Annotated in this window: 55 protein-coding genes (1 of these 55 cut by a window edge); 32 read left to right on the top strand and 23 right to left on the bottom strand. The window is 72.8% G+C overall.

Annotated features, from left to right (window positions below; genetic code table 11):
- The 3 genes from NHL53_RS03195 to NHL53_RS03185 form a co-directional block, all read left to right on the top strand.
- A protein-coding gene (locus NHL53_RS03195; RefSeq protein WP_433775083.1) for a hypothetical protein crosses the window boundary here: on the top strand, window positions 1-49 show its 3' portion. Its footprint begins 1,097 nt before the window's first position; 49 of the gene's 1,146 nt are visible here — the last part of the coding sequence; its start codon lies off the left edge, out of view; its stop codon occupies window positions 47-49.
- Window positions 46-891, top strand: coding sequence for a hypothetical protein (locus NHL53_RS03190; protein WP_433775081.1), 846 nt, complete (start codon window positions 46-48; stop codon window positions 889-891). Before NHL53_RS03195 ends, NHL53_RS03190 begins: the two co-directional genes overlap by 4 nt.
- A 79-nt stretch (window positions 892-970) precedes the next feature.
- Window positions 971-1,387 carry a hypothetical protein gene (locus NHL53_RS03185; RefSeq protein WP_433775079.1) on the top strand — a complete coding sequence of 139 codons (417 nt, stop codon included), beginning with the start codon at window positions 971-973 and terminating at the stop codon, window positions 1,385-1,387.
- Between the two features lie 66 nt (window positions 1,388-1,453).
- Here the strand turns inward: NHL53_RS03185 and NHL53_RS03180 are convergent, their stop codons facing one another.
- Window positions 1,454-1,705 carry a hypothetical protein gene (locus tag NHL53_RS03180; protein WP_433775077.1) on the bottom strand — a complete coding sequence of 84 codons (252 nt, stop codon included), beginning with the start codon at window positions 1,703-1,705 and terminating at the stop codon, window positions 1,454-1,456.
- Between the two features lie 107 nt (window positions 1,706-1,812).
- Here NHL53_RS03180 and NHL53_RS03175 point away from each other — a divergent pair, with 107 nt between their 5' ends.
- Both NHL53_RS03175 and NHL53_RS03170 read left to right on the top strand, forming a co-directional pair.
- Window positions 1,813-2,289, top strand: a complete 477-nt coding sequence (locus tag NHL53_RS03175) for a MarR family winged helix-turn-helix transcriptional regulator (protein ID WP_433775075.1) — start codon at window positions 1,813-1,815, stop codon at window positions 2,287-2,289.
- 164 nt (window positions 2,290-2,453) lie between these two features.
- Window positions 2,454-3,323, top strand: coding sequence for an alpha/beta fold hydrolase (locus tag NHL53_RS03170; RefSeq protein WP_433775073.1), 870 nt, complete (start codon window positions 2,454-2,456; stop codon window positions 3,321-3,323).
- Window positions 3,324-3,566: 243 nt separating this feature from the next.
- On the opposite strand, the gene NHL53_RS03165 is transcribed toward NHL53_RS03170, so the two are convergent.
- From NHL53_RS03165 to NHL53_RS03155, 3 genes are all read right to left on the bottom strand, one after another.
- Complete coding sequence (locus tag NHL53_RS03165; protein WP_433775071.1) at window positions 3,567-4,166, bottom strand: GNAT family N-acetyltransferase; 600 nt, start codon at window positions 4,164-4,166, stop codon at window positions 3,567-3,569.
- A 157-nt stretch (window positions 4,167-4,323) separates the two neighbouring features.
- Window positions 4,324-6,792 (bottom strand): DUF4073 domain-containing protein, encoded by a 2,469-nt coding sequence (locus NHL53_RS03160; RefSeq protein WP_433775068.1) that lies wholly within the window; start codon window positions 6,790-6,792, stop codon window positions 4,324-4,326.
- A gap of 203 nt (window positions 6,793-6,995) precedes the next feature.
- Window positions 6,996-7,148 carry a hypothetical protein gene (locus tag NHL53_RS03155; protein WP_433775066.1) on the bottom strand — a complete coding sequence of 51 codons (153 nt, stop codon included), beginning with the start codon at window positions 7,146-7,148 and terminating at the stop codon, window positions 6,996-6,998.
- Between the two features lie 133 nt (window positions 7,149-7,281).
- Here NHL53_RS03155 and NHL53_RS03150 point away from each other — a divergent pair, with 133 nt between their 5' ends.
- Window positions 7,282-8,004: a GntR family transcriptional regulator gene (locus NHL53_RS03150; protein WP_433775064.1), complete on the top strand. Its 723-nt coding sequence runs from the start codon at window positions 7,282-7,284 to the stop codon at window positions 8,002-8,004.
- A gap of 3 nt (window positions 8,005-8,007) precedes the next feature.
- Here NHL53_RS03150 and NHL53_RS03145 read toward each other — a convergent pair whose 3' ends face one another.
- Both NHL53_RS03145 and NHL53_RS03140 read right to left on the bottom strand, forming a co-directional pair.
- Complete coding sequence (locus tag NHL53_RS03145) at window positions 8,008-8,661, bottom strand: heme oxygenase (biliverdin-producing) (protein WP_433775062.1); 654 nt, start codon at window positions 8,659-8,661, stop codon at window positions 8,008-8,010.
- 52 nt (window positions 8,662-8,713) lie between these two features.
- Window positions 8,714-9,019, bottom strand: coding sequence for a DUF2470 domain-containing protein (locus NHL53_RS03140; protein ID WP_433775060.1), 306 nt, complete (start codon window positions 9,017-9,019; stop codon window positions 8,714-8,716).
- 329 nt (window positions 9,020-9,348) lie between these two features.
- On the opposite strand from NHL53_RS03140, the gene NHL53_RS03135 reads away from it, so the two are divergent.
- The 7 genes from NHL53_RS03135 (at window position 9,349) to NHL53_RS03105 (ending at window position 19,886) form a co-directional block, all read left to right on the top strand.
- A complete protein-coding gene (locus tag NHL53_RS03135) occupies window positions 9,349-11,526 on the top strand; it encodes a hypothetical protein (protein ID WP_433775058.1) in 2,178 nt (725 codons plus the stop codon).
- Between the two features lie 141 nt (window positions 11,527-11,667).
- Entirely contained in the window at window positions 11,668-14,841 is a 3,174-nt protein-coding gene (locus NHL53_RS03130; protein WP_433775056.1) for an HtaA domain-containing protein, read from the top strand.
- 45 nt (window positions 14,842-14,886) lie between these two features.
- A complete protein-coding gene (locus NHL53_RS03125) occupies window positions 14,887-15,774 on the top strand; it encodes an HtaA domain-containing protein (RefSeq protein ID WP_433775054.1) in 888 nt (295 codons plus the stop codon).
- On the top strand, window positions 15,771-16,886 hold the full coding sequence (locus NHL53_RS03120; RefSeq protein WP_433775052.1) for a heme/hemin ABC transporter substrate-binding protein: 1,116 nt from the start codon (window positions 15,771-15,773) through the stop codon (window positions 16,884-16,886). Before NHL53_RS03125 ends, NHL53_RS03120 begins: the two co-directional genes overlap by 4 nt.
- Before the next feature lie 62 nt (window positions 16,887-16,948).
- Window positions 16,949-17,962 carry a FecCD family ABC transporter permease gene (locus tag NHL53_RS03115; RefSeq protein ID WP_433775050.1) on the top strand — a complete coding sequence of 338 codons (1,014 nt, stop codon included), beginning with the start codon at window positions 16,949-16,951 and terminating at the stop codon, window positions 17,960-17,962.
- Window positions 17,959-18,744 (top strand): heme ABC transporter ATP-binding protein, encoded by a 786-nt coding sequence (locus NHL53_RS03110; protein ID WP_433775048.1) that lies wholly within the window; start codon window positions 17,959-17,961, stop codon window positions 18,742-18,744. The genes NHL53_RS03115 and NHL53_RS03110 overlap by 4 nt, the downstream gene beginning before the upstream one ends.
- Before the next feature lie 86 nt (window positions 18,745-18,830).
- Window positions 18,831-19,886: a VanZ family protein gene (locus NHL53_RS03105; RefSeq protein WP_433775046.1), complete on the top strand. Its 1,056-nt coding sequence runs from the start codon at window positions 18,831-18,833 to the stop codon at window positions 19,884-19,886.
- A 79-nt stretch (window positions 19,887-19,965) separates the two neighbouring features.
- Here NHL53_RS03105 and bcp read toward each other — a convergent pair whose 3' ends face one another.
- Window positions 19,966-20,439, bottom strand: coding sequence for a thioredoxin-dependent thiol peroxidase (gene bcp / locus NHL53_RS03100; protein ID WP_433775045.1), 474 nt, complete (start codon window positions 20,437-20,439; stop codon window positions 19,966-19,968).
- A 108-nt stretch (window positions 20,440-20,547) separates the two neighbouring features.
- On the opposite strand from bcp, the gene NHL53_RS03095 reads away from it, so the two are divergent.
- Complete coding sequence (locus NHL53_RS03095) at window positions 20,548-21,978, top strand: hypothetical protein (RefSeq protein WP_433775043.1); 1,431 nt, start codon at window positions 20,548-20,550, stop codon at window positions 21,976-21,978.
- A 90-nt stretch (window positions 21,979-22,068) separates the two neighbouring features.
- Here the strand turns inward: NHL53_RS03095 and rsgA are convergent, their stop codons facing one another.
- Window positions 22,069-23,121, bottom strand: a complete 1,053-nt coding sequence (gene rsgA / locus NHL53_RS03090; protein WP_433775041.1) for a ribosome small subunit-dependent GTPase A — start codon at window positions 23,119-23,121, stop codon at window positions 22,069-22,071.
- Window positions 23,122-23,140: 19 nt separating this feature from the next.
- Window positions 23,141-24,481, bottom strand: coding sequence for a 3-phosphoshikimate 1-carboxyvinyltransferase (gene aroA / locus NHL53_RS03085; RefSeq protein WP_433775039.1), 1,341 nt, complete (start codon window positions 24,479-24,481; stop codon window positions 23,141-23,143).
- 84 nt (window positions 24,482-24,565) lie between these two features.
- Here aroA and NHL53_RS03080 point away from each other — a divergent pair, with 84 nt between their 5' ends.
- Genes NHL53_RS03080 through NHL53_RS03070 form a run of 3 tightly spaced genes read left to right on the top strand, consistent with a single transcriptional unit; the run spans window position 24,566 to window position 26,835 of the window.
- Window positions 24,566-25,243 carry a sigma-70 family RNA polymerase sigma factor gene (locus NHL53_RS03080; RefSeq protein WP_433775037.1) on the top strand — a complete coding sequence of 226 codons (678 nt, stop codon included), beginning with the start codon at window positions 24,566-24,568 and terminating at the stop codon, window positions 25,241-25,243.
- Complete coding sequence (locus tag NHL53_RS03075) at window positions 25,240-25,494, top strand: anti-sigma factor family protein (protein ID WP_433775036.1); 255 nt, start codon at window positions 25,240-25,242, stop codon at window positions 25,492-25,494. The genes NHL53_RS03080 and NHL53_RS03075 overlap by 4 nt, the downstream gene beginning before the upstream one ends.
- 48 nt (window positions 25,495-25,542) lie before the next feature.
- On the top strand, window positions 25,543-26,835 hold the full coding sequence (locus NHL53_RS03070) for a GNAT family N-acetyltransferase (RefSeq protein ID WP_433775033.1): 1,293 nt from the start codon (window positions 25,543-25,545) through the stop codon (window positions 26,833-26,835).
- A 60-nt stretch (window positions 26,836-26,895) separates the two neighbouring features.
- On the opposite strand, the gene NHL53_RS03065 is transcribed toward NHL53_RS03070, so the two are convergent.
- Complete coding sequence (locus NHL53_RS03065) at window positions 26,896-30,630, bottom strand: multifunctional oxoglutarate decarboxylase/oxoglutarate dehydrogenase thiamine pyrophosphate-binding subunit/dihydrolipoyllysine-residue succinyltransferase subunit (RefSeq protein ID WP_433775313.1); 3,735 nt, start codon at window positions 30,628-30,630, stop codon at window positions 26,896-26,898.
- Window positions 30,631-30,916: 286 nt separating this feature from the next.
- Here NHL53_RS03065 and NHL53_RS03060 point away from each other — a divergent pair, with 286 nt between their 5' ends.
- Window positions 30,917-32,260 carry a hemolysin family protein gene (locus NHL53_RS03060; RefSeq protein WP_433775031.1) on the top strand — a complete coding sequence of 448 codons (1,344 nt, stop codon included), beginning with the start codon at window positions 30,917-30,919 and terminating at the stop codon, window positions 32,258-32,260.
- Window positions 32,257-33,312 carry a hemolysin family protein gene (locus NHL53_RS03055; protein WP_433775029.1) on the top strand — a complete coding sequence of 352 codons (1,056 nt, stop codon included), beginning with the start codon at window positions 32,257-32,259 and terminating at the stop codon, window positions 33,310-33,312. The genes NHL53_RS03060 and NHL53_RS03055 overlap by 4 nt, the downstream gene beginning before the upstream one ends.
- A gap of 74 nt (window positions 33,313-33,386) precedes the next feature.
- Here NHL53_RS03055 and NHL53_RS03050 read toward each other — a convergent pair whose 3' ends face one another.
- On the bottom strand, window positions 33,387-34,460 hold the full coding sequence (locus tag NHL53_RS03050) for an NADH:flavin oxidoreductase/NADH oxidase (protein WP_433775027.1): 1,074 nt from the start codon (window positions 34,458-34,460) through the stop codon (window positions 33,387-33,389).
- A gap of 42 nt (window positions 34,461-34,502) precedes the next feature.
- Between NHL53_RS03050 and NHL53_RS03045 the strand changes: the two genes are divergently transcribed.
- Together NHL53_RS03045 and NHL53_RS03040 are read left to right on the top strand one after the other, a co-directional pair.
- A complete protein-coding gene (locus NHL53_RS03045) occupies window positions 34,503-35,408 on the top strand; it encodes an ADP-dependent NAD(P)H-hydrate dehydratase (RefSeq protein ID WP_433775025.1) in 906 nt (301 codons plus the stop codon).
- Between the two features lie 96 nt (window positions 35,409-35,504).
- Window positions 35,505-35,816, top strand: a complete 312-nt coding sequence (locus NHL53_RS03040; protein WP_433775024.1) for a thiamine-binding protein — start codon at window positions 35,505-35,507, stop codon at window positions 35,814-35,816.
- 12 nt (window positions 35,817-35,828) lie between these two features.
- On the opposite strand, the gene NHL53_RS03035 is transcribed toward NHL53_RS03040, so the two are convergent.
- Window positions 35,829-36,734 carry a LysR family transcriptional regulator gene (locus tag NHL53_RS03035; RefSeq protein WP_433775023.1) on the bottom strand — a complete coding sequence of 302 codons (906 nt, stop codon included), beginning with the start codon at window positions 36,732-36,734 and terminating at the stop codon, window positions 35,829-35,831.
- Window positions 36,735-36,821: 87 nt separating this feature from the next.
- On the opposite strand from NHL53_RS03035, the gene NHL53_RS03030 reads away from it, so the two are divergent.
- The gene (locus NHL53_RS03030) at window positions 36,822-37,772 is read left to right on the top strand and encodes an EamA family transporter (protein WP_433775021.1); all 951 of its coding nucleotides are present in this window, start codon (window positions 36,822-36,824) and stop codon (window positions 37,770-37,772) included.
- 154 nt (window positions 37,773-37,926) lie between these two features.
- On the opposite strand, the gene NHL53_RS03025 is transcribed toward NHL53_RS03030, so the two are convergent.
- Window positions 37,927-38,376: a hypothetical protein gene (locus tag NHL53_RS03025; RefSeq protein WP_433775019.1), complete on the bottom strand. Its 450-nt coding sequence runs from the start codon at window positions 38,374-38,376 to the stop codon at window positions 37,927-37,929.
- A gap of 104 nt (window positions 38,377-38,480) precedes the next feature.
- On the bottom strand, window positions 38,481-38,870 hold the full coding sequence (locus NHL53_RS03020; protein WP_433775017.1) for a hypothetical protein: 390 nt from the start codon (window positions 38,868-38,870) through the stop codon (window positions 38,481-38,483).
- An 8-nt stretch (window positions 38,871-38,878) separates the two neighbouring features.
- On the opposite strand from NHL53_RS03020, the gene NHL53_RS03015 reads away from it, so the two are divergent.
- Entirely contained in the window at window positions 38,879-39,010 is a 132-nt protein-coding gene (locus tag NHL53_RS03015) for a hypothetical protein (protein WP_433775016.1), read from the top strand.
- A 114-nt stretch (window positions 39,011-39,124) separates the two neighbouring features.
- Here NHL53_RS03015 and NHL53_RS03010 read toward each other — a convergent pair whose 3' ends face one another.
- From NHL53_RS03010 to NHL53_RS02990, 5 genes are read right to left on the bottom strand one after another with little or no spacing between them, the layout of a single operon-like run.
- Window positions 39,125-39,901: an ABC transporter permease gene (locus NHL53_RS03010; RefSeq protein WP_433775014.1), complete on the bottom strand. Its 777-nt coding sequence runs from the start codon at window positions 39,899-39,901 to the stop codon at window positions 39,125-39,127.
- Window positions 39,898-40,680 carry an ABC transporter ATP-binding protein gene (locus NHL53_RS03005; RefSeq protein ID WP_433775012.1) on the bottom strand — a complete coding sequence of 261 codons (783 nt, stop codon included), beginning with the start codon at window positions 40,678-40,680 and terminating at the stop codon, window positions 39,898-39,900. The genes NHL53_RS03010 and NHL53_RS03005 overlap by 4 nt, the downstream gene beginning before the upstream one ends.
- Window positions 40,677-40,886 carry a DUF1048 domain-containing protein gene (locus NHL53_RS03000; RefSeq protein WP_433775311.1) on the bottom strand — a complete coding sequence of 70 codons (210 nt, stop codon included), beginning with the start codon at window positions 40,884-40,886 and terminating at the stop codon, window positions 40,677-40,679. The genes NHL53_RS03005 and NHL53_RS03000 overlap by 4 nt, the downstream gene beginning before the upstream one ends.
- Entirely contained in the window at window positions 40,887-41,045 is a 159-nt protein-coding gene (locus NHL53_RS02995) for a DUF1048 domain-containing protein (protein WP_433775010.1), read from the bottom strand.
- Entirely contained in the window at window positions 41,042-41,377 is a 336-nt protein-coding gene (locus NHL53_RS02990; RefSeq protein ID WP_433775009.1) for a PadR family transcriptional regulator, read from the bottom strand. The genes NHL53_RS02995 and NHL53_RS02990 overlap by 4 nt, the downstream gene beginning before the upstream one ends.
- Before the next feature lie 153 nt (window positions 41,378-41,530).
- Between NHL53_RS02990 and NHL53_RS02985 the strand changes: the two genes are divergently transcribed.
- Window positions 41,531-42,754: an MFS transporter gene (locus NHL53_RS02985; protein ID WP_433775007.1), complete on the top strand. Its 1,224-nt coding sequence runs from the start codon at window positions 41,531-41,533 to the stop codon at window positions 42,752-42,754.
- 287 nt (window positions 42,755-43,041) lie between these two features.
- Here NHL53_RS02985 and metX read toward each other — a convergent pair whose 3' ends face one another.
- Both metX and NHL53_RS02975 read right to left on the bottom strand, forming a co-directional pair.
- Entirely contained in the window at window positions 43,042-44,247 is a 1,206-nt protein-coding gene (gene metX / locus NHL53_RS02980; RefSeq protein WP_433775005.1) for a homoserine O-acetyltransferase MetX, read from the bottom strand.
- 112 nt (window positions 44,248-44,359) lie between these two features.
- Window positions 44,360-45,664 (bottom strand): bifunctional o-acetylhomoserine/o-acetylserine sulfhydrylase, encoded by a 1,305-nt coding sequence (locus NHL53_RS02975; protein ID WP_433775003.1) that lies wholly within the window; start codon window positions 45,662-45,664, stop codon window positions 44,360-44,362.
- Between the two features lie 125 nt (window positions 45,665-45,789).
- Between NHL53_RS02975 and NHL53_RS02970 the strand changes: the two genes are divergently transcribed.
- The 4 genes from NHL53_RS02970 to NHL53_RS02955 are packed head-to-tail and all read left to right on the top strand — an operon-like array spanning window position 45,790 to window position 48,318.
- Window positions 45,790-46,563, top strand: coding sequence for an SDR family NAD(P)-dependent oxidoreductase (locus tag NHL53_RS02970; RefSeq protein ID WP_433775002.1), 774 nt, complete (start codon window positions 45,790-45,792; stop codon window positions 46,561-46,563).
- Between the two features lie 33 nt (window positions 46,564-46,596).
- Window positions 46,597-47,106: a phosphoribosyltransferase gene (locus NHL53_RS02965; RefSeq protein WP_433775000.1), complete on the top strand. Its 510-nt coding sequence runs from the start codon at window positions 46,597-46,599 to the stop codon at window positions 47,104-47,106.
- Between the two features lies 1 nt (window position 47,107).
- Window positions 47,108-47,800 (top strand): uracil-DNA glycosylase, encoded by a 693-nt coding sequence (locus NHL53_RS02960; protein ID WP_433774998.1) that lies wholly within the window; start codon window positions 47,108-47,110, stop codon window positions 47,798-47,800.
- Window positions 47,797-48,318 (top strand): N-acetyltransferase family protein, encoded by a 522-nt coding sequence (locus NHL53_RS02955; RefSeq protein WP_433774996.1) that lies wholly within the window; start codon window positions 47,797-47,799, stop codon window positions 48,316-48,318. The genes NHL53_RS02960 and NHL53_RS02955 overlap by 4 nt, the downstream gene beginning before the upstream one ends.
- A 22-nt stretch (window positions 48,319-48,340) precedes the next feature.
- On the opposite strand, the gene NHL53_RS02950 is transcribed toward NHL53_RS02955, so the two are convergent.
- Window positions 48,341-49,012, bottom strand: coding sequence for a phosphonatase-like hydrolase (locus tag NHL53_RS02950; RefSeq protein ID WP_433774994.1), 672 nt, complete (start codon window positions 49,010-49,012; stop codon window positions 48,341-48,343).
- Complete coding sequence (locus tag NHL53_RS02945) at window positions 49,009-50,103, bottom strand: TIGR03364 family FAD-dependent oxidoreductase (RefSeq protein WP_433774992.1); 1,095 nt, start codon at window positions 50,101-50,103, stop codon at window positions 49,009-49,011. The genes NHL53_RS02950 and NHL53_RS02945 overlap by 4 nt, the downstream gene beginning before the upstream one ends.
- 104 nt (window positions 50,104-50,207) lie before the next feature.
- Between NHL53_RS02945 and NHL53_RS02940 the strand changes: the two genes are divergently transcribed.
- The 4 genes from NHL53_RS02940 (at window position 50,208) to phnE (ending at window position 54,692) form a co-directional block, all read left to right on the top strand.
- Window positions 50,208-50,915: a GntR family transcriptional regulator gene (locus tag NHL53_RS02940; protein ID WP_433774990.1), complete on the top strand. Its 708-nt coding sequence runs from the start codon at window positions 50,208-50,210 to the stop codon at window positions 50,913-50,915.
- 146 nt (window positions 50,916-51,061) lie between these two features.
- Window positions 51,062-52,033, top strand: a complete 972-nt coding sequence (locus NHL53_RS02935; protein WP_433774988.1) for a phosphate/phosphite/phosphonate ABC transporter substrate-binding protein — start codon at window positions 51,062-51,064, stop codon at window positions 52,031-52,033.
- A gap of 83 nt (window positions 52,034-52,116) precedes the next feature.
- Window positions 52,117-52,962, top strand: a complete 846-nt coding sequence (gene phnC, locus NHL53_RS02930) for a phosphonate ABC transporter ATP-binding protein (protein ID WP_433774987.1) — start codon at window positions 52,117-52,119, stop codon at window positions 52,960-52,962.
- Window positions 52,963-52,964: 2 nt separating this feature from the next.
- The gene (gene phnE, locus NHL53_RS02925) at window positions 52,965-54,692 is read left to right on the top strand and encodes a phosphonate ABC transporter, permease protein PhnE (protein ID WP_433774985.1); all 1,728 of its coding nucleotides are present in this window, start codon (window positions 52,965-52,967) and stop codon (window positions 54,690-54,692) included.
- Window positions 54,693-54,742: the final 50 nt, after the last annotated feature.

Raw genomic sequence — 54,742 nt, 5'->3', positions numbered from 1 at the left:
GGCGGAGGAGCGCGAGACGCGCTCGCATGAGGAAGCGGCGGCACGATGACCCGCGCGTCCCTTCTGCGCGGGGCGTCGCTCGGCCTCGGCGCCGCGGCCGGCGTCGTCGCGCTGCTGCATCCGGCCGCGGGCTATGTCGCAGACGGCTCTCCGAGCGGGTTCGTGCTGGCCGGGGTCGTCGTGGCCGTCATGTTCGGCCGGTTCGCGCGCACGACGGGGCCGCGATACGCCGGGCTGCTGATCGCGACGGCCCTGCTGCTGCCGACCGCGTGCACGCTGCTCGTGCTGCACCTGCTGAGGACCGTCGGCGCGATCCCGTTCCCGGTCGACCCGGTCTCCGCGCTCGTCTCGGTCGGCGCCGCGGTCGCGCTGGCGAGCCTGTGGTTCGTCCCGGGCCCTCTGCGGCCCCGGAGCGACGCGCGCATCCCGGTCCCCGAGTGGGTGCCGCTCGTCGGCGTCGCGGCGTCGCTCGTCTACCCGGCGCTGAAGGTGCTCTGGGCGCTCGGCGTCGACATCGCCGCGCCGCCCGACACGGTCGGCGTCGTCGACGCGACGTTCTTCGCGACCGTCGCGATCTCGCTCGCCGCGGCCCCGGCCCTCGCCGTCGCGACGCGCTGGTGGAGCCGCCCGGCCCCCGCCTGGGCGCGCCCCGCCGCTCTCGTCGGCGGCTTCCTCCTCGTCGCCCTCGGCGCATCCGGGCTGTGGGCCGTCGCGCGGGATCCCGCCGGGGCCGCGACCGGCCTGCTCGTCTACGGCGGATGGCTGGTCTGGGGATCCGCGGTTCTCGCGACCGCCGGGCGGCTCTCGCCGGAGAACGGCACGGCATCCGTCGGCCGGGCGCGCTCGCCGCGGCATCATGAGACCGAGACCCGCGAGGAGCGCACGACATGAACGAGAGGGACGCGGCCCCGATGCCGGAGGGCCAGGACACCCCGCCCTCCTCGCGCTGGACGAGAACGCGGACGCGCCCGTGGTGGGGTACCGCTACTTCGCCAACGGCCGGGCCCAGACCTGGAACGACGGATCCACGTACGCGGGCGAGGGCGTCACCGCGCACACTCGCAGCTACGAGTGGCCGCACGCGCTCTCGGAGATCATCGGATCCCTTCTCGCGGCCGGGCTCGTGCGGGAGCGCTTCGACGAGGGTAAGACGCTCCCGTGGCGCTTCTCCGAGCTGACGACGCCGATCGACGGCTCGTGGGAGTTCGGCCCCGAATGGCGGGACAGGATCCCCTGCACGTTCACGACCGCGGCCAGAAAGCCGCGGGCCGGGTCGCCGCGCGAGGGCCCGCCTCGGAGGGGTGAGTGGGGCGAGCAGGCCGCTCGCAGTGATCTCTCGCTGGTACGGGGTCGACGGGGCGGCGGACGGCACGTCAGCGATCCCTGATCGCGTGGCCCTTCGCCCCGAGGCGACGGTCTGTCGTCGTCGCGCCCGGCTCGACACCCCGCCCCGTCATCGCATGGTGTGCGTCGGGAAGCAAGCGCGGAGGGTCGTGAGCTCGTAGTCGGCGCGGGTCCGCTCGGCCAGCCTGATCCGCTCGATCTCCTCGTGCGACAGCATGCGCTGCGGGCGGCATCCCCAGCGCAGCAGCAGCGATCCGATGCGCCGGGCGATGCGCCGGGCGAGTGTCGTCGCCGTGGGGGACGGTGCGACGCCGGGGCCGCAGGGAGACGGGGTGCCGGCGGGCGCCCAGATGGCGTTCATGATCTCTCCTCCGATCCGTCGGGCCGGTGGCGGCCCTCGGCGACGTGGATGCGGCACCCAGCATCGCTCCCTTGACTTGATGTGTCAAGTGACCGTAGTCTGTCGGCATGGACGAGGACCGGACGCGGCTCGGCGAACAGGACCTGCGCGCCTGGAAGGCGCTGCGGCTCATGTCACGGCAGATCGACGCGCAGCTCGCGCGGCGGCTGGCCGTGACGAGCGAGCTCTCGATGCAGGACTACGACGTGCTCTCCTCCGTCGCCCCGCTCCCGCGGCGTCGGGCGGCGCTGAAGGACCTGATGCTGCACCTCCAGTGGTCGTACTCGCGTCTGTCGCATCACCTCACCCGGATGGAGAAGCGCGGGCTCGTCCGCCGCATCTCCGATCCGTCGCGCGCGGGCGTCGAGGTGGAGGTCACCGACGAGGGCTTCGCCGAGATCCACGGCGCGACCGGCGACCACCTGCGCGCGGTGCGCGAGCTCTTCGCCGACGCGCTCGAGCCGGGGGAGGCCGAGATGCTCGAGCGGCTCAGCGGCCGCATCCTCGACCGCCTCCCCGGCCCCACGCCGACGCGGGGCTGGTGAGGGCGGGGCGTCGACGGGCGCTCGACCCGCGGACGCGGTTCGCGCGCCCCTGCTGTGCCGCCTGAGCGGCCCGCGGGGTGGCGCATCGCCTTCGGACGGAACACACTGGTCGCGGAGGGAGACGCGCGCTCCCCGCGACCGCCGAGACGAACGAGGGCGAGGCCATGAAGCCGACGAGAGACCCCGCCGCCGACCTCGGCGAGTCCGTCCGGATCCCGCAGCCGGAGGGATCCCTGCGGGTGATCACCCGTGGAGACGAGGGATCCCCCGTGCTGCTCCTGAGCGGCGCGGGCAACGACAACATCTCGCTGAGCTGGCGGAGGGCCATCCCGGCGCTTGCCGAATCGCATCGCGTGTTCGCGCTCGACTGGCCGAAGCAGGGCGGATCCGTGCCGTGGGACGGCCTCGCCGACCACGAGCGGATGCTGCGGATCATCAGCACCGTGCTCGATCGCTTCGAGCTGGATCGCGTCGCCCTCGTCGGCCTCTCGCAGGGCGGCGCGCTCGCCCTCGCATACGCGATCGAGCATCCCGAGCGGGTCGAGAGGGTCGTCGCGCTGGCGCCCGCTGGCATCCTCTCCTTTCCTCCCGTCGTGCACCAGATGCTCTGGCTGACGGCGAAGTCGCGGTTCCTGAACCGCACGCTGACGTCGTGGGTGTTCCGCAGCCGCGCGGCGTGCGCGTGGTTCGCCCGACGGGGGCTCTTCGGAGGGCCGGTCGACGACTTCGACGCGATCGTCGACGAATACCACGCGGACGTGCTCGCCGGCGGATCCGGATCGTCCGACTGGCAGAACGGATCCATCGGCTTCCGGCGGATGAAGGTCGACCTGCGCCCGCGGCTGCACGAGATCCGGTGCCCCGTGCTCATCATCCAGGGGAGCAGGGACGCGGGCGTTCCGCCCGCGCGGTCCCGTGCCGCGGCAGACGCCGTTCCGGACGCCCGCTACGAGCTCATCGAGGGCGCGGGCCACTGGTCGAACCGCGAGCGCCCGGAGCTCGTGAACGGTCTGATCGCCGACTTCCTCGCCTGAGTCTCGCCGTCGGGCGCGCAGGAGACATCGGAGCGGATCTCCGGCCCCCTGCCCCCTCGCTGTGCCGGTCTCGTTGCTCGTTGTGCCGGGCCCCTTGCTCGCGAGTGGCGCACATTCTCGCGAGTGGCGCACATTCTCGCGAGTGGCGCAGATATGCGGGTGGATATCTGCGCCACTCGCGAATGTCTGCGCCGCTCGCGAGCAGGGTGCGTCGAGCCGGCCGAGCCGGGAGGGGCCGGGGCGTCAGCGGCGGGCGAGCCGCGCCTCCAGCGTCGCGCGCACGGCGGGCCACTCGGGCTCGATGACCGAGTACTCGACGCTGTCGCGCAGGGCGCCGTTGCGGTAGCGCGTGCGGGCGCGCAGCACGCCGTCCTGCTTCGCTCCCAGCCGCTCGATCGCGGCCCGGGACTGGTGGTTGACCCACTGGGTCGTGAACCCGACGAGGTAGGCCCCGAGCTCGTCGAACGCGTGGCGCAGCAGCAGGAGCTTGGACTCGGCGTTCGTCCCCGTGCCGTGCGCCGACGGACGGTTCCAGGTGAACCCGATGTGCAGCCGCGGCACGACGGGCACGAGGTCGTAGTAGCTCGTCATCCCCAGCACGCGGCCGGCGCGGTCGATCGCCGCGAACGGCACCATCTCGCCCTTCTCGAGCAGCTCGAGGCGCCGGTCGATCTCCTCGCCCACGCGGTCCGGGTGGGGGATCGACGTGTACCAGGCGCGCTCGTGGATGTCGTCCTCCGAGGCGGCCTCGGCGAGGCCCGCCGCGTGATCGCGGCTCAGCGGCTCGAGCGTGACGAGGCGGCCGGACAGGGTGACGGGAGCGGGCGGGGTGCGGAACGACATGGCGTCATGATGTCACGCCCGTCGCCGGCGCGAGATCGCGCATCGACGGGACGGATCGCGTCCCGCGGCCGCCGGCGGGGGATCTCTCGGCCGAGGGAGAGCCCCGCCCGCACGCGACGAGGGCGCACCCCGCAGGATGCGCCCTCGTCGGATCGGGTCAGCCGCGCGCCGTGCGCCGCCCCGCGATCAGCAGCGCGCCGCCGCCGAGCGCGAGCGCGGCGATGCCGCCCCACACGACCGCGCCGGTCATGTCGCCGCCCGTCGCCTGCAGGTCGCCGCGGTCGTCGGACTCATCCGAGTCGCCTGCGTCATCGGCCGAGCCCGCGGATCCCTCCGCGCCCGCGGCGCTGTCTTCCGGGTCGGCGCTCTCGGCGGAGTCGCTCGCCTCGGCACCCGCGTCCTCGGTGCCGGCTTCGGCGGATCCGTCGCCCGCGTCGGCGGCATCCTCGGCACCGGCCTCGGCGGTGCTGTCGTCCGAGGCGTCCTCGGATCCGCTCTCCTCCGCGTCCGCGGCGCTCTCTCCCGCGTCCTCGGCGCCCGCCTCCCCGGACTCGTCGGCTCCTGCGTCCTCGGCGCCGGCCTCGGCGTTCTCGTCGGCGTCTTCGGCTCCCGCGTCCTCGCCGGGATCCTCGGATCCGCTCTCCTCAGTGCCCTCGCCGTTCTCCTCCGCGTCCTCGCCCGGCTCCTCCGGCTCGGGTGCGAGGGCGACGGCGGACTCCACGAGCGGGTTGGGGATCGTGACCTCGCGCAGCTGCTCGTCGTCGAAGAAGTCGTACGCCCTCACGACCATGCGGTCGTCGTAGGCGTCGACGGTGAGGCCCATGTTCACGTCGCCGATCGTGATCTCCTGGGGCGAGGTCGAGTCCTCGCCGACGGCCTGCCAGCCCACGTGCATCGCGAGCGTGTTCACGGCCCAGAAGCCGTCGGGGTGTCCGCCCTCGGTGCGGCGCTGCACGGCCCAGTCGCCGTCCTCCGCCGGGTAGTGGGTGTGCCCCGAGAACACGACGGCGTTCGGGTAGTTGCCGAGGATCGTCGTGAGCCGGTCGTTCATCATGTGGTGGTCGTGGTACCAGGGGATCCACGAGGCCGACACCGTGTCGCCGAGCGGGAAGTGCGTGAGCACCATGACCTGCTTGTCCTGCTCGGTCCAGTAGGCCAGGCGCTCTTCGAGGAACTCGACCTGCGCGTCGCTCATCGGCACGTCCGAGGGGCCCGCGAACTCCTGGCCCAGCGCGATGACGGGCACGTCGCCCGAGGGGCCCTCGACGACGTACTCGTCCCACACGCGGTCGCGCTCGGCGAAGTCGAGGAAGCGCTGCCGGTTGGCCTCGAAGCCGCCCAGGGCGTAGCGCTCGTGGTTGCCGATCGTCGAGATGGTCTGGCGCGGGCGCTCGCCCTCGGTCGCCGCCATCACGTCGTACATCTCGTCCCACTCCCACGCGGCGCCGGTGTTGACGTGGTCGCCGACGATGATCATGGCGTCGGCGTCGGGGGCGAGCTCGCCGTAGTCGCCGATGGCGTGCTGCCAGTCCTGAGGATGCCCCTGGATGTCGCTCATGACCCAGGCCTGCGTCGGCGCCTCGTCGGCGTCGAGCAGCACGCGATGCACGGCGACCGAGTCGATCGCCCAGTAGCGGGCGGCATCTGACGCCTCGAACGTCCACGAGAAGGTCGCGGTCTCGGCGCCCTCCGGCACGTCGGCCGTCAGGTCGTGCGCGGCGTTGAACTCGCGCACGTCCTCGTCGCCGTCGACGCTCTCGGCATCGAGGCGCAGCAGCTCCTGCTCGTCGCCGTCGTCGAAGCGCACCGACACGGATCCGGACTGCCCCGGAGCGCCACGGTAGTGGCTGTCGAACGAGAGCCGCACCTGGGCGAGGCCCGACACGTCGACAGGGGCGCCCTCGAGGGTCGTCGAGAGCGCGTCGCCGAACTGCTGCGCGTCGGCGACCGCGAACGCGCCCGCGGTGCGTCCGAACCGGCCGCGCATCTGGTCGACGTCGGCGGTCCAGGAGGCGCGGTCGACGAACGACCAGCCGCGGTACGCGTCGGATCCCTCGCCGGTCGCCTCGTCGTCGACCGTCACCTGCCAGCCGTCGGCGCCCTCCGCGTCGAAGGGCGTGCGCGAGATGACGTCGTCGGTCTCGAGCGTCGTCTCGATGGGGGAGATCTCGACGGGGGCGTTCGGGTCGCCCGGCTGCGGCGCGGCGGCGTCGGCCTCGATCGAGAAGAGCACGGGGTCGGCGAGGGGCTCGTAGCCGTCGTCGGCGAGGAACCACGCCGCGTAGTCGCCGGCGGGCAGGTCGAGCGCGAACTCCGCGGTGCCCGACGCGTCGGGCGCGTACTGCCACACGATCGAGGGCTGGTCGCCCGGCTCGCGGTCGGCGGGGTAGATGCCGATCCAGTTGAGCTCGAGCGGCGCGTCGGTCGCGTAGGAGAGGGTCAGCGTATCGCCCGCGGCGAAGACGTCGCCGTTCGCCGTGAGCGACGATCCGGCCTGCACGTCGGCCGCGGCGGGGGCGATGCCGAACGCGGCGCCGGGGGCGAGGGGCGCGGCGACGAGGGCGGCCGCGATCGCGAAGCCGCCGAGGCCGGTGAGAGCCGTTCGTCTCGTGCGAGGGGGAGTCATGGCGTCCTTTCGTGGGGGAGTGCGCGGGCGCGACAGCCGGCCCGAGAGCACCCCCGACGCTAGCCAGGCGCGGTGAACCGCCCGGCCCGATGACGTCTCCGGCGGGCGAACAGACGGAGACGATGACTGCCGTTCGCGCGGAAACGGCAGGATCGGGCGCCTCCCTCCCCTCGAGCAGGGGAGGGAGGCGCCCGATCCGCGCGTCAGCGTCGTGCCGCGCGTCGCCTGGCGAGCAGCAGCGTCAGCCCGCCGAGACCGAGCGCGCCGATGCCGATCAGGATGCTCGCGCCGGCGAGGTCGCCGCCCGGCCCCGCCGCCCCTCGCCCAGGAGAACTTCCGGCGACCTCGACTGTCATTCGGCGCGCAGTGACAGAGGAGGGGATCCGTCGCCCGGATTCCCGCGGATCCCTGCCGACGACGAGAGCGAGAGGGCCGCGATCTGTCGGCGTCGTTCACCGGCGCGTCATCTTGCGGTCGTGTGATGGCCTCATGAGCCGAGACGTCACGGTGCCGCGGTACGAGCACATCGCGCGCGAGATCTCACGGCGGATCCGCGACGGCGAGCTGAGGTCGGGCGACGCGCTGACGGCGACGGGGCTCGCCGCGGAGCACGGCGTCGCGCGGGGCACGGCGCGGCACGCGCTCGAGACGGTCGTGGCGGAGGAGGGCACGCTCAGCCGGGTCGGCGCCCGCTGGGTCGTGCACGAGTGCATCCAGCCTCAGCGCCTCGACAGCATGATGTCGTTCGCGCAGTGGGCGCGGGCGACGGGGCACGTGCCGTCGGGCCGGATGATCCGCTCGGCCCGCGGGCGGGCGACGACGCACGAGGCGAGCGGTCTCGGGGTGCCGCTGCGCTCGCCGGTGTTCCGGGTCGAGCGGCTGCGCGCGCTCGACGACCGCCCCGTGCTCGTCGAGCGGACCACCTACCCGCCCCGCCTCGCGGGGACCCTCGAGAGCCTGCCGCCCGACACCCCCTCGGTCATGGCCGAGCTGGAGGCGCGGCTCGGGATCCGCGTGGCGCACGCCGAGCTGCGCATCGGAGCGGTGGGAGCGGACCCCGTCGACGCCGAGCTGCTGGACGTCGCCCGCCGCTCCCCGCTCGTGCGGGTGCGCCGGACGACGCGCGGCGACGACGGCGTCGCGTTCGAGCACTCCGAGGATCGGTGCCTGCCCGACGCGGTCGAGTTCTCGCTCGTCGAGTCGGCGCGCTGAGGCTCAGGCGGTGCGCGCGTCGAGTTCGGCCGCGAGCTCCTCGAACACCTCGGTGTTGAACCGGTAGGCGAGGAGCACCTCGTCGATGACGCGCTCCTTCTCCGCGTCGTCCCACGGCGCGGCGTCGAGCTCGTCGCGGTAGACGTCCTTGAACGCCGCCGGATCGGCGATGTCGCCGAAGAGGTAGAACCCGATGCCGTTCGTCTCGAAGCCGAACTGGCGCCGGATCACCTTGCCGATGTGGATGCCGCCGGAGAGGTCGCCGAGGTAGCGCGTGTAGTGGTGCGCGACGAACCCGCCCGCCCAGGTCGCGCCGACCTGCTCGATCCGGGCGACGTAGCGCGCGGTCGCGGGCAGCGGCGCGATGCGGTCGCGCCAGTCGTCTCCGATGAGGAACGCGAGGTCGGCCTCGAGCGCCGGAAGGCGGGTGAGCTTGTCGCTGATGAACCGCGAGGCGACGGGGTCGCGGCGCATGCGCCCGGCGGCGCCCTCGAGCGCCCGGTAGATGAAGTAGTGCTGGGCGACGAGCGAGATGTAGTCGTCGCGCGTGCGCTCGCCCTTCAGCAGCGACGACATGAAGTCGGCGCCCTCGCTCGAGGAGTGCGCGTCGCGCGATCGGGCGCGGATGGCGGCGGAGAGGGGCGTCACATTGCTCATGGCGCTCAGTGTAAGGCGCACCTAACCTGATGCCAAGCGGAGCGGCGCGCGGTCAGTGGGGCCTGGGCTCCACGCCGAGACGCGCGCAGGCGGCGTCGTAGAGCGCCACGACCTCGCGGCGCACGGCGGGTCGCTCCGCGATCGATCCGCCCGGCCACGGGATCCGCACCTCGGCCGTCGAGCCGTCGGCGCGGGCGAGGCGCCAGTCGCCTCCGTCGCCGTCGAATCCGGTCATCGCGGCCTCCGTCGCGGAGGGCTCGGCGAACGCGCGCACGATGAGGATGTTGTCGTCGCGGTGGTCGTCGTTCATGTGGCGCAGCACGGCCTCGACGACGTCGGAGGGGAAGGAGTGGGGCATGGCCGACAGCATACGACGCCCCGCGATCCCCGGGATCCCGCGGATCTCCGCGGTTGCCAGATCGACGATCGTGCCTTAGGCTCGCCTTAGTTAGGTGTTCCTTATCGTTCGGCGAGCCGTGTGCCCGCGGATCGAGACGGAGCACCGCCGTCTGAGTCCGGACGGCGGGGAGACCCGCCGGACGAGACGGAGCGAGCGCCCCTCCCTACCAAGAAGCAGCGCCCGCTCCCGGCCGCCGGCCTCAGGCTGACACGCGCCTTCGGCGCGCCTGAAAACAGCGGGGCCACGCGGCCACGCTGATTCTACCTGCGAAGGAATCACGGAATCACATGGCAGAGACAGCAGTGGCTGCGCCGCCCGCACGCGGGCGCGGATCGCAGCGCGGAAAGCGGATCGCGGGCCTCGTGTCCGCGGTGGCACTGGCGCTCGGCGGCGCGATCGTCGCCCCGACGGCCGCCCAGGCCGCGGAGACGCCGAGCTTCACGACCGACGTGACGGAGGTCGCGAACGAGCGCATCGACATCGCGATCGAGGGCACGGGGTTCGGGGACGTGAAGCAGCTCCCCGGTCAGACGGAGCCCCACGCCTACTTCACGCTCGTGGAGAAGGACGCGGACCTCTCGGAGATCAGCGATACCGACACGGCGATCTCCGCCTCGGTCCAGCCCGACGGCACCGTCAGCGACGTGCTGTCCGTGCCTGCGGAGGAGCTGACGGAGGGCACGGCGTACGAGGTCATCTCCTGGCCGTCGCGTTCGTTCCCGACCGAGGCGAACCTCTACGCGCGCGCCGACGTCGAGATCGACTGGGCGGCGCTCTTCCCCGTCGAGGAGCCGAGCTACGACCCGCAGCTCGCGGCGACCCCGGACAGCGACCTCGACCCGGCCGGCGACACGGTGACCGTGAGCGGCACCGGATACGACCCGGCCCAGGCCATCTACGTCTTCCTCTGCGCCGACATCGATCTGCCCGCCGACCTCTGGAGCCACGCGCTCACGTGCCGCGACGGCGCGAAGGTCGTCTACCCGTCGACCGAGACCGACGAGAGCCGCGTCACGTTCGACGCGGACGGATCCTTCGAGCTCGAGTTCGGGGTGCGCGAGCTGGACGGCGCGACCGCGGTCTTCACCGCGGCGAACCACACGGCGCCGGCGAACCGCGTCCAGGACGCGAAGGCGAGCCTCGCGTTCGCCGCGGCCGAGCCGGAGCCGGCGACGCCGAGCTTCACGGCCGAGGCGACCGAGGTCCCGAACGAGCGCGTCGACATCGCGATCGAGGGCTCGGGCTACGACGACGTGTCGGCCCTGCCCGGACAGACCGAGCCGCACGCCTACTTCACCTTGGTGGAGAAGGGCGTCGACCTCGGCGAGGTGAGCGACACGGACACCGCGATCTCGGCGACGGTCGCCGAGGACGGCACGGTCAGCGACGTGCTCTCGGTTCCGGCGGAGGAGCTCGTCGAGGGCACGGAGTACGAGGTCATCTCGTGGCCGTCGCGTTCGTTCCCGACCGAGGCGAACCTCTACGCGCGCGCCGACGTCGAGATCGACTGGACGGCGCTCTTCCCGGGCGACGACGAGACCGCCGACGACTCCGGCGCCGACGCGACGGACGAGGGCTCTGCCGATGACGCGGGCGACGACTCCGGCGCGGACGCGACGGATGACGGTGCCGCGGACGACGCGACCGATGAGGGCGCTGCGGACGATGCGGGTGACGACTCCGGCGCGGATGCGGCGGACGAGGGCTCTGCGGATGACGCGGGCGACGACTCCGGCGCGGATGCGGCGGATGAGGGCTCTGCCGATGACGCGACGGATGACGCGACCGACGAGGGTTCTGCGGACGATGCGGGTGACGACTCCGGCGCGGACGCGACGGATGAGGGAGCGACCGACGACTCCGCCGCGGACGCGACCGATGAGGGAGGGGCCGAGGACGGCGAGCCGGAGGAGCAGCCCGTCGTGATCCAGGACGCCGATGGCAACGCCGTCGCGTCGGTCACCCAGGGCGACGACGTCGTCTTCTCCGTCGGCCCGGTCGAGACCGGCACGGCGTTCGACGTCACGATCCACTCCGACCCGATCACCCTGCCCGAGCAGTCGATCGCCGGTGACGACGGCATCGCGACCGCTGTCTGGTCGGTCCCCGCGGACTTCGAGACGGGCGAGCACACGGTGGTCTTCGACTCCGGAGACCTCGTCTTCAGCTCGACGTTCGAGGTGCTGGCCGCCGAGGCCGACGACGCGCCGGGCGCGGGCGAGACGGCAGAGGACGCCGGCGCCGCCGCGGACGGCTCCGGGGACGCCGGTGAGGACACCGGCGCCTCCGAGGGCGGCGACCGCGGCGGCGCCGGGGCGGGCGACCGCTCCCCGGCGGACAAGGGCCTCGCCCCCACGGGCGGCAGCACCGCCGGAACGTCGCTCCTCGTCGCCGGCGTCGTGATGGCGCTCGGCGCGGGACTGCTCGTCATCCGCCGACGGGTGCTCGCGAACGCCGAGGGCTGAGCGACCATCCGAACGGGGCGGGAGCCCTTCGCCGCCACCCGCGGCGGAGGGCCCCGCCCTGCGGCGAGCACCGGTTCGCGCTCGTCGTCTGAGAGACCCGAGCGAACCCACGATCTCCGAACAGCTGGGAAGTGATCCCCCGTGGCACGCACCGCGTCGATCCGCCGCACGCTCGCCCTCGCGACCGCGGGGGTGATCGCCGCCGGCACCCCGCTCGCGGCCGTTTCCGCGGCGGTCGCCGCGCCGACCCCCGTCTTCACGGTGGAGGCCCACGAGGTGCCGCACGAGCGCGTCGACCTCGCGATCGACGGCTCCGGGTTCGACGACGTCAAGGCGCTCCCCGGACAGACCGAGCCGCACGTCTACTTCACCCTGATCGAGAAGGACGCGGACCTCTCCGAGGTCAGCGACACCGACACCGCGATCTCGGCGTCGGTCGAGCCCGACGGCACGCTCAGCGACACCCTCTCGGTTCCCGCCGACGAGCTGGCGGAGGGTACCGCGTACGAGGTCATCTCCTGGCCGTCGCGCTCCTTCCCGTCCGAGACCAATCTCTACGCCCGCGCCGATGCGGACATCGACTGGGCGGCGCTGTTCCCGAGCGACGACGAGCAGGGCGGCGAGGACGCGGTCGAGGACGGCGACGGATCCCCGGACGAGGACGGGGCCGCCGAGAACGGAGCGTCCGACGACGGCGCGACCGACGACGGATCCGCCTCCGAGGATCCCGCTGACGACGCCCCCGGCTCCGAGGACGCCGCGGAGGACGGCGGCTCCGCTGACGACGGCGCCGACGACGCGGGAGAGGACGCGACACCCGAGGGGCCGGGGACGGACGAGGGCACCCTCACCTGGGGCATCAGCGAGCGCTGGCGCAGCTACATCACGGGCCGCATCGCGCGGGGCGAGATCCTCGCGGTCGACCCCGCGGTCCTGCGGGCCGATCAGACCGTCACCTGGGTGAACGGCACGGGAGACGACGACCTCGACCTCGAGGCCGGAACCGGAGCCATCCAGTACGAGGGCGGGATCATCGCGCGCGGGCACCCCGGGCACGGCGGCCACGAGTGGGCCCTCAACCAGACCCTCAGCGACCTGCGAGTGGAGCTCACCTCCCCGACGAGCGGCGTGCTGTCGGCGGAGGTCGTCCAGCCGCTCACCGAGTACGCGCCGGAGTACACGGGCGAGCGCATCGAGATCGTCGACCTCTCCTTCGAGGCGGGAGACCTCGACGACGGGCAGGTCAGGGCGAAGGGCGTGTTCACCGAGGACGGCGCCGACATCTACTCGCGCATGAACGAGGACTTCCAGCCCGGCGCGCCCGTCGACGACGTCGTCTTCAGCATCGGCGCGCCGGCCGAGCAGCCCGATCCTCAGGAGCGCACGTCGATCGCGCTCGCGACCTCTCAAACGACGGCGTCCGCGGGCGACGAGATCACCCTCAGCGCGAAGGCCGAGCCGGCCGTCGCGGGCGTCGTCAGCTTCTGGAACGGCGATTCCCGGATCGGGCGCGAGATCCCGACCCGCGACGGGCGCGCGAGCGTCACGACCACGTCCCTGTCCGCGGGCGAGCACGCCCTCACGGCCCGCTTCGCGCCCGCGGACGACGCCTACGCGCCGTCGGTCTCGGATCCGGTGACGGTCTCCGTGGTCGCCTCGTCGGGCTCCGGCGGCGGATCCGGCGCCGAGGGCAGCATCCGGTGGGGCGTCAAGCAGAGCTTCCGCGACTACGTCGTCGGCGGCATCGCGAAGGGGAGGATCACGGCCGCGAAGGGCGCGACGCAGGCGTCGGGCAACGGCGTCTTCACCTACCCGCAGGCATCGGACGGCACGACATGGAACGGCCGCACGGGCGTCGCCCAGTACGCCGGGCAGGTCACCTTCTTCGGGCACGACGGCGCGCTGGACCACACGATCGCGAACCCCCGGATCCGCGTGATGAGCGACACCAGGGCGGTGCTCGAGGCGCCGTTCCGCGGCAAGACGATCGCGTTCGCCGCGATCGACCTCGCCGCAGGCGTCACGGAGCGCACGGACGGCGACGGGCTGAGCGTGCGCGGCGCCCGCACGACGCTCACGAAGGCCGGGACGGTGTTCTTCTCCTACGAGGACACGACCTTCTACGGCCCGGGCACCGAGCTCGACCCGATCAGCTTCGCGATCGGCGAGGCGAGCGACGTCGCGACCTCCGAGCCGCCCCGCCACGCGGGGAAGCCGGGCGGGAAGGGCGCGTCCTCGGGCGATCCGGCCCCCGCCGCCACGCCCGCGTCGGACGGATCCGCCGCAGGATCCCTGCGGTGGCCCATCTCGAGCGCGTTCGTCGCGTACACGACCTGCGACGGCAAGGAGCGCTTCGGCTACAGCCACTGCGCGAACGGATCCATCTCGACGAGCGGCGTCGGCAGCGGCTACCGGTTCCCGCAGGCGTCGGGCGGCGCCTGGGATCCCGAGACGCAGACCGGAACGGTCGCCTACTCGGGCGTCGTGAGCTTCCGCGGCTACGGCATGACGATGTTCTCCGTCGCGAACCCGCAGATCACCATCGACGGGCCCGATTCCGCGACGCTGCGCACGGGCAACACCGCGAGCTTCGGCGCCGCCTCCTACCCGCTCGACCTCTCGGGCGCGACGAAGACGAAGGGCGACGACGGCTCCGTGACGTGGTCGGGGGTGCGCGTCGGAGGATCCCTCACGGGCGGCCCCGGCGGGGGCAGCTCCAACAGCGTGGGCTTCGACGACCTCGCCTTCACGGTCGGCTCCCCGAGCGACGAGACCTTCGGGGACACCTCAGACGGCGAGGACGACGGAGAGGAGTACGAAGCCGCCGCGACCCCGCCTGCGACCTCCGGCCTCGACGTGCTCACCCCCGCCGACCGCATCCGCGAGGGCGGCCGCATCCAGGTGCAGGCGACGGGCTTCGAGGCGGACGACCGCGGCATCCTCGTCGTGCTCTACGAGACCGGATCCGACGCCGGGCCGATCGTGCTCGACGACGGCGCGACGGCCGACGAGGACGGCCGCGTGCGCTGGTCGGGAACGCTGCCGGACGACGGCACGGGAGCGCACGTGCTCACCCTCCAGGGCAGCGCCGACGCCGGCGCCGAGATCGACATCCTCGAGCGGGCCGACGAGACCGCGTCCGCGGAGATCGCGTCCGCCCCGGTTGCCTCCGCTCCCGGCGCGGCCCCCGTCGCGGCGCCCCCGCTGACGCCCGCCGGAGGGATGGCGCTGTGGGAGTGGTGGGTGATCGCGGCGAGCCTCGTCGCGATCGCCGGCTGCACCTCCGCGCTCGCCGTGCGCCAGCGCGCCCGCTAGCCGCCACGCGCCCCACGAACCCCACAGAGAGAAGGACCCCCGCAAGTGAACCCCCGCTTCGTCTCCCGCGCCGGCGTCGCCGCCGTCGCCTCCCTCGCGGCGGCGCTCGTCGCCGCGCCGGCCGCGGCCGCGCCCGCCGAGTCGTCCGCCTGCGAGATCACCGGGGGCACGCTCACCTGGGGCGTCAAGGAGAGCTTCCGCTCGTACATCAGCGGATCGATCGCCCACGGATCCTGGGAGACCTCGGACGGAGCCGAGTACGAGACGCCGGAGTTCCGCTGGAGCGACGCGACGGGGAGCCTCGACCCCGAGACCGGCACGGGCGTCGTCTCGTTCACGGGCACCCTGCACTTCACGGGACACGACGGCGTGCTCGACCTCACCCTCGCGAACCCGACGATCGAGTTCGAGGACGACGGGGCCGCCGCGCTCCTCCTCGACGCGCGCAGCAACGACATGGAGGGCGAGGTCGCCCTCGACGCGCAGCAGGAGTGGGTCGGCGAGATCGCCCTCGACGCGCCGCCCGCCGCGTCGGACGGCGAGATCGCGCTCGACGCGCAGCCCGTGACGCTCACCAACTCGGGCGCAGGCGCGTTCGCGGGCTTCTACGAGGCGGGCGTCGACCTCGACCCCCTCGCCCTCGCGCTGGAGGTCGACGGCTGCGACGCGGACGCCGCGCCCACACTGCCCGCCGAGGAGCAGCCGCCCGCGACCGACGAGCCCGCGCCCGCGGCCGCGCAGCCCCCCGCCGAGACGGCGCCCGCGGGCAGCGACGTGCCGTGGCTGCCGATCGCCGTCGGCGGGGCGGCGCTGCTCGTCATCGGGCTCACGCTCGGCCTGCTCATCGGCGGGCGCCGCTCGAAGACGGCCGCCGCCCCTGCGGGGTCCGATGCGACGACGTCCGCCGATCCGGCGGCAGAGGACGCATCGTGAGGCGCCGCACGGCGAGCGTCGTCGCGGGACTCGTCGCAGGGCTCGTCCTGCTCGCCGGCTGCGGCGCGTCCGGCCAGGGCCAGGCGGCGGCGAGCGGCGGATCCCGACCGGCGCTTGGCGAGGTCGACGCGCTCGAGGATCCGCGCGCCTACGAGGGGCCGTCGACCGCGCTGCTCTCGGACGCCGAGATCGCGCCGGCCGCGGAGGATCCCGCCACCTCGCTGCCGACCACCGTGACGTCGCACCGCCAGGACGGATCCGAGGAGCAGATCGAGGTCGCGGCCGCCGACCGCGTCGTCGCGGTCGACCTCGCGGGGTCCATCGCGGCGAGCGTGTGGGCGCTGGGGCTCGGCGACACCCTCGTCGGCGTCGACCAGTCGACGACCTTCCCCGGCACGGAGGACATCGAGACCGTCACCTCGGGCGGGCACACGATCAACGCCGAGGCGATCATCGGCCTCGATCCGGACGTCGTCATCACCGACGGCACCGTCGGCCCCCGCGACGTCGTCGAGCAGCTGCGCGACGTCGGCATCACCGTGGTGTTCGTGGAGAGCGACCCCTCGTTCGATGGCGCGCAGGATCTCGTGCGCCAGGTCGCCGCCGTGTACGGCGCCGACGAGGCCGGGGAGAGCCTCGCGCAGCGGATCGGCGAGGACGTCGAGCGCACGATCGCCGAGGTGGAGGAGATCGCCCCCGACGGTGAATCCGACCGGGTGCGGATGCTCTTCCTCTACCTGCGCGGCAGCGCGGGCGTCTACTACATGTTCGGCGAGGAGTCGGGGGCCGACGAGCTCATCGACGCGCTCGGCGGCGTGGACGTCGCGGGCGAGCTCGGCTGGGAGGGGATGCGCCCCATGACCGACGAGGCGCTCGTCGCCGCGAACCCCGACCTCATCCTCACGATGACCGGGGGCATCGAGTCGGTCGGCGGCGTCGACGGGCTGCTCGCGGAGAAGCCCGCGATCGCCCTCACGGCCGCGGGCGAGCACCGGCGCATCGTCGACATGGACGACGGCGCGGTGCTCTCCTTCGGCCCGCGAGCGGCCGACGTGCTCGACGCGCTCGCGCGCGCCGTCTACGCGCCCGAGCCCGCCGACGGCGAGCGATGACGGTCGCGGCAGACGCCGGGGGCCACGCAGCGAGACGATCCTCGCCCCGCCGCCGGACGCTGATGATCGCGGCCGCGGCGGCGCTGCTCGTCTCGGGAGTTGTGCTCTCCGCGAGCCTCGGGCAGCTCCCCATCGGGCCCGCGCAGGTCGTCGGATCCCTCGCCAGGGCGATCGGGATCGACAACGGCGCCGCGCCAGACGACCGCCTCATCGAGCAGACGCTGAGGCAGATCCGCTTCCCGCGCGTCGCCATGTCGCTGCTCGTCGGCGCGACGCTCGCCGTCGCGGGAGGCGTGATGCAGGCGGTGTTCGGCAACCCGCTCGCCGAGCCGGGCGTCGTGGGCGTCTCGTCCGGCGCCGCGCTCGGCGCCGCGGCGGCGATCACGTTCGGCCTCTCGGCGTTCGGCGGCTGGAGCATCGCGGCCTTCGCGTTCCTCGGGAGCCTGGCGGCGACGCTCGTCGTGTACGCGACGGCCCGGGCGCAGGGGCGCACGGAGATCGTGACGCTGCTCCTCACCGGCATCGCGGTCAACGCCTTCGGCGGAGCGGGCCTCGCGCTCCTGATGTTCCTGGGCGACACGCAGAGCCGGGAGCAGATCGTGTTCTGGCAGCTGGGATCGATGAACGGATCCCGCTGGGACGAGGTGCTCGTGGTCGCCGTCGTCGGCATCGCCGCGACCGCGATCGCCGTCGTCCTCGCGCGTCAGTACGATCTCCTGGCGCTCGGCGACCGCACGGCCGCCCATCTCGGCGTGAAGGTGGAGCGCCTCAGGATCCTGTCGGTCGTGCTCGTGGCCCTCATGACGGGCGTCGGCGTGGCGTTCGTCGGCATCATCGCCTTCGTCGGGCTCGTCGTGCCGCATCTCGTGCGGATGCTCCTCGGGCCCTCGCACCGGACGCTGCTGATCGCGTCGGCCCTCGGCGGTGCGACGCTGCTCGTGTGGGCGGACCTGCTCGCGCGCACGCTCGTTCCGGCGGCCGACATGCCGATCGGCATGCTGACCTCGCTCGTGGGCGGGCCGTTCTTCTACTGGCTGATCAGCCGCAACCGGCGGCGATCGGGGGGATGGGCATGAGCGAGCGGCAGGCGGCGCTCGTCGCGTCGGGCGCGGGGTACCGCGCGGGACGCGCGACGATCCTCGACGACATCGACCTCGAGGTGCGCGGCGGCGAGGTGCTGGCGCTCGTCGGGCCCAACGGGGCGGGCAAGTCGACGCTGCTCGGCCTCCTCGCGGGAGACGTGGCGCCGACGTCCGGAGACGTGGCGCTGGACGGGAGGCCGCTCCCGCTCTGGCATCCGCGCGAGCTCGCCCGGCGCCGCGCCGTGCTGCTCCAGGCGAACCAGGTCGCGTTCTCGTTCACCGCCCAGCAGGTGGTCGAGATGGGACGCGCTCCCTGGATCGGCACGGAGCGCGCCGACGACGACCCGCGTGCGATCGACGACGCGATCGCGGCGACCGATGTCGCGCATCTCGCGGGGCGGATGTTCCCGACGCTCTCGGGCGGGGAGAAGGCACGGGTGTCGCTGGCCCGCGTGCTCGCCCAGGAGACGCAGATCGTGCTGCTCGACGAGCCGACCGCCGCCCTCGACCTGCGGCACCAGGAGCAGGTGCTGCGCATCGCCAGGCGCCTCGCGGCGGAGGGACGCGCCGTCGTGGTGGTGCTGCACGACCTGTCGCTCGCGGCGGCCTACACCGATGAGATCGCCGTGCTGGCGGGCGGGCGCCTCGTCGCCCGCGCCGCCCCCGCGGAGGTCCTCACGGCGGAGCGCATCGAGGAGGTGTACGGCACCCCGGTGCGCGTGATCCCCGACCCGGGCACGGGCGCCCCCATCGTCCTCCCGCGCCGCGAGCTCTGAGCCCCGCTCCCGGTGCGCCCGCGATCCCTCCGGCCCCTCCCCGCTCGCGAGCGGAAGCTCAGGCGGCCTCCTCTAGCGTCGTGAGCATGTCGTACACCCTCATGCAGGCGCTCGTCGCCTTCGCGATCGGCTTCGCGCTGTCGGCGGTCCTGTTCGTGCCGTTCGTCGCCGTGCGCTATCGGCGCGACGGGCGCCTCTCGCCGATGCAGCTCCTGCTGTGGACGGGCTTCCTCGTGTACGCCATGGCGCTGTGGACGTACACGCTGCTGCCACTGCCGTCCTCGGGCGACGTGCAGTGCGTCGGCGTGCAGACGGTGCCGGGGCGCTTCGTCTCCGACATCGCGAGCGAGGGCGGGGTGAGTTCGCTCGCGAGCCTGTACCACAATCCCGCCGTCATGCAGGCGGCGCTCAACGTGGTGCTGTTCCTGCCCCTCGGGTTCTTCCTCCGCGCGCTGTGGGGGAGGGGCATCATCGTCATCACGGCGGTGGGCTTCGCGGTCTCGCTGCTGATCGAGACGACGCAGCTCACGGGGGTGTGGGGCGTCTATCCCTGCGCCTTCCGGCTCTTCGACGTCGACGACCTGATCATGAACACCGCGGGAGCCTTCCTCGGAGGGCTGCTCTCGACGCCCTTCCGCCGTGACCGGGCGCGGGCCGTCGCTCCGCCCGAGCCGGGGCCGGTCACGCGCGGTCGGCGTCTCATCGGGATGATCAGCGACGCGCTCGTCGGGGCCTTCCTCGGCACGGTCGCGGCGGCGGCGAGCACCTTCGTCGCGGTCTCCGTGCGCGGTGTGCCGCCGGAGGCGCTGTCGGAGGACGCCGCCGTCACGGCTCCGGGCGTCTGGGCTCCCGTCGTGGTCATCGGCCTGATGGTGCTCGTCACGGGACGCACGCCGGGCGACATGGCGACGGCCGTGCGCTTCGTGCGCGAGGACGGGCGATCGGCGGGTCTCCTCGGGCGCGTTCTGCGCTTCGCCGGCGGCATCGGCGGATGGCAGCTGCTCAGCGCGTGGGGCGCCTGGACCGGTCTGTTCGCGCTCGTCTGCCTCGTCCTCATGCTCGCGGTGCCCGCTCGCGGCGGCCTGCCAGGGATCCTCTCCCGCACGACCCCCGTCGACGCCCGCCTGCCGCGCGAGCGCTGAGCGCCTCTCGAGACGACGGGGAACGAGCGAGGGGAGGGCGATTCGGGCCGGATCGTCCTCCCCTCGCGCGGCGCTCGCGTCAGTCGAGGCCGAGCTCCTTGCGGATGCGCGCGACGTGGCCCGTGGCCTTCACGTTGTACTTCGCGAGGGCGATGTCGCCCTGCTCGTCCACGACGAACGTCGAGCGGATGACGCCCTCGATGACCTTGCCGTAGTTCTTCTTCTCGCCCCACACCCCGTACGCGAGGTGCAGGGCGCGGTCGGGGTCGCTCAGCAGCGGATAGGCGAGCCCGTCGCGCTCCGCGAACTGCTTGAGCTTCGCGGGCTCGTCGCGCGAGATGCCGAGCACCTCGTAGCCGGCGCCCTTCAGGGAGGCCTCCGAGTCGCGGAAGTCGCACGCCTCGGTCGTGCAGCCCGGCGTCATCGCGGCGGGATAGAAGAAGATGACGACCTTCCGTCCGCGGAAGTCGGAGAGCGAGACGCTCCGCCCGTCCTGGTCGAGCAGCGTGAAATCGGGCGCGAGGGTGCCGGGGTCGAGACGCGTCGCAGTCATGCGATCAGCCTATCGATCCCCCTCCAGCCGACGGCGCAGATCGGCGAGGCGCCGCGCCTCCGGAGCGCCTCCCTCGGAGAGGGCCCCCGCGCCGTGCGACGCATCGCCATGACCGGCGCAGGCCTCGCGATGGGAGCGGCGCTCGCCGCGTCGGCCCTCACGCCGGCCGCAGCCGCGTCCTCGCCCCCGGCGGGTCCTTATGCGGGCGAGACGAGCGCGGGCGACGCGGTCGAGTTCGTCATCGACGAGCGGGGGGCTCTCACGGAGTTCTCGACCGTCAGCACCTGCACCGTCTACTCGATGATCCCCTCGACGCTCGTGGTGATCTGGCCCGGCGCGAACCCGCCGATCGACGTCCGGGCGGGCGAGCCGTTCGCCGCCGAATGGGTGGTGGAGACCGACACCGCCTCGGCCAGCAGCGAGTACGAGCTGTCGGGCGTCGTGAACGCCGACGGCACGGCGAGCGGCACCGGCGTCGTGTCGATGGATCTCCCCGTCCTCCCCTGCGTCGGGAGCGAGTTCGAATGGACGGCGTCGCTCGACGGCGAGGCGCCCGATCCCGATCCGGTCTACGAGCCGACGGCGACCGTCTCGCCCGCGGAGCTCACGGAATCGGAGCTCGCGGACAGCGGCGTGACGATCTCGGGCGAGGGGTTCGCTCCCGACTCGGAGGTGTCGCTGTCGGTCTCAGGCGACGAGGTCGGCTCGCAGAGCGCCGACGCCGATGGGGCCGTCTCCTTCGCCTTCGCGAGCGACGCGCTCGGCGCCGGCGAGCACGAGGCGGTCCTCACGGCGGAGGAGGGCGAGGCGTCCGTCGTCTTCTCGGTCACGGAGGACGCGCCGGCGCCCGGCACGATCCCCGGCGAGCCGCCGAGCGAGGACGACCTCGATCCGGCCCTCGACGGGGCCATCGCGGTCCCCGCCTCGGCGGAGCCGGGAGACGAGATCTCGATCGCCGTCACGGGCGCCGAGCCCCTCGACGAGGTGGGCGTCTGGCTGTTCAGCGATCCCGTCTCGCTCGGGACGCAGACGGTCGGGGCGGACGGCCGCACGACGGCGACCATCCCCGCCGACACCGAGCCGGGAGAGCACGAGGTCGCCGTATGGGCGTCGGACGAGACGCTCATCGGCTGGGACCGCATCGAGATCGTCGCCGCGGATGACGGCGAGGAGGGCGAGGGTCCCGGCGAGGCAGCGGATGACGCGGGCGAGTCGGGCGAGGCCGCCGACGACGCAGGCGAAGCCGCCGACGACGCCGGGGAGGGCTCGGACGAGACGGGCGAGGACTCCGGCGAAGGAACGGAGGGCGCGGGCGACGCCGCCGAGAGCGGCGAGAGCTCCGATGCCGGCGGCGAGGAGCAGGGCGAGGCCGGTGACGGCTCCCAGGAGGACGCCGGCGGATCGGGCCACGACGCGCGCGAGGACGGCGCGGATCTCGCCCCGACCGGCGGGTCCCCCGCGGCGCCGCTCGGCTTCGCGGCCCTGCTGATGCTCGGGGGAGCGGCGGCCTGGCTCGGCGCCCGCCGACGCACCGCCTGACCCGCGCACGCCGACCGGGCGATGGGGTCGCTCTCCGGAGCGGCCCCATCGTCATCCCTCAGCGCCGCAGGCGAGCGGGGGAGAGCGCCGTCACCACTCCTCGCGCGCGGCGAACGTCTCCAGCAGGCGGCGCAGCGAGTCGAGACGCGACGGCAGGATCCGCCCCTCGCGCGCCGCGTCGTCGAGCGCGCAGTCCGGGGCGTCCTCGAGGTGGGTGCAGCCGCGCGGGCACTCCCGGGCGACGTCGTCGAGATCGGGATACGCGGACAGCACGTTCGCCGGATCCACGTGGCCGAGCCCGAACGAGCGCACCCCGGGGGTGTCGATGACCCAGCCCGACCGGCCTCCCCGGCGGCAGCGCAGCGACACCGTCGACGACGAGGTGTGCCTGCCGCGCCCCGTGACCTCGTTGACGTGACCCGTCGCGCGGTCCGCGTCGGGCACGAGCGCGTTCACGAGCGTCGACTTGCCGACGCCCGAATGGCCGACGAACACCGTCGAATGCCCCACGAGCGCCTCGCCGATCTCGTCGATCGGCATAGCGCCGAACGCCGACCGGAAGACCCGCAGATCGTCGAGGCCGTCGACGTGCGCGAGGAACTCCTCGGGATCGGCCAGGTCGGTCTTCGTGACGACCATGAGCGGGCGGATCCCCGCGTCGAGCGCCGCGACGAGGTACCGGTCCACGAGACGCGGCCGCGGCGGCGGATCGGCGGCCGCGACGACGAGCAGCATCTGGTCGGCGTTGGCGACGATGACGCGCTCCACCTGATCGGTGTCGTCGGCCGAGCGCCGCAGCAGGCTCGTGCGCTCCTCGAGGCCGACGATGCGCCCGAGCGTGCCCTCGTCGCCCGAGACGTCGCCTACGACGCGGGCGCGGTCGCCCGTGACGATCGGCGTGCGCCGCAGCTCGCGGGCGCGGGCCGCCGTGACCTCGTGCTCGTCGGGACCGTCCTCGCCGATCAGCACGCGGTAGCGGCCGCGGTCGACGCCCAGCACCCGGCCGATGACGGCGTCCTCGTGCGCCGGGCGCCTTTTCGTGCGCGGCCGGTTCGCCTTCGGATTCGGGCGCACCCGCACATCCGACTCGTCGAACAGGTCGTCGAACTCGTCCTCGTCGTCGAGGTCGCTCAGCCAGCTCATCCGCGCCGCCCCGCCTGGATCACGCCTCGTCGAGCATGCGCTGCCAGAGCCACGCGAACTGCGGCATGGTCTTCGCGGTCGTGCCGATCTCGTCGATCACCACGCCGGGTACGCGCAGGCCGACGAGGGCGCCCGTCGTCGCGATGCGGTGGTCGTGGTGCGCCTTCCACTCGCCGGCGGAGAGGGGGCGGGGAACGACGCGGATGCCGTCCGGCAGCTCCTCGGCCTCTCCGCCCAGCGCGCGGATGTCGTTCACGAGGGCGGCGATGCGATCGGTCTCGTGCCGACGGATGTGGCCAATGCCCGTGAACGTCGAGGGCGAGTCGGCGAACAGCGCGACGCCGACGAGCGTCGGCGTCAGCTCGCTCACCGCGGACAGATCGAGCGCGACGCCGTGGATCGTGTCGCCGCCCGTCACCGTGACGGCGCCGCCTCGGCGCGTCACGCGCGCCCCGAGGAGCGACAGGATCTCGGTGAGCTGCGCTCCCGGCTGGGTCGAGCGGGCCGGCCACGACGGGATCGTGACGGATCCGCCCGCCACCATCGCGGCGGCGAGGAACGGCGCGGCGTTCGACAGGTCGGGCTCGATGCGGATCGCCTTGCCGCGCGGCGTCGTCGCGGGGACGATCCACTCGCGATCCGAGGGACGCTCGACGTGCACGCCCCGGTGCGCGAGCGCGTCGACCGTCATCTCGATGTGCGGCAGGCTCGGCAGCGTGGGCCCCGTGTGCTTGAGGTGGAGGCCCACGTCGAACCGGGGCGCGGCCAGCAGCAGCCCCGACACGAACTGGCTCGACGCCGACGCGTCGATCTCGAGCTCCCCGCCGCGGATCTGCCCGCGCCCGTGCACCGTGAACGGGAGGCTCCAGGATCCGCCGTCGTCGATGTCGACGCCGAGGTCGCGCAGCGCCTTGATCATGGTGCTCATGGGGCGGTGCAGCGCGTTCTCGTCGGCCGTCATCCGCACCTCGCCGTCGGCGAGGCCCAGCAGCGGGGCGACGAACCGCATCACGGTGCCCGCCTGGCCGCTGTCGACGACGCCGCCTCCGCGCAGGCGCCGGGGCGGGACGATCTCGACGTCCTGCCCGAACGCGCTCGACCCGTCGACCCGGTTCACCTCGACGCCGAGGGTGCGCAGGGCGTCGCCCATCCGGTAGGAGTCCTGCGAGTGCAGGGGATGCTCGATGAGGCTCGGTCCGTCGGCGAGCGCGGCGAGGATCAGCTCGCGGTTCGTGAGCGACTTGGATCCGGGGACGCTGATGGCCGCGGCGAGCGGGCCGCTCGCGACGGGCGCGTCGTACCGGCCCCGGGGAGCTTCCTGAGGGGCAGGGGACGAAGAGGAATACCCGCGCGCAGTCATCGGTTCCACCATATAGGCAGGCGGGGATCCGCCCGCCTGCCGCGCGGATCCCGCGCAGCACGTGCGAACGAGAGCAGGTGACGGATGCCGAACGCCGTGTGCGCCCTGGACGCCCCGCCCCTGTCGGATGATCCGGCAGGCGTAGGCTGGCCGGTGATGGACGACCCCGTGCAGACCGCAGAGCCCGCCGACCCTCGGGCGCAGTTCGAGGAGCAGGCGCTGCCGTTCATGGACCAGCTCTACGGTGCCGCGATGCGCATGACCCGCGACCCGCAGGATGCGGCCGACCTCGTGCAGGACACGTTCGTGCGGGCGTTCTCGTCGTGGCACACGTTCCGGCAGGGCACCAACCTCAAGGCGTGGCTGTATCGCATCCTCACGAACACCTACATCAACGGGTACCGCAAGCGGCAGCGGGAGCCGTATCAGGGCGCGATCGACGAGCTCGAGGACTGGCAGCTCGGCGGCGCCGAGTCGACGACCGCGACGAGCCACCGCTCGGCGGAGGCCGAGGCGATCGACCACATGCCGGCATCGGCGGTGAAGGACGCGCTGCAGGAGATCCCCGACGACTTCCGCATCGCGGTGTACCTCGCCGACGTCGAGGGATTCGCGTATCAGGAGATCGCGGACATCATGAAGACCCCCATCGGAACCGTGATGAGCCGTCTGCACCGTGGCCGACGGCTCCTGCGGGAGAAGCTCGGGGGATATGCGGCCGAACGAGGGATCGTGGCCGCCGAGACGGGAGCGAAGAGATGAGCGACTGCGGCTGCGACAAGGTGCGCGCGGACCTCGAGGCCTTCGTGCGAGGGGAGCTCGCCTGCTGCGAGACCGCGCACCAGGAGATCCGGGAGCACATCGAGAGCTGCCCGGAGTGCCAGGACGAGGCGACCGTCGCCCGTACGCTGACCCTGGCGATCCAGCGGGCCTGCGCCGACGAGAAGGCTCCCGGAGACGTGCGCGAGCAGGTGCTCGCCAAGCTCCGCGGGGTGCAGGCCGAGCCGCACTGATCGATGTCGGGGTTCCGCGGCGGGCACGGGGGTTCCTAGGCTGGACGAGTGACGTCCATCGATGTGAAGACCGTTCCCGCCGACCCGACCTCCCGCGATTCGCTCGCACGCCGCGGCCTCGACTACCGCGTGGTGTCGGGGGATGACATCCCCGACTTCGTGCGCGCCGTGCACCGCGGCTTCCTCGGGCCGGAGCCCGAGCAGAAGGTCGTCGACGCCGACGCGTCGCTCTATGCCGAGAACCGCCTCATCGGCGTGTACGACCCCGAGGCGGCCCAGCCGTACCCCGTCAGCACCGAGATGTCGTGGATCACGAGCCTCTCGGTGCCGGGCGGCGCCGCGCCCATGTGGGCCATCAGCGAGGTGACCGTCGCCGCGACGCACCGTCGCCGCGGCATCGCGCGAGCGATGCTCGAGGGCGAGCTGCGCGCGGCGGCGGGCGCCGGGCTGCCGTTCGCGGGGCTCACGGTGTCGGAGACCACCATCTACGGGCGATACGGGTTCGCGCCCGCCGTCCCGACGTCGACCATGACGATCGACACGCGCCGCGCCGGCTGGTCGGCCGCGCGTCCCGAGGCGCGCCTCCTGTTCGTCGAGCGCGAGCAGCTCGCCGAGGACCTCGGGGTCCTGCACGAGCGCGTGCACGGCGTGCGCGCCGGCAACATCTCCGGCTGGGAGCACCGCTGGCGCCAACAGGCGGGCCTCACGGCCGATGCGGAGAAGCCGCGCGACATCCGCGGGGTCCGGGCGCTCGACGCCGACGGCGAGCTCGTCGGTGCGATGGCGTTCGTCGTGAAGGAGGGCGACGAGTTCGCCGTCAACTCCCTGTCCGTCGACCTGCTCATCGCGGCGACCCCCGACGCCCTGGCGGCGCTCTGGCGCTTCGCGCTCACCTACGACCTCGTCACCACCGTGACGGCCTCCCGGCGCCCCGTCGACGATCCGCTGCCGTGGCTCGTCGCCGACTCCCGGGCGATCCGGCAACGGGTCATCGACCACGGCTGGCTGCGCATCCTCGACGTCCCCGCGGCGCTCAGGGCGCGGTCGCTGAACGGTGCCCTGGGGCTGCGGCTGCGGGTCACGGATCCGCTCGGCATCGCGGACGGATCCTGGACGGTCGCGAAGCTGGGCGGCGCCGGGCTCGAGATCGCCGAGCTCGACGAGGACGCCCGCGCGGACGTGACGCTCGACGTGGGCGCACTCGCCGCGGCGTACCTCGGCGGCGCGACCCTCGAGACGCTCGCCGACGCCGGCCGGGTCTCCGGGGATCCCGCGAAGATCGCCGAGCTGTCGTCGGCGCTCCGCACGGCGCGGGCTCCGCACCTGCCGATCTGGTACTGACGCGCCACACGACGAAGCGGCCGGCCCCCTCCGGGGCCGGCCGCTTCGTCGTGTCCCGGATCAGCGGGTGAGCGCGCGCTTCAGCAGGTCGGCCTGCTCGACGGCGTGCACCTTCGAGGAGCCCGTCGACGGCGCCGCGGCCGGCGGACGCGACACGACGCGGAACGGACGGCCGACCGGCCCCTGCAGCCACTGCTGCACGAACGGCCACGCGCCCTGGTTCTCGGGCTCGTCCTGCACCCACACGACCTCGGCGTTCGGGTAGCGGTTGAGCACCTCGCGCAGCTCATCGGCCGGCTCCGGGTACAGCTGCTCGATGCGCACGAGCGCGATGCCGTCGTCCGGCTTCTTCTGCAGCTCGGAGCGCAGATCCCAGTGGACCTTGCCCGAGTGCACGAGAACGCGGGCGACCTGGCTGCGGTCGATGCCGCGGTCGTCGTCCACCACCGGCGAGAAGCCGCCCGTCGTGAAGTCCTCGACGCCGCTCGTCGCGCCGCGCAGACGCAGCATGGCCTTCGGCGTGAAGACGATGAGCGGGCGGCGCGGGCGCGAGTACGCGTGCCGGCGCAGCAGGTGGAAGTACGACGCCGGGCTGGAGGGGCGCGCGACCGTCATGTTGTCCTGCGCGCACAGCTGCAGGAACCGCTCGATGCGCGCGGACGAGTGGTCGGGGCCCTGGCCCTCGTAGCCGTGGGGGAGGAGGAGCACGACGCCCGACTCCTGGCCCCACTTCTGCTCGGCGGCCGAGATGAACTCGTCGATGATCGACTGGGCGCCGTTGACGAAGTCGCCGAACTGCGCCTCCCAGAGCACGAGCGCCTTGTCGTCCTCGACCGAGTAGCCGTACTCGAAGCCGAGCGCCGCGTACTCGCTGAGCAGCGAGTCGTAGACGCTGAAGCGCCCCTGGTTCTCCGACAGGTTCGACAGCGGCAGCCACTCCTGGCCGTTCACGCGGTCGTGGAACACCGCGTGACGCTGCACGAAGGTGCCGCGGCGCGAGTCCTGGCCGACGAGGCGCACCGGGGTGCCCTCGAGCAGCAGGGAGCCGAACGCGAGCAGCTCGCCGTAGCCCCAGTCGACGCCGCCCTCGCGGCTCATCTGCGCGCGCTTCTCGATGAGCTGCTGCAGCTTCGCGTGCACGGTGAAGCCCTCGGGCTTGTTCTCGTGCGCCTCGCCGATCGCCGCGATGACGTCGGCCGACACGGCGGTCGTCTCGGGGGTCCCCTCGAGCTCGGGCTGGAGCGACTCGGACGTCACGACGGGGATCGCGCCGGTCTCGGCGGCGTGCGTCTCGGCGAACGCCACCTCGAGGCGGTTCTGGAAGTCGGCCTTCGCCGCCTCGTACTCCTCCTCGGTGATGTCGCCGCGTCCCACGAGCGACTCGGTGTAGAGACGCCGCACCGAGCGCTTCGCCTCGATGAGGCCGTACATCAGCGGCTGCGTCATCGAGGGGTCGTCGCCCTCGTTGTGTCCGCGGCGGCGGTAGCAGACGAGGTCGATGACGATGTCGGCGTGGAAGCGCTGGCGGTACTCGAAGGCGAGCTCCGCGGCGCGCACGACGGCCTCGGGGTCGTCGCCGTTGACGTGCAGCACGGGGGCGCCGATCGTCTTGGCGACGTCGGTCGCGTAGTGCGAGGAGCGGGAGTCCTGGGGGAGGGTCGTGAAACCCACCTGGTTGTTGACGACGATGTGCACCGTGCCGCCCGTGCGGTAGGCGCGCAGCTGCGACATCTGCAGGGTCTCGACGACGACGCCCTGGCCGGCGAAGGCCGCGTCGCCGTGGACGAGGATCGGCAGCCACGAGAACGTGCCGCGGGGGTATCGGTCCTGCTTCGCGCGGACGATGCCCTCGAGCACGGCGTCGACGGTCTCGAGGTGCGACGGGTTGGCGGCGAGGAGGATGTCGATCTCGTTGCCGTCGCTGCCGCGGAAGGTGCCTTCGGCGCCGATGTGGTACTTCACGTCGCCCGAGCCGCGCTTGTTGCCGGGGAGGGCGCCCTCGAACTCGCTGAACACCTCGGCGTAGCTCTTGCCGGCGATGTTGGTGAGCACGTTGAGGCGGCCGCGGTGCGCCATGGCGATCGCCGCGCCGTCGAGGTCGGCCGCCGACGCGCCGTCGATGATGCGGTCGAGCAGCGGGATGAGCGACTCGCCGCCCTCGAGCGAGAAGCGCTTCTGCCCGACGTACTTCGTCTGCAGGAACGTCTCGAACGCCTCGGCCTGGTTGAGCTTGCCGAGCACGCGCAGCTGCTCGTCGTGGTCGAGCTTCTCGTACGGGCGCTCGAGCTTCTCCTGGAACCACTCGCGCTGCTCGTGGTCGGCGATGTGCATGTACTCGATGCCGGTCGTGCGGCAGTAGGTGTCGCGCAGCACGCCGAGGATGTCGCGCAGCTTCGCCTGGCGCTTGCCGCCGAAGCCGTTCGTGACGAACTCGCGCTCGAGATCCCAGAACGACAGCCCGTGCGACTCGATCTCGAGGTCGTGGTGCTCGCGCTGCGTGTAGGCGAGCGGATCGATGTCGGCCATCAGGTGGCCGCGCACGCGGTAGGCGTTGATGAGCTCCTGCACGCGGGCGGTCTTGTCGATGCGCTCCGCGATGTCGACCGAGACGTCGGTGTTCCAGCGGATGGGCGCGTACGGGATGCGCAGCGCCGCGAAGATCTTCTCGTAGAACTCGTGGCCGCCCGTGAGCAGCTCGTGCACGATCTTCAGGAACTCGCCGGATCCGGCGCCCTGGATGACGCGGTGGTCGTAGGTGCTCGTGAGCGTGATCGTCTTGCCGATCGCGAGCTCGTTGAGCGTCTTCTGGCTCGCGCCCTGGAACTCGGCCGGGTAGGCGAGGGCGCCGGCGCCGATGATCGCGCCCTGGCCCTGCATGAGCCGGGGGACCGAGTGCACGGTGCCGATGCCGCCCGGGTTCGTGAGCGAGATCGTCGTGCCGGCGAAGTCGGTCGCCGTGAGCTTGTTCGCCCGGGCGCGCTTGACGAGATCCTCGTACGCGGTCAGGTACTCGCGGAACGTGAGGGTCTCGGCCTCCTTGATGCTCGGGACCAGGAGGGCGCGCGTGCCGTCGGGCTTGGGCAGGTCGATCGCGATGCCGAGGTTGATGTGGGCCGGCGCGACGACGCTGGGCTTGCCGTCGACCTCGGCGTAGAAGACGTTCTGGCTCGGGAACACCTTGAGCGCCTGGATGAGCGCCCACCCGATGAGGTGCGTGAACGACACCTTGCCGCCGCGCGAGCGGGCCATGTGGTTGTTGATGACGATGCGGTTGTCGATCATCAGCTTCGCCGGGATCGTGCGCACGCTCGTCGCCGTCGGCACGGAGATCGACTGGTCCATGTTCTTGGCCAGCGTCTTCGGCATGCCCTTGAGGACCGTGACCTTGTCTTCGGCGGGCTCCGCCTTCTCGGCCTGCGGCTTCTGCGCCCTCGCGTCGGGCTCCGCGGGGATCGGCGCGGGCGCGGCGGGCTTCGCCGTGGTCTTCGCGACCGGCTTCGTGCCGTTCGCGGGGGTCTGCTGCGCGGGGGCCGTCTGCTGCGTGGCGGGGGCGGCCTGCGGAGCCGGCGTCTGCTGCGCGGGAGCCGCCTGCTGCTCCTGCGGGGCCGCCGTCCGGCGGGGCGCGGCCGGTGCGCTGTCGTTCTGCGCGGCGTACTGCTCCATCACGGGCCACCACTCCCTGTCGACCGAGTTCTTGTCCACCCGGTACTGCTGGAAGAGCTCATCGACGAGCCACTGGTTGGACCCGAACTCCCCGTCGCTCGATGCTCCGACACCCGTCACCTGACTCGACACGGCCAGATCGCCCACTTTCATCGATGAAATGATGTTCGCTGCGCCATGCGATCCACACGCGCATACACAGTGGTCAAGGTTATCTCACGTCGCAGGGCCGACGCACCGGGACGGGCCGCGCTCCCCGTGCGTTCGCCGAGTGCGAGCGCCTCGCGGGCGCGCACGCGCGCAGCACCGAATATGATGGGCGCATCATGGACGACCCTCCTAGTAGCAGCCCCTCGCCCGTTCGACATCCCGGCCCGCTCCGCGGGCCCCTCTCCAGCAGGATCGGAGGGAGTCGGTCATGACCGACTGGATCCTCCTGGGCGTGGGACTCATCCTCATCTTCGGAACCGGGATCTTCGTCGCGAGCGAGTTCGCGCTCGTCAATCTCGACCGCGCCGACCTCGAGGCCAGGCAGGCTCGCGGCGAGACGCGTCTGGCGCTCACGATCCGCGCGCTGCGGCACACGTCGACCCACCTCTCGAGCGCGCAGCTCGGGATCACCCTCACGACGCTCCTCACGGGCTACACGATGGAGCCCGCGATGTCGCGGATGCTGTCGCCGATCCTCACCGGGTGGGGCCTCGCCGACGGCGTCGTCTCGATCGTCGCGACCGTCGTGTCGATGGTGATCGCGACGATCCTGTCGATGATCCTCGGCGAGCTGATCCCCAAGAACTTCGCCCTCTCCCTGCCGCTCGCCACCGCGAAGGTGGTCGCTCCGCTGCAGATCGCCTTCACCGCGGTGTTCCGCCCCGCGGTGTCCGGCCTCAACGGCAGCGCCAACGCCGTGCTGCGGGCCATGGGCATCGAGCCGCAGGAGGAGCTCTCCGGCGCGCGGAGCGCGGAGGAGCTCTCGAGCCTCGTGCGCCGATCCGCGATGGCGGGCGTCCTCGAGAAGGACACGGCGACCCTGCTCGACCGCTCGCTGCGCTTCGCCGACCACACGGCCGACGACGTGATGACGCCCAGGCCCCGCATGCACGCGATCGCCGTGGGCGACTCCGCCAACGACGTCGTGCGCCTCGCGCGGCGCACCGGGCACAGCCGCTTCCCCGTCTACGACGACGACCTCGACGACATCGTCGGCATCGTGCACGTCAAGGCCGCGGTGAGCGTCCCGGCCGAGAAGCGCGACGAGGTGCCGGTCGGCGCCCTGCAGACCGAGCCGCTGCGCGTGCCGGAGACGGTGCACCTCGACCAGCTGCTCGCCGAGCTGCGCACGCGCGGCTATCAGATGGCCGTCGTCGTCGACGAGTACGGCGGCACGGCGGGGGTCGTCACCCTCGAGGACCTCGTCGAGGAGATCGTCGGCGAGGTCGCCGACGAGCACGACCGGCGCCTCGCGGGCGTCGTGCGGCACCTCGACTCCGTCACCTTCCCCGGCCAGCTCCGCCCCGACGAGGTGCGCGAGCGCGTCGGCATCGAGGTGCCGGAGGGCGACGACTACGACACCGTCGGCGGGTTCCTCATGAGCCGCCTGGAGCGCGTCCCCGCCGCGGGGGACAGCGTGCGCGTCGACGACGGATCCCTCGTCGTCGCCCGCATGGACGGCCGCCGCGTCGACCGCGTGCGGTTCATCCCGGATCCGCTGCCGGAGGGCGCGGAGACGGAAGCCGCCGGAGCCGAGGAGGCGACCCGATGAGCGACTGGGCCGGACTCGCGTGGCTGGTCGTGCTGCTGCTCGGCAACGCCTTCTTCGTCGGCGCGGAGTTCGCCGTGATCTCCGCGCGGCGCTCGCAGATCGAGCCGCGCGCCGAGAAGGGCTCGCGTGCGGCGAAGACCGCGCTGTTCGCGATGGAGCACGCCACGGCGATGCTCGCGACGAGCCAGCTCGGCATCACCATCTGCTCGCTGCTGATCCTCAACGTGTCTGAGCCCGCGCTGCACCACCTCCTGATGGCGCCGCTGGGTCTCACGGGGCTGCCCGAGGCGGTCATCGACACGATCGCCTTCGTCATCGCCCTGATCTTCGTGTCGTACCTGCACGTCGTCTTCGGCGAGATGGTGGCGAAGAACCTCGCGTTCTCGATCCCCGACAGGGCGGTGCTCGTCCTCGCGCCGCCGCTCGTGTGGATCTCGAAGCTGTTCCATCCCGTCATCTGGGCGCTCAACGGCATCGCGAACGGCGCCCTGCGCCTGTTCGGGGTCGAGCCGAAGAGCGAGGCGGCCTCGACGTTCACGCTCGAGGAGGTCGCCACGATCGTCAGCCAGTCGCGCCGCGAGGGCGTGCTGGACGACACGGCGGGCACCGTCGCGGCGGCCGTGGAGTTCACCGACAAGACGGCGCTCGATGCGGCCGTGCCGCTCGAGGGACTCGTGACGCTGCCCGAGGATGCGACGCCCGCCGAGATCGAGCGGGCGGTGGCGAAGCACGGCTACTCGCGCTACATCATCGTCGACGACGAGGGCGAGCCGGTCGGCTACGTGCACCTGAAGGACGTGCTGCGCGCGATCGACGGCGACGACGAGCACTACGCGCAGCCGATCCCGGCGAAGCGGATCCACCGCATGGTGCCGGTGCTCGAGACGACCGAGCTCGAGGACGCCCTGGCGCTCATGCGCCGCGAGGGCCGTCACCTCGCGATCGTCTGCGATGCGGAGGGCCGCCGCGTCGCGGTGCTCTTCCTCGAGGACATCATCGAGGAGCTCATCGGCGAGGTGCACGACGCCACGGAGCGCTCCCGCCGCCGCTGACCGGCGTGGCAGGCCCGGCGCGAGAAGAGCCCGTGCAGCCACGAGATCTCGTGGCCGCACGGGCTCTTCCGGGTTCAGGCGCGGTGGGCGCGGATGTACTGCGGGGGCCAGAGGCGGGCCGGATCCTCGCCGAGCTCCGTCGCGGCGCGGAGGCCGAAGTGCGGGTCGCGCAGCCACTCGCGTCCCGCGAAGATCGCGTCGGCGTCGCCGTCCGCGAGGATCCGCTCGGCCTGGGCGCCCGAGGTGATGATCCCGACCGCCGCGGTCGGGGCGCCCGCCCGCGCGCGGACGCGGGACGCGAGCGGCACCTGGTAGCCGGGGTGCACGTCGACCTCCTGCTCGGGGACGAGGCCGGCCGACGAGATGTCGAACAGGTCAGCGCCGTCCTCGCGGGCCCACGCCGCGACCCGCGCGACGTCGTCGATCTCGAGGCCGCCGGGCGCTGCGTCGCGCCCCGAGAAGCGCACGAGGATCGGCACGCCCTGCCCGACCTCCGCCCGCACCGCCGCGATCACGTCGAGCGTCAGGCGCGCCCGGTTCTCGAGCGACCCGCCGTACCGGTCGGAGCGCGCGTTCGTCAGCGGCGACAGGAACTCGTGCAGCAGGTAGCCGTGCGCCGCGTGGATCTCGAGCACATCGAAGCCGGCGTCGACGGCGCGACGGGCGGCGGAGGCGAACGCGCTCACGACATCGGCGATGCGCCGCTCCGACATCTCCGCCGGCTCGGCGAGGCCCGCGTAGGCGATCGCCGACGGGGCCTCGGCGACCCAGCCGCCGTCGGCGGGCGGCACCGATCCGCGGCCCGCGGCGAAGGGGGCGAACGTCGACGCCTTGCGGCCGGCGTGGGCGAGCTGCACGCCGGCGTGCGCCCCTCGGTCGTGGATCGCCGCGACGACCGGGCGCCACGCGTCGCGCTGGGCGTCGTTCCAGAGGCCCGCGTCCTCGGGCGAGATGCGCCCCTCGGGGACGACGGCGGTCGCCTCCGCGACGACGAGCCCCGCGCCGCCGGACGCGAACTGCGCGAGATGCACGTGATGCCAGTCGGTCACGATCCCGTCCCGTGCGCTGTACATGCACATCGGAGACACCCACAGGCGATTGCGCAGGGTGACGTCGCGGAGGGACAGCGGGGCGAACAGCAGACTCATGGGACTCCTCGAACGGCGAGCGGACGGCGCTATCGTGGCGGCATGTCCGGGAGACTCGAGCCGTATGAGCGCACGTGGCGGGCCGCCGACGCGGCGGACCAGCTGAGGATCCCAACGCGCGACGACCACAAGTATTCCCGCGGCGTGGTCGCGCTGCGCACGGGCGGACCGGCGTTCCCCGGCGCGGCCGTCCTGAGCGTCGAGGGCGCGTGGCGCGCTGGCGCGGGTCTCGTCCGCTGGGCCGGCGACGCCGACACGGGGCGCCTCGTGCTGCAGCGGCGCCCCGAGACGGTCGTGCGCGGCAGCCGCGTCGACGCGCTCGTCGCGGGCAGCGGCGTCCCCGCGGCGGCCGACCGCGACGAGCGCACGACGCGCAGGATCCAGGAGTTCCTCGCCAGGGGGATCCCCGCGGTCGTCGACGCGGGCGCCCTCGATCTCGCGGCGCACGCGCGCGGGCCGGTTGTGGTGACGCCGCACGATCGCGAGCTGCTGGAGGTGCGGATCCCGCTGGGGCTCGGCCCGTCGGACGTGGGAGAGGATCCGCTGCTGCCGCGGCTGCGCCACTCGTTCGACGAGCGGCTGCTCGCCGTGCGCGAGACCGCGATCGCCCTCGGCGGCGTCGTGCTGCTGAAGGGGGCGACGACGATCGTCGCGACGCCGGGCGGCTGGTGGACGGCGGTCGACGCGGGCACTCCGTGGCTCGCGACCGCCGGCACCGGCGATGTGCTGGCGGGGGCGATGGGCGCGGTGATCGCGCAGGCGGCGGCCGGGTCCGAGGACCTCGACGTCGAGCGCCTCGGGCCGCTCGCGGCCACGGCGGCCTGGGTGCACGGAACGGCCGGCCGCCTCGCCGCGGGCGACGGGCCGGGGCATCCGATCACGGCGCTCGACGTCGCGGAGCACCTGCCGCTCGCGTTCCGCGCCGCCTTCGCCGACGACGCGGGCTGATCGCCCGCGCGGGCCGCGCTACGGTGGGCGGTGGCGGCTCCCGCAGCCGTCCGCGGGTCCGAGGGATCCGCGCCATCGAACCTCGAAGGAGCCCCCATGCTCGTCGCCTTCTCCGTCGCCCCGTCCGGCTCGTCCGACGCCGACGGATCCGTCCACGACGCCGTCGCCGCCGCCGTGAAGGTCGTGCGCGAGTCGGGCCTCGCCCACCGCACGACGAGCATGTTCACCGAGATCGAGGGCCCGGACTGGGACACCGTGATGGACGTCGTCAAGCGGGCGACCGAAGCGGTCGCGCCGTTCGGATCCCGCGTCTCGCTCGTGCTGAAGGCCGACATCCGACCCGGCTACTCCGGCGAGATCGACGGGAAGATCGAGCGGCTCGAGAAGGCGATCGACGCCTCCGAGTGAGCCCCGCGGCCCTCACCCGTCGACGCGGGGCGCGGCGAACGCCGCCGCGAGCTCCGCGCGGAGGGCGCGCAGCGCCGGGTCGTCGGCGCGGGATGCGCGCACGAGCGTGAACAGTCGGCGCGACGGGGCGCCGGCCAGGGGGACGATCCGCACGCCGCGCGTGCGCTCGATCCCGATGAGCCCGGGCAGGATCGCGACGGCGCGACCCGCTTCGACGAGGTGCAGGTGCATGAGCAGGTCGGTGCCGTCGAAGCGGACCCGCGGCTCGAACCCCGCCTCGGCGCAGAGGCCGCGCGCCCAGCGGCCGGGCGCGGTCGGTGCCGGGTCGAGCGCCCAGAGCGCCTCCGCGAGATCCGCGAGCCCCTCCGCCCGAGACCACGGCCCGTCGGGCGGGAGGGCGAGCGACAGCTCGTCGGGACCGAGATCCTCGCGATGCACCCGGTCGGAGCGGGGCGCGGGGACGTCCGGGTACTCCTCGCCCACGACGAGGTCGAAGCCCCCGCCGAGGAGCCCCGCGACGGCCTCGTCGGCCTGCCGCTGGGCCACGTCGACCCGCACCTCCGGGTGCGCGCCCTCGAGGGCCGTGATCGCGCCGGGCAGCAGCGACAGCAGCCCCGTCTGGAACGTCGCGACGCGGAGGCGGCCGGCGACGAGGGCGTGCAGCGCGGAGAGCCGCGCCTCCGCTCTCTCCAGCTCTGCGATCGCCGCGCGGGCTCCGGCGGCGAGGAGCCGCGCCGCGTCGGTCAGCCGCACGCCGCGTCCGACGCGCTCTGTGAGGGCGACGCCGGTCTCCCGCTCCAGCTGGGCGAGCTGCTGGGAGACCGCCGACGGGCTGTAGGAGAGCGCGCGTGCCGCGGCGGCGAGCGTGCCGCGGCGCTCGACCTCCCGCAGGATCGCCAGGCGATGCAGGTTCAGCATCCGACCCTCGATTCATCAGCTCCGCTTCATGGAATACGTTTCCAGATGTCGCTGGACTGGTCAATCGCGGCGTCGGACGATGGAGACGTGTCCCCTTCTCCTCGCACCGGCCCCGCCGTGCTCGCGGTGCTCGGATCCTGCCTCTCGCTGCAGTTCGGCGCCGCCATCGCCGTGCCCCTCCTCGCGGAGCTCGGACCCGGTCTCACGACGAGCGCGCGGCTGCTCATCGCCGCGACGATCCTCCTCGCCCTCCATCGCCCCCGCGTGCGGGCCTGGAGCGGCGCGCAGTGGCGGGCCGTCCTCCTCTTCGGCGTCGCCATGGGCGGCATGAACGGGTTCTTCTACGCCGCGATCGCGCGCATCCCGCTGGGCATCGCGGTGACGATCGAGTTCGCGGGGCCGCTCGTCCTCGCGGCGGTCCTCTCGCGCGGGCGCCGCGAGATCGCCTGCGTCGTCGCCGCGGCGGGCGCGATCGTGGTGCTCGGCGCGAGCGGCGACGGGATCGGGGGCGACGGGCTCGACCCGGTCGGCGTCGCGTTCGCCGCCGTGGCGGCCGCGTTCTGGGCCGGCTACATCCTCGCGGGCGCCCGGGTCGGAGCGCGCGTGCCGGGGAACGGGCCGCTGGCGGCGGGGATGCTCGTCAGCGCCCTCGTCGTCGCGCCGTTCGGCGTGGGATCCGCGGGGAGGCTCGTCCTCGAGCCCGCGCTGCTCCTCCCGCTTCTCGCCGTGGCTCTGCTCGCCTCGCTCCTTCCCTACTCGCTCGAGTTCGTCGCGATGCGCCGGCTGCCGCCCGCCGTGTTCGGGGTGCTGCTCGCCCTGGAGCCCGTCGTCGCCGGCGCGGCGGGATGGGCGCTGCTCGATCAGCGCCTCTCGCTCCTCGAAGCCCTCGCGATGCTCGTCGTCGTGGCCGCGGCGATGACGCAGGCCTTCGGCCGGCGCCCCGTTCCGGAGACCGTCGCGCCCGCGCGCAGCCGGTCGGAGGCGGACCCGTCCCCGGCCCGCGAGGCCGGTCGGCAGCCGCGCAGGCCCTCCCGGTGACGTCCTCGATCCCGCGGCGAGGAGACGGGTGACGCGGCGCCGTTCGGATCCCGAGTCTCGCTCGTGCGGAAGGCCGAGGTCCGTCGAGGCGGCGACCGCGAGGGCGAGCGGCTGGAGAAGGCGGTCGACGACGCGGAGCGACCCGCGACAGGGGCTAGAGCCCTGGCACCTCCTGCATGGCCGTCACCTGTCTCAGGGCGCCGTCGGCATCGAACTCGATGTGCAGGTAGCCGCCCTCGACGGCGAAGATGTCGAACAGCTCCTCGGAGCACACCGCGTCGCCGAGGAACCCCCGGATGTCGTCGCGCGTCGCCGTGGTCAGCGGCAGGCCGTCGATGAGCTGATCCGGCGTGAGGTAGGCGCTGGCGCCGTCCTGCGGCGCGATGTAGAGGAAGACGGCCTGCGCGGACATCGCCGCGCGCTTCTTCTCATAGACGACGGTGATGCCCGTGTGAGGGAAGGTGCGGTAGACCTCGCCCGGGTACGACTCGTCGTCGTACGTCGCTCCCGCGAGGGTCAGGAGCTCGAGCCCGCCCGGGTCGAAGGCGTCTTGGCCGAGGGCCCCGAGGACGGTCGTGATCTCGCCGGTCAGCGATGTCGACATGATCTTCCCCTGTGGTTCGAGCGGGATCTGCACGCTCGATGATGTCAGAAGCGGGGCCAGCGGGCAACGCCGTCCGCGCGTTCTCTGCTGACCGCGCGCATCCCTCACCGAGAGGATGCGGGTGGGGCGGGCGCGGCCCATCCCGAGAGCTCCAGGATCCGCTCGGCGACGGCGGCCGGGGCGAGCCCGTCGGTCTCGACGCGGCGGGCGCCGTCTGGTGCCGCCCGGTCGAGCCGACCCGGCATCCGGGCGCTGCGCGCGAGGTGCCGTTCGAGGCTCTCGCCCTGCTCGCGCTTCCCGAGCCGCGCGGCGACCGTCTCGTCGTCGGCGCGCAGCAGCACGGAGATCGCGTCGACCGTCCCGCCCATCGCGGCGGCCAGCGCGTCGGCTTCGAGGATCGAGACGGTGTTCGTGTAGACGAGCCGCTCGTATCCGGCCTCCCGATAGCTGGCCAGACGGCGGCGAGGTTCCGCTCGGCGAGGCGGTGCTCCCATGGGGCGGGGTGGGCGAGATCGAGCGCATCGCCCTCGATGACGGCGTGCCGGATGTCCCTCTCGGCGAGCAGATCATGAAGCGCGAAGGCGGCTGCGGACTTGCCGACGCCCGACCGGCCGCCGATGAAGATCGCCTCTGATGTCGTCATCGCGCCATTCTCCCCGAATCCCGGGGATCCCCGGCCCGCGCGGCCGGCCGAGCGCCGCGCAGGCCCTCCCGGTGACGTCCTCGATCCCGCGGCGAGGAGACGGGGTCAGCGGGCCCTGCGGCGGAAGATCGTCGTCGCCGCGGCGTACGCGACGGCGAGGACGCCGACGCACCAGGCGAGCGCGCCCCAGGTCTCCGCGCCGACCGGCTGCTCGGCGAGCAGATCGCGGAGGGTGTCGACGATCGCGGTGACCGGCTGGTGCTCGGCGAACCAGCGCACCGGGCCCGGCATCGACTCCGTGGGCACGAACGCGGAGCTGAGGAACGGCAGGAAGATCAGCGGGTAGGAGAACGCGCTCGCGCCGTCGACGGACGTCGCGGTCAGGCCGGGGATCACGGCGACCCAGGTCAGTGCGAGCGCGAACAGCACGAGGATCCCGGCGACGGCCAGCCAGGCCGCGGGCCCCGCCGTCGAGCGGAAGCCGATCGCGAGCGAGACGCCGAGGACGACCGCGAGCGAGATCAGGATCGCGACGAGGGAGGTGAGCACGTGAGACCACAGGACGGCCCCGCGCGCCAGCGGCATGGAGCGGAAGCGCTCGACGATGCCGCTCTGCATGTCGGAGAACAGCCGGAACGCGGTGTACGCGATCCCCGACGCCACCGTGATGAGCAGGATGCCGGGGAGCAGGTAGGTCGCGTACGACCCCGAGCCGGCTCCCGAGCCGATGTCGACCGCTCCGCCGAAGACGTAGACGAACAGCAGCATCATCGCGATCGGCATGAGCGCCGTGGTGATGATCGTGTCCGGACTGCGCAGGACATGGCGCAGCGAGCGTCCGGTGAGGACGGCGGTGTCGCCGATGGCGCGGATGCCGTTCACTGCTCGCTCCCGTCGTCGTCGCCGACGAGCGCGAGGAAGACCTCTTCCAGCGTCGGCTGCTTCTCGACGTACTCGACCTTCGCGGGCGGGAGCAGGCGCGTGAGGTCCGCGAGCGTGCCGTCGGCGATGATGCGCCCCCTGTGCAGGATCGCGATGCGATCGGCGAGCTGCTCGGCCTCCTCGGGGTGCTGCGTCGTGAGCAGCACCGAGGTGCCGCCGTCGGCGAGCGCTCGGACGGCGCCCCAGACCTCCTGGCGCGCCTGCGGATCGAGACCCGTCGTCGGCTCGTCGAGGAAGATCACCGGCGGATCGCCGATGAGGCTCATCGCGATGTCCAGGCGTCGCCGCATGCCGCCCGAGTGGGAGGAGACCCGGCGATCGCCGGCGTCAGTCAGCGAGAAGCGGGCGAGCAGCTCGTCCGCGATCCGGCCCGGCTCGCTCCGGTGCCGGAGCCTCGCGACGAGCACGAGGTTCTCCCTCCCGGTCAGGACCTCGTCGACGGCGGCGAACTGCCCGGTGAGGCTGATCGACTCCCGCACCCTCTCGGCCTGAGCGGCGACGTCGAACCCGGCGATCGCGGCGGTCCCGGCGTCCGCGCGCAGGAGCGTGGACAGGATCCTCACGATCGTCGTCTTGCCGGCCCCGTTGGAGCCGAGCAGGGCGAGGACGCCGCCTCGCGCGACCTCGAGATCCACACCGCGCAGCACCCGCCGGCCCGCGAAGGACTTCTGCAGACCCGCCACCCGGATCGCGGGCTCGGTCAGAGTCGCAGACGTCATGATCCCGCTCCGCGCCCTCGGCGCTCGGCGCGGTCGATCGCCTCGTTCAGCCGGCGGCGCTCGCGGCCGATCCATCCCGCCTCGCCGTAGTTCGCCGCGAAGGACTCGGCGAAGTCCACCGGATCGTCGCCGACGACCTCGCGGACCGGCGTTCCGTCGGCCGACGCCTGCTCGAAGAGGTCCGCCAGATCCTCGAACGCCTGCAGCTAGACGTCGCCGGCGGTCGCCCCGAAGTGCAGCAGATACCGTTCGACGGCCTCGGCCGCGATGCGGCAGTCGGCGGGCAGCGCCGCGACCCGCGCTCTGTACTCGCGCCAGCGGCGCTTGTCGCCGAAGTCGCCGACGACCCTCTCCAGGATGTTCATGGGTTCCCGTCCTCTTCGCGGAGCCGTTCCAGTCGTTCTGCGAGGAGGCTCCATGTCCTCCAGAACTCGTCGAGATGCTCGCGGCCGCTCGCGTTGAGGGAGTAGACCTTGCGCGGCGGCCCCTTCTCCGACGGCACCTTCTCGATGTCGACCAGGCCGCGCTGCTCCACGCGCACGAGCAGCGCGTACACGGTGCCCTCCGCGATGTCGGCGAAGCCCTGCTCGCGCAGCTGGGAGGTGATCTCGTATCCGTAGGCGGGGCGGGAGGCGAGCAGCGCCAGCACCACGCCCTCGAGCGCGCCCTTGAGTATCTCCGTCTTCTGTCCGCCCACGGCGCCCCCAAGCTCATCAGTGTTGCTGAGTACCGGTATGAAGTAACACTGAGTAGCGGGCGGGGCAACAGCCGGAGACGCCGGCGCGATGCACGGATCCCTCGCTCTCCTCCCGGCTCGCGAGACCGGTCGGGAGCCGCGTAGACTCTCCCGGTGACTTCCTCGACCCCCGCGTCGAGGGGTGCGGCGACGATGGCGCTCCTCTCCCTCGCCATCGGCGCATTCGGCATCGGCATGACCGAGTTCGTCTCGATGGGGCTGCTGCCCGACATCGCGCGCGACCTCCTGCCCGAGATCTTCCGGGCGAGCGAGGAGCAGGCCGTCGCACGCGCGGGCATCCTCATCACCCTGTACGCCGCGGGCGTCGTCGTCGGCGCCCCGACGATCGCGGCGGTGGTCTCGCGTTACCCCCGCCACCGCGTCATGCTCGCCCTCGCGGCCGCGCTCCTCGTCTTCAACCTGCTCACCGTCATCGCCCCGACGTTCGAGCTCGTCGCCGTCTCGCGGTTCCTCTCCGGCCTCCCGCACGGCGCGTTCTTCGGGATGGCCGCGATCGTCGCGAGCGACATCATGGGCCCCGCCCGGCGCGGCCGCGGCGTCGCGCTCGTCATGTCGGGCCTCACGGTCGCGAACCTCGTCGGCGTGCCCGGAGGCACGGCGCTCGGGCAGGCGCTCGGCTGGCGCGCCGCGTACGTCGTGGTCGCCGCGGTCCTCGCGCTCGCCACCGTGATGTGCGCGCTCTTCGTCCCCGCGCGCCCGGGGGATCCGTCGCGCACGTTCCGGCAGGAGCTCGGGGTGTTCCGCATCCCGCAGGTGTGGCTCACGGCCGCCTACGGGGCGATCGGGTTCAGCGGCTTCTTCGCCGTGTACAGCTATGTGGCCACGCTCGTCACCGAGGTCTCGGGTGCAGACGCCTCGGTCGTGCCGATCGCCGTCGTCGCGCTGGGCGGCGGCATGGTGGTCGGCAATCTCGTCGCGGGCTGGCTCGCCGACATCAGCGTCAAGCGCGCGCTCTTCGCCGGATTCGGCGCGCTCGCCGCGGCGTCGGTGGTCGTCGGGGTCGTCTCGAGCTGGACCGTGCCGCTCATCATCGCGCTGTTCGTGTTCGGCGCGGCCGGTCAGATCGCCCTGCCGGTCATCCAGCTGCGCCTGCTCGACGTCGCCCGGGAGCACCAGGCGATCGGCGCCGCCCTCAACCACTCCGCGCTGAACATCGGCAACGGCCTGGGCGCGGCCCTCGGAGGTCTCGTCATCGCCGCGCACTGGGGCTACGTCGCCCCCGTCTGGCTCGGCGCCGTGCTCGCGTGCGCGGGCATCGTCATCGCCGCCGTGGCCTTCGCGCTCGACCGTCGGTCGCGCGGCCGCGTCGCGGCATAGGCCTGTCGGCGCCCCGCAGGCCGCGTGCACGACGACGCCGTTTCTGCGCGGGGCGCGCGGGACACGCCGTGTTCTGGGGTGCGTGGCCGAGGAGTGGCGTCGTTGTGCATCCTCGGGAAGGGCCGAGGCGGGTCGGGCGGGTGTCGGGCCGGTGAGACCGCGGCTCGCGGGACGGAGTGCACGACGACGCCGTTTCTGCGTTGGGGGCGCGGGACACGCGGTGTTCTGGGGTGCGTGGTCGAGGAACGGCGTCGTCGTGCATCCGGGCCGAGCCCCGACCCGCCGGCCTACTCCGCGAAGAGCTCGCGGACGCGGTCGCCGAGCACGTCGGTCTCGATGAGGAACCCGTCGTGGCCGAAGTCGCTCTGGATCACGACCGCGTCGTCGCCATGGATCGTCGTGCCGATGCCGCGGGCGATGCGGTGCTGCCCCTCGATCGTGAAGAGGCGGTCGGTGTCGATGCCCACGACGAGGGTGCGCGCCGAGACGCGCCCCAGCGCCTCCTCGACGCCGCCACGGTCGCGGCCCACGTCGTGCGAGTCCATCGCCTCGACGAGGCGGATGTAGCTGTTCGCATCGAACCGACGTGTGAACTTGTTGCCGTGGAAGTCGAGGTACGACTCGACGGCGAAGCGGCCGCCGTGGCCGAGGGGGCTGACGTTCGACTGCCACGAGCGCTCGAAGCGCCGGTTCAGCTCGACCGTGCCGCGATACTGCAGCATCGCCATGCGACGCGCGAGCGCGAGGCCGCGGTGCGGGCCCTCGCCGGCCTGCGCCTCGTAGTACTCGCCGCCCGCGAAGCCCGGATCGATCGAGATGGCCTCGAGCTGCGTGGAGTTCAGCGCGATCTGGTCGGCCGAGTTCTGCGGGGGAGCGGCGATCACCGCGAGGCGCGCGACCCGGTCGGGATGCGTCACGCCCCACTCGAGCGCGTGCATGCCGCCCATCGATCCGCCCACGACGCCCGCCCAGCGCTCGATGCCGAGCACCTCGGCGAGGCGGTCCTGCGCCGCGACCTGGTCGCGGATCGTGAGGTACGGGAACCGCGACGCCCAGTGGTCGCCGTCGGGGTGGATGCTCGCGGGGCCCGTGGATCCCTGGCAGCCGCCGAGCATGTTCGGCGCGATCACGAACCAGCGGTCGGTGTCGATCGGGCCGCCGGGGCCGACGATGTCCTCCCACCAGCCCGCGGTGGCGTGGCCGGGCCCGGCGGGACCGCGCACGTGGCTGTCGCCCGTGAACGCGTGCAGCACGAGGACCGCGTTCGAGCGGTCCTCGTTCAGCTCGCCCCAGCTCTCGTACGCGAGACGGGTGACGGGGATGACGTCTCCGCGCTCGGTCGTCAGCGGACCGAGCCACGCGAAGCGCCGGCTGCCCACGGGGTCGCCGTCCTGCCATGCGCCCGACGCGGGCGGTCGCCCGGCCATCAGCCGGGTGTCGGCCTCCGTGACCGGAGCCGACGGCACCGTGTCCTCGGAAACCTGCCAGTCCATCCTCCCCATTCTGCCCTGCTCGGGCGGGGAGCGTGACCGTGTTACGTCCCGGCCCTCGCGGGACGCCGCGACGCCCCGCGGAGTCCTCTCCGCGGGGCGTCGTCGAACGGGGTCAGGCCGTGCGCGCGGCGGCGAACGCCTGCTCGAGGTCGGCCGTGAGGTCGTCGACGTTCTCGAGCCCCACCGACAGGCGCACGAGGCCAGGCGTCACGCCGGCCGACAGCTGCTGCTCGGGGGTGAGCTGCGAGTGCGTCGTCGAGGCCGGGTGGATCACGAGCGAGCGCACGTCGCCGATGTTGGCGAGGTGGCTGAACAGCTGCAGCGCGTCGACGAACCGGCGGCCGGCGTCGACGCCGCCCTTCAGCTCGAACGACAGGACCGCTCCCACGCCGCGCGGCGCGTAGGTGCGGGCGGCGCGGTACCAGGGCGAGGAGGCCAGGCCGGCGTAGCTCACGCCCGCGACGTCGGGGTGCCTCTCGAGCCACTCCGCGATGGCCTGCGCGTTCTGCACGTGGCGCTCGATGCGCAGCGAGAGCGTCTCGATGCCCTGGATGAGCTGCCAGGCGTTGTTCGGCGCGGCGGCGGATCCGAGGTCGCGCAGCAGCTGCACGCGGGCCTTCGTGATGTAGGCGACGGCGTCGCCGAGCGCGCCCGTGTAGCTGAGGCCGTGGTACGAGGGGTCGGGCTCGGTCAGCTCGGGGAAGCGGTCGGCGTGCTGCGACCAGGCGAACGTGCCGCCGTCGACGATCGCGCCGGCCATGACGGTGCCGTGGCCGCTGAGGAACTTCGTCGCCGAGTGGACGACGATGTCGGCGCCGTGCTCGAACGGGCGGATCAGGTAGGGAGTGGCGATCGTGTTGTCGACGATCAGCGGGAGGCCGTTCTCGTGCGCGATGTCCGCGACGGCGCGGATGTCGAGCACGTTCGCCTGCGGGTTGCCGATCGACTCCGCGAAGAACAGCTTCGTGTTCTCGCGCACGGCGCGGCGCCACTCGTCGGGGTCGTCCTGGTTCTCGACGAACGTGACCTCGATGCCGAGCTTCGCGAGCGTGTAGCGGAAGAGGTTGTAGGTGCCGCCGTAGATCGACGCCGACGAGACGATGTGATCGCCCGCCTGGGCGATGTTCAGCACCGCGAACGTCTCGGCCGCCTGGCCGCTCGACACGAGCAGCGCGCCGGTGCCGTTCTCGAGCGCCGCGATGCGCTTCTCGGCGACGTCGGTCGTCGGGTTCATCAGGCGCGTGTAGATGTTGCCTGGCTCGGCGAGCGAGAACAGATCCGCCGCGTGCTTCGAGTCGCGGAACACGTAGGCCGTCGTCTGGTAGAGCGGCGTCGCGCGCGATCCGGTCGTCGGGTCGGGCTGCGCGCCCGCGTGGATCTGCTGGGTCTCGAAGCGCCAGGAGGTCTGCTCGGTCATGGGGTCCTCTTCACGGGGATCGGGTGGGCGGATGGTCAGCGGGGAACGGTTGAACCGTACGCGGTCCCCGCGCGCGCGACAAACAGGGGGAAACGATGCGACACACGGGCGCGTACCCTGGAGCGATGACCAGGCGCGCGATCGTCACAGGAGCCAGCTCCGGCATCGGCCGCGCGGCGGCCGTCGCGCTCGCCGCATCGGGGTGGGCGGTCACGGGCGTCGCGCGCCGCGAGGAGCGCCTCGCGGCCCTCGCCGACGAGACCGGATGCGACGTCTTCGCCGCCGATCTCACCCTCCAGGACGACGTCGACGCGCTCGTCCGGCACCTCGGATCCGCCCCCGTGCACGCCCTGGCGCACGTCGCGGGCGGGGCGCTCGGCGTCGACCGCGTCGAGGACGGCGATCCCGACGAGTGGCTGCGCATGTACGAGATGAACGCTCTCTCGGCGCAGCGGCTCGTGCGCGCCCTGCTGCCCCTCCTGCGGAGGACGAGCAGGGACGAGCGCACGCACGTCGACGCGCTCTTCCTCACCTCGACGGCGGCGCAGACGGCCTACCCGGGCGGTGGCGGGTACAACGCCGCGAAGGCCGCCGAGTCGATGCTCGTGCAGGCCCTGCGGCAGGAGCTCAGCGGCGAGCCGATCCGCGTCATGGAGATCGCTCCGGGCATGGTGCACACCGAGGAGTTCTCCCTCACCCGGCTCGGCGGCGACCATCGCGCCGCCGACGCCGTCTACGCGGGCGTCGAGCAGCCGCTCGTCGCGGAGGACGTCGCGGACGTCATCGCGTACAGCCTGAACGCACCCGGGCATGTCAACCTCGACCTGGTCACGATCCGCCCCGTCGCCCAGGCGGCGGCGCACCTCGTGCACCGCGGCCCCCTCACCCCGCGCGACTGACGCGCACGCGACACCGGAAGGATCCTCACACCCGTGACTGACGACTTCATCGAACGCGAGACGCTCACCTGGGACGGCTTCGGGGCCGCGACGCGCGACCTGTCGCGGCGGATCGTGGCGAGCGGGTTCGAGCCGGAGGTCGTCGTCGCGATCGCCCGCGGCGGTCTGCTCCCGGCGGGCGCGATCGCCTACGGGCTCGGCGCGAAGAACTGCGGCGCGATCAACATGGAGTTCTACACCGGCATCGGCACGGTTCTCGACGCGCCCGAGGTGCTGCCTCCCGAGCTCGACATGAACTACCTCGACGGCCGCCGGGTGCTGCTCGTCGACGACGTCGCCGACTCGGGCCGCACGCTGAAGATGGCGGTCGAGATGCTGCGGGAGAAGGGCGCCGACGTGCGCTCCGTGACGATCTACACGAAGCCCGCGACGATCATCCATCCCGACTTCGCGTGGAAGGACACCGATCTCTGGATCGACTTCCCGTGGTCGGCCCAGGGCTCGGTCGTCGAAGAGGACGGCGGCCTCGCGCCGAGCGCCTGACATGCCGGGCAAGTCGCTTCCCGAGCTCGCTGAGGCGGGCCTCATCGACGCCGGCTGGGCCGACGCGCTCGCCCCCGTGGCGGGCGAGATCGCGGCCCTCGGCGATCGCCTGCGCGCCGAGCAGGCGGCAGGGCGCCGCTACCTGCCCGCCGGCGACCGCGTGCTGCGCGCCTTCCAGCGCCCGTTCGACGGGGTTCGCGTGCTCATCGTCGGGCAGGACCCCTACCCGACGCCGGGGCACCCGATCGGCCTGTCGTTCGCCGTCGAGCGCGACGTGCGCCCCCTGCCGCGCAGCCTCGCGAACATCTATCAGGAGATGCAGGCGGACCTGGGTCTCGCCCCCGCCGAGCACGGCGACCTGTCGAGCTGGGCGGATCAGGGCATCATGCTGCTCAACCGCGTGCTCACCGTCGCGCCGGGGAGCCCCGCCTCGCACAAGGGGTGGGGATGGGAGAGCGTGACCGAGCACGCGATCCGGGCGCTTGTCGCGCGACGGCGGCCGCTCGTGGCGATCCTCTGGGGCGCGCAGGCCCGGGGGCTCGCCCCGCTGCTCGGCGACGTGCCGCGCATCGAATCCCCTCACCCGTCGCCGCTGTCGGCGAGCAGGGGCTTCTTCGGATCCCGCCCCTTCTCGCGCGCGAACGAGCTGCTCGTCCAGCAGGGCGCCGACCCGGTCGACTGGCAGGTGCGATGAGCGAGCCTCCCGCGATCCGCGCCGCCGAGCGCAAGGACGCGCCGGCGATCTGCGCGATCTACAACCACTGGGTCGCGACCTCGCTCGTGACCTTCGACGAGGATCCGTGGACGGCGGGCCAGTGGGACGCGCGTCTCGTCGACCTCGCCGCGCGCGGCCTCCCCGCGCTCGTCGCGGAGGACGAGGAGGGGAGCGTGCTGGGGTACGCCCTGGCCGCCCCGTGGTCGACGAAGCACGGATACCGGTTCACCGCCGAGGACTCCATCTACCTCTCTCCGGAGGCCACGGGCCGCGGGGTCGGGGGAGCCCTCATGGCCGCCCTCGTCGAGGAGTCGGCCGAGTGCGGGCTGCGCGAGCTCGTCGCGGTCGTGGCCGACGAGCAGGCCGAGGCGTCGCTCGCCCTCCACGGGCGCTTCGGGTTCGTCGAGACGGGACGCCTCGCGGGCGTCGGCGTGAAGTTCGGGCGGCGCGTCGGCGTCGTCTATCTGCAGCGCTCCCTGCTGCCGCCCGTCGGCTGAGGGGCGCGACGGGCGGGCCCGGTCAGAGACCGATGATGCCCGGCAGCGACGCCACCGAGGGCAGCACGTGCGTCGCGCCCGCCCGCGAGAACTCCTCCGTCGCGTGCGTTCCGGTGCTCACCCCGGCCACGATGCTCGCCCCGGCGCGCACGCCGCTGAGCACGTCCGACTCCGTGTCGCCCGCGACGGCCACGTCGCGCACGTCGTCGACCCCGAGGCGCACGACGGCCGTGAGGATCATGTCGGGGAACGGCCGCCCGCGTCCCGCATCGGCGGGGGAGAGGGCGAGATCGGTCAGGTCGGTCCAGCCGAGGCTCTCGAGCAGCGCGTCGCGCGTGGCGGGCGAGAAGCCCGTCGTGAGCGCGACGCGGACGCCGTTCTCCTGCAGCCGCCGGATCGCGTCCTCCGCCCCCGGGATCGGCGAGGCCGCCCCACCGCGGATGACGTCGAGGTAGGCGGCCTCGAACGCGGCGTTGGCGTCGCGGGCGCGCTCGTCGGATCCCGTGATCGCGCGGAACACCTCGATCTTGGAGGTGCCCATCGTGTCGAGCGTGTACTGCGTCGCGCGGGCGCGCTCGTCCGTGCCCTCCGCGATGCCCGCCGCGTCCATGGCGCGCGCGAACGCGCTCATGACCGCGCCGTCGTCCTGCACCGTCGTTCCCGCCATGTCGAGGCAGGCCAGTCGGATCGTCATCGTGCTCCTTCGTGCGAGGTGATCTTCTCCACGACCCGCTCGCCGAAGCCGAGCGCGGTCGTCATGCCGATCCCGGTCGTGACCGACGAGACGAAGACGCCGTCCGAGACCTGCTCCTCCAGGAACTCGCCGGGGCCCTGCGCGTACACGCCCTGCCAGCGCTGCAGCACGGCGAGGCCGGTGAGCCCGAACAGGCGCTTCGCCTCGCGGATGAGCAGGTCGAAGGCCCGCTCGTCCTGGAACGGCGACAGGGTGCGGTCGACGTAGTGCGTGTCGCCCACGAACAGCCCGAGACCGGGGGCCTCCGTGTACATCTGGTTGACGTCGAGGTCGATGACGTCGGGGCGCTCGTTCTCCATGCGCGTCCGCAGCGCCTCGTACGACGGCGTCTCGCGGAAGGCGGAGTAGCGGAGCATCGACGTGCCCGTCAGCACGGGGAACTCGAGGCCGATGCCGCCCGCGAGCAGCATGTCGAGACCGCAGCGCTCGATGCCGGCGCGGCGCGCGACGTCCGGCAGCACGTGATCGAGGTCGGGGCCGACGCAGAACACGATCGCCTCCGCGCGGATCTCCCCGCGCGCCGTGTGCAGGACGCCCGTCTCGGCGCCCAGCGCGGGCACGCCCCACCGGATGTCCACGCCGTCGCGCTGCAGCCAGGCCGCGAGCGCGGGGCCCAGCTCGCGGGGGCTCACCTGCATGTCGTCCTTCAGCAGCGCGCCGCCGACGGCCCCGGACACGGGCGTCAGCTCGCCGACCTCGCGCGCCGACAGCAGACGGCCCTCCCCGGACTCGCGCAGCACCTGCATCTCGTCGTCGGCCGTCGCCGCGATGACCGTGCCGCGACGGGCGAGCCAGAAGCCCACCCTCTGCGCGTAGGAGATCAGCAGCTCGCGCGACCGCTCGGCGTGCTCCCTGGCGACGCCGGCCTGCACCGAGACGCCGACGTGGCCGAAGTTGCGGACGGTGGATCCGTTCGGGCGCTCGGCGCGGTCGACGACGACCACGTCGAGACCGCGGGCGTGCGCGGCGGCGGCATGGGCGAGACCCACGATGCCCGCCCCGACGACCGCGACGTCATACGTTCTGTTCACAGCCCTCACCGTAGAGGCATCAGAGTGCTCGGAACCGGCCGGTTCACGCGCACGTCACGGAGCGTGCGCCGAGCGTTCACCTGGGGCTCCTAGCGTGCGGATCCGTGGACATCGTCGCGGAGATCGTGCGGTCACTGGAGGAGGACATCGCCCGGCTCGCGCCGGGCGACCGGATACCCAGCGAGCACGACCTCATGACGCGGTTCGGGGCGACCAGGGCATCGGTCAGGCGGGCGATCGAGGTGCTCGAGTCCCGGTTCCTCGTGCGGCGCTCCCAGGGCGCGGGGACGTTCGTGAACAGGCGCATCGACCTCGTGCTCGCCCCGGACCGGGCGCCGTCGCTCCACGAGGCGGTCGCGGCGTCGGGATCCGTCGCGCGCACCTTCGTCATCGGCACCGAGCGCCGCGCCGCGCCGGAGGACATCGCGGCGCGCCTCGGCGCCGCGGCGGGCGCGGAGCTCACCCGGCTCACGCGCCTCGGCTACATCGACGACGACCCCGCGACGTGCGGGGAGGAGTGGCTCGCCCCCGGGGCGCTCGACGTCGCCGACCTGCATCTGAAGACGGTCGAGTCGCTCACGGAGGTGCTGCGGGCGTCAGGCGCCGACCCGGTGCGGGCGCGATCGCGGGTGTCGACGGCCTTCGCCCCTCCCGAGGTGGCCGAGAGGTTCACGGCGCGCGATCCGGTGCCGGTGTGGCACATCGAGACGCTCACGACCGACGGGCGAGGGGGACGGCCGCTCATGTTCAGCCGGGCGTGGACGCGGCAGGATCGCGTGCGCGTCGTCGTCGAATACGAGCCGGTCCCCTGAGGAACTTGGCGACCAAGCATCGAGAGTGTTCACCCGAGGGTCGCCCGGGGTTCGACCGCGCGTGCGGATCGCGCCAGGTCCCGTGCCGAGGGTGTTCTTCGTCCCTCGCCGCCGAATCCGCGCGGCGCACCCCCAGACATCTCAGGATGGACGACTTGCACATGATCTCCTCCCGGTTCTCGCGCGTCACGCTCGCAGCGGTCGCGACCGTGGGTCTTCTCGCTCTCGCTGGCTGCTCCGGCGCCTCCGACGACACCGCCGCTGCGGAGGGCGGCGGCGACTGGCCCGACACGCTCACGTTCGCCCAGGTCCCCTCGGAGTCCTCGGCGGGCATCGCCAAGGCCAACGAGAACGTCATCGCCGCTCTCGAGCAGGAGCTCGGCCTCGAGGTCGAGATCCAGGAGGCCACGAGCTACGCCGCGGTCATCGAGGCGCTCCGCGCCGGCCAGGTCGACATCGGATCGATGGGGCCGTTCTCCTACGTCGTGGCCGCCGACGGCGGCGCGGGCGTCGTGCCGCTCGGCGCGGTCGCCGACGAGGCCGACGCGGCCGCCAGCTACGTCTCCTACGGCATCGTCGCGGCCGACAGCGACATCGAGACGATCGAGGACTTCGCGGGCAAGAAGGTCTGCTTCGTCGACCCGACCTCGACCTCGGGCTACCTCTTCCCCTCGGCGGGCCTCCTCGAGGCGGGCATCGACCCGGAGAAGGACGTCGAGCCGGTGTTCGCGGGCGGGCACGACTCGTCGGCCCTCTCGGTCGCCGACGGCACCTGCGACGCGGGCTTCGCCTACGACGACATCGTCGACCGCGTGCTGCCGGAGGGCGGCCAGCTCGAGGAGGGCGCGCTCACGGTGGTCTGGGAGTCGGAGGACATCCCCAACTCGCCGACCGTCGCCAGCGACCAGCTCCCGCAGGACCTGCAGGACGAGCTCGCCCGCGTCTTCCAGGAGGTCATCAACAAGCCGGCTCTCGTCGAGGCGGGCATCTGCTCGAGCGAGGACGACTGCGAGCTCCCCGAGGACGCCCAGTACGGCTACATCCCCGCGGACGACGCGCTCTACGACGGCATCCGCGCCGTCTGCGACATCACCCAGTCCGAGGCCTGCGTCGCCTGACGCTCGACCCTTCGAGGCGGGCGGGACCGCGCGAGTCGCATCCCGCCCGCCTCGGCGCGAGAACAACGAGGAGCACCCAGATCATGGTGAATGTCGCAGACATCCGGCCCACGACGGCCGGCATCCCGAAGCTGACCCCCGACCAGGTGAGCGACGCCGTGCGCATGAGCGGCGTCACGAAGCGGTTCGGCGACGTGACCGCGCTCGACGGCGTGAGCGTCGACTTCACCCCCGGCGAGGTCAACGTGCTCCTCGGGCTCTCCGGGTCGGGCAAGTCGACCCTCCTGCGCCACATCAACGGGCTGCAGCTGCCGACGTCCGGCGAGATCCACACGCTCGGCGTGCCCGTCCACGCGGCGAAGCAGCGGGATCTGCGGATCCTGCGCTCGCGCGTGGGCATGATCTTCCAGCACTTCCACCTCGTCGGCTCGATGTCGGTGCTCGAGAACGTGTGCACGGGGCGCCTCGGCGCGATGCGCGGCCCCCGTGTCGGGCTGTTCAGCTACCCGCGCGCCGTGAAGGAGGCCGCGATGGAGCATCTCGCCCGCGTCGGCCTCGCCGACAAGGCGTTCCAGCGCGCCGACACCCTCTCCGGCGGTCAGCAGCAGCGCGTCGCGATCGCCCGCGCCCTCATCCAGGAGCCCGTCGTGCTGCTCGCCGACGAGCCCGTGGCGAGCCTCGACCCCGTCTCGTCGGCGGGCGTCATGGAGCTGCTGCGCGAGATCTCGACCGATCTCGGCCTCACGGTCATCTGCAGCCTGCACCAGGTCGAGCTCGCCATGGACTTCGGCGACCGCATCACGGGCCTGCAGGCGGGGCGCGTCGTGCTCGACCGCGCGACGAGCCGTCTCACCCGCGACGACGTATTCGAGGTCTACCACGCCGTGTCGTCCCCCGAGGCGGTCCCGGCCGAGGGCGAGACGGTCTGACGATGGCGACCCTCGTTCCCGTCGACACGTCGAAGGGCCACCGCCCCGGCCTGCCCGTGCCGAAGCGTCCGGCGCCGCGCGCGCAGACGGTCGGCGTCTGGATCGTGCTGCTCGGCCTCCTGGCCGTCGGCGTCTGGTCGTTCATCGAGCTGGACGTCACGTTCTCGGCGCTCGCCACCGGGCTCCAGAACGCCGCCGACTTCGTGTCGCGGATGTTCCCCCTCGACTTCCCGCCGGTCGGCGAGCTCGTCTCCCTGACGCTCGAGACGCTCGCGATCGTGACGATCGCGACCGTCCTCGCGGTGATCCTCAGCCTCCCCGTCGCGCTGCTCGCCGCGTCCTCCACGACGCCGAGCCGCTGGGCCTCCGGCCCGGCGCGCGTCTTCATCGTCGTGATGCGCGCGATCCCGGATCTCGTGCTGGCGATCATCTTCTTCCGCATGTTCGGCCTCGGCGCCTTCCCCGGGATCCTGGCGATGGGCCTGCACTCGATCGGCATGGTCGGCAAGCTCTACGCCGACGCGATCGAGGAGCTCGACCGCGGCCCGATGGAGGCGCTGCGCGCGGCCGGCGCCTCGCGCACGCAGCAGATCATGTCCGGCGTGCTGCCGGCCCTCATGCCGCAGATCATCGCGACGGCCCTGCACCGCTTCGACATCAACCTGCGCACGTCCGTGATCCTCGGGTACGTGGGCGTCGGCGGCATCGGCCTGGCCATGTCGCACGCGCTGAACACGATGAACTACCAGCGGGGCATGGCGCTCGCCCTCGTCGTCCTCGTGCTGTGCATCGTCGTCGAGCTCATCTCGGGCGCGATCCGCACGGCCCTGCTCGGTCGCGACCGCGGTCGCCGCCGCGGTCCGCTCGGCCTGCTCGACCGCCTGTCGGAGGGGTGGGCCACCCGGCCGACCCGGACGCACGAGGTGCAGAGGACCTCCTCGGGCGCGATCCGCGTCTCGCCGCCCTGGGGCGCCGACCGGATCCGCCGGTTCCTCGGCCTGACCGTGACGCTCCTCATCGTGGCGGCCGCCGTGATCGGCGTGGATGCGGACGCGGGCACCTTCTTCATGGGCCTCATGGACGCGCCCCGGACGATCGCGCTGTTCTTCCCGCCGAGCGACGGCGGACTGTTCGACACGCTCCTCGACGGGATGATCGTGACGGTGCAGATCGGCTTCGCGTCGACGCTCGTCGGCGTCGTGCTCGCGATCCCGATCGGCTCGCTGGCGGCGAGGAACGTGGCGCCGAATCGCGGAACGGCCACCTTCTTCCGCACCTTCATCGTGTTCGTGCGCGCGTTCCCCGAGCTGATCCTCGCGATCATCTTCATCGTCATGATGGGGCTCGGCCCCGTGCCGGGCGTGCTCGCCCTCGGCATCGGATCCGTCGGCCTCCTCGGCAAGCTCGTGGCGGACTCGCTCGAGGAGACGGACGTGCGGGTGCAGGACGCCGTGCGCGCGAACGGCGCGACCCGCCTGCAGGTGTACGGCGCGGCGACGCTGCGCCAGGTGCTCCCCGCCTTCGTCGCCCACGTGCTGTACCAGCTCGACGTCAACGTGCGCTCGGCGACGCTGCTCGGCATCGTCGGCGCGGGCGGCATCGGCTACTACCTGCTCGAGGCGCAGCGCGTGCTGCAGTTCCAGACGGTCACGTACATCATCCTGATGATCCTCGCCGTGGTCCTCGTGCTCGAGGGCATCTCGGCCTGGGTGCGGCGCGTCGTCATCTGAGGCCGCGCCCCGGACGGAGATCCCGCCGGCGCCGATCGGTCCCCGCGGAC

The organism is Microbacterium sp. gxy059, from assembly GCF_050958665.1.
In the GTDB taxonomy this organism is placed as follows: Bacteria; Actinomycetota; Actinomycetes; order Actinomycetales; family Microbacteriaceae; genus Microbacterium.
Note: the sequence above shows the minus strand (reverse complement) of the source record. Positions and strands in the feature narration are given on the sequence as shown.

What these genes read in the sequence shown, in the direction of transcription:
- NHL53_RS03190 (WP_433775081.1), top strand. Translation starts at nt 46, where the DNA reads ATGACCCGCGCGTCCCTTCTGCGCGGGGCGTCGCTCGGCCTCGGCGCC.
- NHL53_RS03180 (WP_433775077.1), bottom strand. Translation starts at nt 1,705, where the DNA reads ATGAACGCCATCTGGGCGCCCGCCGGCACCCCGTCTCCCTGCGGCCCC.
- NHL53_RS03175 (WP_433775075.1), top strand. Translation starts at nt 1,813, where the DNA reads ATGGACGAGGACCGGACGCGGCTCGGCGAACAGGACCTGCGCGCCTGG.
- NHL53_RS03170 (WP_433775073.1), top strand. Translation starts at nt 2,454, where the DNA reads ATGAAGCCGACGAGAGACCCCGCCGCCGACCTCGGCGAGTCCGTCCGG.
- NHL53_RS03165 (WP_433775071.1), bottom strand. Translation starts at nt 4,166, where the DNA reads ATGTCGTTCCGCACCCCGCCCGCTCCCGTCACCCTGTCCGGCCGCCTC.
- NHL53_RS03160 (WP_433775068.1), bottom strand. Translation starts at nt 6,792, where the DNA reads ATGACTCCCCCTCGCACGAGACGAACGGCTCTCACCGGCCTCGGCGGC.
- NHL53_RS03155 (WP_433775066.1), bottom strand. Translation starts at nt 7,148, where the DNA reads ATGACAGTCGAGGTCGCCGGAAGTTCTCCTGGGCGAGGGGCGGCGGGG.
- NHL53_RS03150 (WP_433775064.1), top strand. Translation starts at nt 7,282, where the DNA reads ATGAGCCGAGACGTCACGGTGCCGCGGTACGAGCACATCGCGCGCGAG.
- NHL53_RS03145 (WP_433775062.1), bottom strand. Translation starts at nt 8,661, where the DNA reads ATGAGCAATGTGACGCCCCTCTCCGCCGCCATCCGCGCCCGATCGCGC.
- NHL53_RS03140 (WP_433775060.1), bottom strand. Translation starts at nt 9,019, where the DNA reads ATGCCCCACTCCTTCCCCTCCGACGTCGTCGAGGCCGTGCTGCGCCAC.
- NHL53_RS03135 (WP_433775058.1), top strand. Translation starts at nt 9,349, where the DNA reads ATGGCAGAGACAGCAGTGGCTGCGCCGCCCGCACGCGGGCGCGGATCG.
- NHL53_RS03115 (WP_433775050.1), top strand. Translation starts at nt 16,949, where the DNA reads ATGATCGCGGCCGCGGCGGCGCTGCTCGTCTCGGGAGTTGTGCTCTCC.
- NHL53_RS03110 (WP_433775048.1), top strand. Translation starts at nt 17,959, where the DNA reads ATGAGCGAGCGGCAGGCGGCGCTCGTCGCGTCGGGCGCGGGGTACCGC.
- NHL53_RS03105 (WP_433775046.1), top strand. Translation starts at nt 18,831, where the DNA reads ATGTCGTACACCCTCATGCAGGCGCTCGTCGCCTTCGCGATCGGCTTC.
- bcp (WP_433775045.1), bottom strand. Translation starts at nt 20,439, where the DNA reads ATGACTGCGACGCGTCTCGACCCCGGCACCCTCGCGCCCGATTTCACG.
- NHL53_RS03095 (WP_433775043.1), top strand. Translation starts at nt 20,548, where the DNA reads ATGACCGGCGCAGGCCTCGCGATGGGAGCGGCGCTCGCCGCGTCGGCC.
- rsgA (WP_433775041.1), bottom strand. Translation starts at nt 23,121, where the DNA reads ATGAGCTGGCTGAGCGACCTCGACGACGAGGACGAGTTCGACGACCTG.
- aroA (WP_433775039.1), bottom strand. Translation starts at nt 24,481, where the DNA reads ATGACTGCGCGCGGGTATTCCTCTTCGTCCCCTGCCCCTCAGGAAGCT.
- NHL53_RS03080 (WP_433775037.1), top strand. Translation starts at nt 24,566, where the DNA reads ATGCCGAACGCCGTGTGCGCCCTGGACGCCCCGCCCCTGTCGGATGAT.
- NHL53_RS03075 (WP_433775036.1), top strand. Translation starts at nt 25,240, where the DNA reads ATGAGCGACTGCGGCTGCGACAAGGTGCGCGCGGACCTCGAGGCCTTC.
- NHL53_RS03060 (WP_433775031.1), top strand. Translation starts at nt 30,917, where the DNA reads ATGACCGACTGGATCCTCCTGGGCGTGGGACTCATCCTCATCTTCGGA.
- NHL53_RS03055 (WP_433775029.1), top strand. Translation starts at nt 32,257, where the DNA reads ATGAGCGACTGGGCCGGACTCGCGTGGCTGGTCGTGCTGCTGCTCGGC.
- NHL53_RS03050 (WP_433775027.1), bottom strand. Translation starts at nt 34,460, where the DNA reads ATGAGTCTGCTGTTCGCCCCGCTGTCCCTCCGCGACGTCACCCTGCGC.
- NHL53_RS03045 (WP_433775025.1), top strand. Translation starts at nt 34,503, where the DNA reads ATGTCCGGGAGACTCGAGCCGTATGAGCGCACGTGGCGGGCCGCCGAC.
- NHL53_RS03040 (WP_433775024.1), top strand. Translation starts at nt 35,505, where the DNA reads ATGCTCGTCGCCTTCTCCGTCGCCCCGTCCGGCTCGTCCGACGCCGAC.
- NHL53_RS03035 (WP_433775023.1), bottom strand. Translation starts at nt 36,734, where the DNA reads ATGCTGAACCTGCATCGCCTGGCGATCCTGCGGGAGGTCGAGCGCCGC.
- NHL53_RS03025 (WP_433775019.1), bottom strand. Translation starts at nt 38,376, where the DNA reads ATGTCGACATCGCTGACCGGCGAGATCACGACCGTCCTCGGGGCCCTC.
- NHL53_RS03020 (WP_433775017.1), bottom strand. Translation starts at nt 38,870, where the DNA reads ATGGGAGCACCGCCTCGCCGAGCGGAACCTCGCCGCCGTCTGGCCAGC.
- NHL53_RS03005 (WP_433775012.1), bottom strand. Translation starts at nt 40,680, where the DNA reads ATGACGTCTGCGACTCTGACCGAGCCCGCGATCCGGGTGGCGGGTCTG.
- NHL53_RS02995 (WP_433775010.1), bottom strand. Translation starts at nt 41,045, where the DNA reads ATGAACATCCTGGAGAGGGTCGTCGGCGACTTCGGCGACAAGCGCCGC.
- metX (WP_433775005.1), bottom strand. Translation starts at nt 44,247, where the DNA reads ATGGACTGGCAGGTTTCCGAGGACACGGTGCCGTCGGCTCCGGTCACG.
- NHL53_RS02975 (WP_433775003.1), bottom strand. Translation starts at nt 45,664, where the DNA reads ATGACCGAGCAGACCTCCTGGCGCTTCGAGACCCAGCAGATCCACGCG.
- NHL53_RS02970 (WP_433775002.1), top strand. Translation starts at nt 45,790, where the DNA reads ATGACCAGGCGCGCGATCGTCACAGGAGCCAGCTCCGGCATCGGCCGC.
- NHL53_RS02960 (WP_433774998.1), top strand. Translation starts at nt 47,108, where the DNA reads ATGCCGGGCAAGTCGCTTCCCGAGCTCGCTGAGGCGGGCCTCATCGAC.
- NHL53_RS02955 (WP_433774996.1), top strand. Translation starts at nt 47,797, where the DNA reads ATGAGCGAGCCTCCCGCGATCCGCGCCGCCGAGCGCAAGGACGCGCCG.
- NHL53_RS02950 (WP_433774994.1), bottom strand. Translation starts at nt 49,012, where the DNA reads ATGACGATCCGACTGGCCTGCCTCGACATGGCGGGAACGACGGTGCAG.
- NHL53_RS02935 (WP_433774988.1), top strand. Translation starts at nt 51,062, where the DNA reads ATGGACGACTTGCACATGATCTCCTCCCGGTTCTCGCGCGTCACGCTC.
- phnC (WP_433774987.1), top strand. Translation starts at nt 52,117, where the DNA reads ATGGTGAATGTCGCAGACATCCGGCCCACGACGGCCGGCATCCCGAAG.
- phnE (WP_433774985.1), top strand. Translation starts at nt 52,965, where the DNA reads ATGGCGACCCTCGTTCCCGTCGACACGTCGAAGGGCCACCGCCCCGGC.